This is a genomic window from Gordonia sp. Z-3 (assembly GCF_036233855.1).
GTDB lineage: Bacteria > Actinomycetota > Actinomycetes > Mycobacteriales > Mycobacteriaceae > Gordonia > Gordonia tangerina.
In genome coordinates, this window is the sequence record NZ_JAZARS010000011.1 from 57,672 (window position 1) to 115,342 (window position 57,671).

The following is a 57,671-nucleotide window of genomic DNA, read 5'->3' on the forward strand; positions in this document are numbered from 1 at the left end:
GGCGGCGCTGTCCGCGGTCGGCCGCGTAGACGAGAAACTCGTTGTTGTCGAGTCCGAAGGGCTGTTCGTCGAACTGTTCGTTGACCCAGTTGATCATGCCCAGGGCCAGCGGCATGAGTTCTTCCATGCGGCCGGTGACCACATCCCACAGCGAGTCGTCGGCGGCCACGTGGCGTCGGCAGGTGAACGTTCCCCACGCCATGTGTCTGCGTTCGTCGTTGCCGATGAACTTGATGAGCGTCTGCATGCCCGGAAAGATCTGATGCCGCGCACACACCGTCTGCCACGCGTAGTAGCCGGTGAGTGCCAGGCTGCCCTCGATGACGTGGTTGTAGGTGACGCTCGCGCGAACCTGGTTTCGTGGGGAGGGGTCGTTGTCCAAGGCGTGTAGTGAGGCCGGGAGTTCGTCGTAGAACAGTTGTCGGTAGTACGGGTTGTCGGCGACAAAGGACTGCAGATCCCCGTTCAGGCCGACCGCGTCCATCCACCGCCGGAAGACCTGGGTGTGCTTGGCCTCCTCGAAGCAGAACTGGGTCAGGTACATCTCATCGCCGAAGCGGCCTTCGTCGGCCATCGCCTTCATGAACGGCTGGATGTCCTGGGTGACGGCTTCCTCGCCGGCGATGAACTGGCTCACCAGATAGGTTGTGCTGCGTCGTTGCTCGTCGGTGATCTCGGTCCAGTCCTGGGCGTCGCGACCGAAGTCGATGGCGGCCGGATCCCAGAACCGGGCATTGCCTTTGACGAAGAGCCGCAACGGGAACGAGTCCCAGTTGAGGCCTCCGCTGCGCAGGGACGCGAAGTCGGTGCGTCCCTGCGTGGTGTGGTCGGCGAGAGTCATGGAGATCACCAGCTAACTATCGTTCGAATCCGATGAATCGACGCTAGTCGGCGTGGCGGACGGGCGTACTGGTTTCTGTGAACTCTCAGGTCGCTGTTTGGTTTCGACGCATCGCCAGCGGCGGTCGCCACCGGTCGACCGCCACGCGGAGAGTTGCCAAATCGTCAGCGCGACAACGCACTCGGCCACCACACCCGCTTGCCGATGTCCAGCGTCAGGGCCGGCACGAGCAGTGTGCGCACGATGAGCGTGTCCACGAGGACGCCGAAGGCGACGAGGAAGGCGATCTGGGCCAGGAACAGCAACGGGATCACCGCCAGTGCCGCGAAGGTCGCGGCCAGTACGACGCCCGCCGATGTGATCACACCGCCGGTGGCCGTCAATCCGCGCAACATGCCGTCGCGGGTGCCGTGGGTCAGTGCTTCTTCGCGGACACGCGTCATCAGGAAGATGTTGTAGTCGATGCCGAGGGCGACCAAGAAGACGAACGCGAACAACGGGACCACCGGGTCGGCGCCGGCGAAGTCGAACAGGCCGTTGAACACCAGCGCCCCGACGCCGAGGGTCGCCGCGAACGAGATCACCGTCGTGGCCAGCAGCAGGACCGGAGCGGCGATGCTGCGTAGCAGCAGCATGAGCACCACCAGGACCACCACCAGCACGATGGGGATGATCAGGTTGCGGTCGTGGATCGCGGTGGTCCGGGTGTCGAGGTCGATGGCGGTGGTGCCACCCACCAAGGCGTCGGCGTCAGGAATCGGATGCACGGCGTCGCGGATCGCAACCACGGTGTCCTGTGCGGCCAGCGAGTCGGCGGTGTCGGTGAGGGTCGCCTGCACCGCGACCTTTCCGTCGACGACGGTCGGGTTGCCGCCATCCTGCACGAGTTCGGCCGAGGCCACGCCGTCGACGCCGCGGACCGCGTCGAGCACCGCGGTGCCCTGCGGTGCATCGGCGATGATCCAGGTGGGCGAACCGCTGCCGGCGTCGAAATGCTGGGCCTGGATTTCGGCGCCCTCCACCGAATCCACCGATCCGAGGAAGTAATCGGTCTGGGCGACGCCGTCGGCCTTGAATGTCGGGGCGAATGCGGCACCGATGAGTAGCACCACCAGGGTGCCGATCCAGATGGCACGCGGGCGTGTGGCGACGCGGTCGGCGATCGCTGCCCAGAAACGGTGCGTGCTGCTCGGCTCGGAGGAGTCTGTGTGTTTCGGCGCCAACGGCCAGAACGCGGTGCGGCCGAGCAAAGCGAGCGCCGCCGGCAAGAACGTCATCGATGCGACGAATGATGCGGCGATCCCGATCGCGGCGACCGGCCCGAGGCTCTTATTGGAGTTCAGGTCGGAGAACAGCAGGCACAACACCCCGAGAATGACGGTGCCGGCCGACGCACTGACCGGCTCGATGGTGCCGCGCCAGGCGGCGCGGATCGAGGCGTACTTGTCGTCGTTGTGGGTCAGTTCCTCGCGGAACCGGGACACCAGCAGCAGCGCGTAGTCGGTGGCGGCGCCGAAGACCAGGATGAACAGGATGCCCTGGCTCTGGCCGTTGAGTTCCAGGATGTCGCCCGAGGCGAGCAGATACACCAGCCCCGATGCGAGGCCGAGCGCGAAGATCGCGGAGATGATCACCACAAACGGCAGGATCGGGCTGCGGTAGACGACGAACAGGATGAGCATCACCACGACGCCCGCGACCAGCAGCAACAGCCCGTCGATCCCGGCGAATGCCTCGCCGAGGTCGGCGATCTGGCCGGCCGGTCCGGTGACCAGGACCGTCAGTCCCTCTGGTGGTGACGCGAGGGCGTTGCGAAGATCCTCGACATGGTCGGCGGGTTCACCTTCGGCCGCGATAGGGATGAACATCTGCGCTGCCTGACCGTCCTGCGACGGGATCGGCGGCGAGAATTCCGGCCCGAAGCCTTCCGTGCCGGCCAGGGGCGCGGTGGCCGTGGTGAGGAACTCGGTGTCGGCAGGCGTCAGACCGGACGGCCGTTCGGCGATCACGATCGCCGGCACGGTGTCGGAGTCGGTGAAGCCGGCGAGCATGTCGTTGACCTCGGTGGACTCCGCCGACGCGGGGAGGAACGCGCTGTTGTCGTTGGTGGCGACCGAGGAGAGTTTGCCTGCGTAGGGACCGGTGACACCTCCGATGACAAGCCAACCGAGGAGAAGGAGTGCGGGGATCAGCCAGCGGAGCCGGGGCGTGGTCGCCATGGCTTCATGTCTACACGTTCGCGATCTCCGCGAGGACGACCAGTCGGACAGGCACCGAGCTAACGCTCGATACGTACGCCCAAACTTGAACTGTCACAACGAGAGTAACGATTTCGTATGCGCGGTGATGCATATAAGGCAACGATGTGAACCAGATCGCACAACGCTGTCCAACGAAAGGGGTGCGCATGAAGACCAAGGGGGCAATTCTCCGGAATCCGGGCGAGAAGTGGCAGATCGAGGAGTTCGAGCTCGGTGATCCGGTAGCCGGTGAAGTGCAGGTCAAGCTGGTCAGCTCGGGCCTGTGTCACTCCGATCACCACCTGCGGACGGGCGACACCCCGGCCCCGATGCCGGTGCTCGGTGGCCACGAAGGCGCGGGTGTGGTGACCAAGGTGGGGCCCGGTGTCACCAACCTCAAGGAGGGTGACCACGTGGTCACCGCCTTCATTCCGGCCTGCGGGGTGTGTGATCCGTGCTCACGGGGCGATCAGAACTTCTGCGACGAGGGTGCTCGCCTGTTGACGGGGTTGTCCATCGCTGATGACACCCATCGCGCGCACACCACCGACGGGCAGGGCCTCACTCAGATGTGCCTGTTGGGCACCTTCGCGCCCTACATCACTGTCAACCAGGCGTCCCTCGTCAAAATCGAAGAGGACATTCCCCTGCAGACCGCTGCACTGCTCGGTTGCGGGGTGGCCACCGGATGGGGGTCGGCGGTGGAGATCGGCGGCACGCATGCCGGCGATATCGTCGTGGTGGTCGGCGTCGGCGGCGTCGGTATCAACTCCGTTCAGGGTGCGGCCGCTGCGGGTGCCCGGATCGTCGCGGCGGTGGACCCCGTGCCCTTCAAGCGCCAGATGGCCGAGAAGATGGGGGCCACCCACACCTTCGAGTCCATGGAAGAGGCGCTACCCGTCCTCGGCGAGATCAGCTGGGGCAAGATGGCCAACACCACCATCCTCACGGTCGGTGAGATCGACGGATCAATGATCCAGCCCGCACTGAGTCTGACCGGTAAGGGTGGTCAGGTCATCGTGACCGGCATGGGCAACTTCTCGTCCATGGACGCCCAGATGAACCTGTTCGAGCTCACGCTGCTGCAGAAGCGGGTGCAGGGTGCCATCTTCGGTGGCGCCAGCCCGCGTACCCAGGTGCCGACACTGCTCAACGAGTACCGCGCCGGCAAGCTGAATCTGAGCGATTTGGTGACCAACACCTACCGACTCGATCAGATCAACGAGGCCTACGATGACATGTTGGAGGGCAACAACATCCGCGGCATGATCGTCTACGGCGACGACGACTACTGAGTTCTTTGATTCCGTAGTACGAACACGCGAAGTTTCGCGTGTTCGTACTACGGAATCGCTCAGCGATTCACACGAGCGTTGACCAGCACGTTGAGGAATCGGATGCCCAGGCCGAGGAGGGCGAGGGTGCTCACCATCTGGATCGACACGGCCACTCGCGCCCCCTGTGACACCGCGGAGATGTCGCCGAAGCCGGTGGTGGTGAACACCGTCAGGCAGAAGTAGAGCGCGTCGATCCGGGTGAGCTGGGTGCTCATGCTGCCGTGGGCGTATTCGGAGAACAGGAAATACACGGTGGCGAAGCCGACGATGTAAAACGCCGCGATGGCCACCAGCATCTCCACCGCGGTGGCGACCGGGTACGGCGATCGGATGAAGTGCCGGATCTCCCACGCACAGAAAGCCATCAGGAGAAGTGCGCCGACGATCAGGCCGAGATAGTTGACCGAGCTCTCCTTGTTGATCGGCAATGCGAAGTAGCCGATCAACAGAAGTACCGCGGCGGCGATCGGCCGGATGATCGCCGCCGCGACCTGACGTCGGCCGACGTTTCTGCGTGCGTCGGCGAGGTCCCCCAATTCCTGCGCCACCGGCTCTACCAGATCCGGACGCGCTCGGACTCGTCGAGATAAAGTGCGTCGCCGGGCGTTACATCGAAGGCGCTGTAGAACGCGTCGATGTTGCGGACCACTCCGTTGCAGCGGAACTCCGGCGGTGAGTGTGGGTCGATGGACAGTCGACGGATCGCCTCTGCGTCACGGGTTTTGGTGCGCCAGATCTGCGCCCAGCTGAAGAACACCCGCTGCTCGCCACTGAGTCCGTCGATGACCGGCGGTGTGGTCCCCTCGGTGGCGAGCCGATAGGCGACCAATGCGATCGACAGGCCGCCGAGGTCGCCGATGTTCTCACCAATGGTGAACTCGCCGTTCACCTTGTACTGCTCGTCTAGGCCGACCGGGGTGAACGCGCCGTACTGATCGATCAGTTTGCCTGTGCGGGCCGAGAACTCGGTACGGTCCTGGTCGGTCCACCAGTCCACCAGGTTGCCATCGCCGTCGTACTTTGCGCCCTGGTCGTCGAAGCCGTGGCCGATCTCGTGACCGATCACCGCGCCGATGCCGCCGTAGTTGGCCGCGTCGTCGGCATCCGGATCGAAGAACGGCGGCTGCAGAATGGCTGCCGGGAAGACGATCTCGTTCATCCCGGGGTTGTAGTAAGCGTTCACCGTCTGCGGGGTCATGAACCACTCGTCGTGATCCACCGGCTGCCCGATCTTGGCGAACTCCCGGTCCTGCTCGAAGGAGGATGCGCGAGCGACATTCCCGATCAGATCACCGCGGTCCACGGTGAGTGCGTCGTAGTCACGCCACTTCGCGGGGAAGCCGATCTTCGGCGTGAACTTCTCCAGCTTCGTCAGCGCCTTCTCGCGGGTGGCCGGGGTCATCCACTCGAGCTCGGTGATGTTGCGACGGTAGGCGGCAACCAGATTATTGATCAACTCGTCCATCCGGGCTTTCGCCTCGGGACCGAAATGCTTGTCCACGTAGAGCTTTCCGACCGCGAAGCCCATCGCGTCCTCGACGAACCCGACGCCGCGCTTCCACCGGTCGCGGATGGTCTCGGCGCCGGTCAGCGTGCGGCCGTAGAAGTCGAAGTTCTCGTCGACGAAGTCGGCGGACAGGTACGGGGCCGCGGAGTGCAACAGTTTCCAGGTGAGCCAGGTCTTCCACTCGTCGAGTGGCCGGGCGGCAATCAATTCGCCTGCGCCGGTGACGAACGACGGCTGACCCACGACCAACTCGGCGAACGTCGAATCGCTGCTGGTGCCCAGTCCGCCGAGCCAGGTCGACACATCGAAGGCCCTGGCCGCGTCGGCGAAATCGGCAAACGTCAGAAGGTTGTAGGTCTTCTCGGCGTCGCGGCGCGCCACCACATCCCAATGGTGACTCGCCAGGGCGGTCTCGAGGTCGAGAACCGTCCGGGCACGGGACTCGGAATCGTCGATACCGGCGAGTGCGAACATCCGGCCCACATGTGCGGTGTAGGCGTCACGTGTCTCGGCGTGCTTGTCCTCGCGGTAGTAGGACTCGTCGGGCAGGCCTAGCCCGGACTGTACGACGTGGACCAGGTAGCGGTCGGACTGTTTGGCGTCGGTGTCCACGTAGAGGCCGAACAGGCCGCCGACGCCGTGGCGTTGGAGGCGCCCGATGCGCAGGCTGAGGTCGTCGGTCGAGGCGATGGCCGCGATCTTGTCGAGTTCGCCGCGGATCGGCCCGATGCCCAGGGCGTCGATGTGGTCGGTGTCCATGAACGATGCGTAGAGGTCACCGATCTTCTGCGCGTCCGAACCACTCAGCGCGTCGGCATCGGCGCATTCGGTGATGATGTCGCGCACGTTCTCCTCGGCGCGATCGCGTAGCACGTGGAAGGCGCCGTCGAGTGAGCGATCCTCCGGGATCACGTGGCTTTCCAGCCACTTGCCGTTCACGTGGGCGAACAGGTCGTCCTGGACGCGGACGTCGTCGTCCACCCAGCTGAGATCAATACCGGAAACCTGCGAGGTGTCAGTCTGCGAAGCGGTCACCCGTCCATCCTGTCATCGCAACCTCGATTCGTCAGCCTGCTCACCTACGGTGGTGGTATGGGCAACAACACCGAGACCAGCACCTACGACGTCGTCGTGATCGGTGGCGGTCCCGTCGGGGAGAACGCCGCCGACTACGCCATCCGGGGCAGCGACCGCACCGCGGTGATCATCGAGCACCAACTCGTCGGCGGTGAGTGCTCCTACTGGGCGTGTATGCCGAGCAAGGGCCTCCTCGGCCCCGGTGCGGCATTGGCGGCCGCGGCCGCGCTGCCGGGTGCACGGGAACGTCTGTCCGGAGTGGCGCCGGAACCGTCGGCGGTACTCGCCCGCCGCGACGCCATCACCGGCGGGCGAGACGACAGCTCCCAAGTGGAGTGGGCGCAGGGCGCGGGGATCGACGTGATCCGCGGGCACGGGCGAATCGTCGGCGAGCGGGTGATGGCCGTGGGGGATCGCCGCATCCATGCCCGCGAAGCCGTCGTGATCGCGACCGGCAGCACTGCGTCGATCCCACCGATCGACGGGCTGCGCGAGTCGTTGCCGTGGACGTCGCGGGATGCAACCAACCTCGTCGACATCCCGGAACGCATCGTGGTGCTCGGGGGCGGAGTCGTGGCCTGCGAGGCGGCCACCTGGCTGCTGGACCTGGGCGTGCGTGAGCTGACGATGGTGGTGCGCGGCAACCGGCTGCTGCCGAAGAGCGAACCGTTCGTCGGCGAGATGGTCGCCGGGGCGCTCACCGATCGGGGTGTCGACATCCGGTTCGGGACCGAGATCGACCGTGTCGAACGGCGCGATGTTGCAGATACGGGATATGGCCGCCTGCACGGAGGTCCGGCGCGGGTGATGTTGCGGAGCTCCGGCGACATCCTCGACGTCGACGAGATCCTGGTCGCTGCCGGGCGTGCTCCGGCCACCGAGGGCCTCGGGCTCGACGCGATCGATCTGCCCGACAGCGGACCGATCGTGGTCGACGACCATCTGATCGTGTCCGGTCATCCGTGGCTCTATGCCGTCGGTGACGTCAACGGACGGGTGGCGCTGACACATATGGGCAAGTACCAGGCGCGCGTCGCCGGAGACGTGATCGCTGCGCGGGCCGAGGGACGCAACCTCGACAGCTCGCGGTATTCGGCGTTCGCCGATCATTCCGCGGTTCCGCAGGTGGTGTTCACCCGGCCGGAGGTTGCCGCGGTCGGTCTCACCGAGCAGCAGGCACGCGACCGCGGCATCGACGTCACGGTTGCCGACATGGACCTCGCGGTCGCGGGCACATATTTGCTGGACCCCGACTACTCCGGGCAGGCGAAGCTGGTGATCGACCGGAGTCGCGACGTCATCATCGGTGCGACTTTTGTCGGTGCAGGCACCGCCGAGCTCGTGCATTCGGCGACCGTCGCGGTGGTCGGAGAGGTCACCCTCGATCGGTTGTGGCATGCGGTGCCGTCGTATCCGACGGTCAGCGAGATCTGGTTGCGGCTGCTGGAGTCGCTGCGCTGACGATGCTGTCGGCGAGATTTTGGGTTCCGTCGGCGAGAAACTGGGTTCTGTCGGCGAGAAACGGGGTTCTGTCGGCGGGGCGGCGGGGGATGCGGTGCCGACTCAGCCCATGAGTTCGCGCAGATCGCGGTCCATCACCCAGATGAGGATCTCTGCGTCACCGGCCGCCGATACTCGCACACCGCCGAGATCGCCGCCGCGGACCGCGTCGCCTTCGGCAAGCAGGTGCTCGCCAACTGTGGGTGATCCCTGGGTGACGAAGACATGGGTGAACCGGCCGCTGGGCAGTTCCACCGAGCTCGTGGCGTCGAGGCGGGCGGCGAATAAGGTGGCCGAGCGATTGGCGATGCGGATCGCCGAATCACGATTCGGATCCCCGGATGCAACCGGGACGAGACCTCCGGCGGTCAGCTCGTCGGAGATGTCGGCGGCGGCATAGGAGGGGGTCAGCCCGAACTCGTCGGGCATCACCCACATCTGTACGAACCGGACGGGTACGGTGCCGGCTCCGGGATGATCGGGCCAGGTGTCGTTGCGCTCCGAGTGCAGCACCCCGGTTCCGGCGCTCATCCGTTGTGCCAGACCGGGATAGACGATGCCCGAGTGGCCCTCCGAATCCTGGTGAACCAGTGCGCCGGACGTGACCCACGTGACGATTTCAGACTCGCGGTGCGCGTGTTGGTCAAAGCCCTGTAACGGAGTGACCACATCATCGTTATTCACCAACAGAGAGCCGTGATTTGTGTTGGATGGATCGTAGTGATCGCCGAAGGAGAAGCTGTGTCGGGACGTGAGCCAGTCGGTGGTGGTGACCGCGCGGTCGGCGGCCGGAATCACGGAGTAGACCATGACCCATTATGTGCCGCGAACGAACGTGTGGTATCGGCCACATCAATTGGGCTGCCTCGGGATCCCCGAGACCCGATCGTGACCCCTCGGATCCCCGAATGGAAGCGGACGGCATCGAAATCCAGTGTGACAAGAGTGAAAATTGAGACTATGAAGATCTGGGTCAAGCGCGCGCCGAAGGTGGCTTGTGCGGCGGCGACCTGCAGCGTCGTGGTGGCGCTCAGCGCGTGTGGAGTGTCGGGTGGGGAGAGCGGCGACGCCGCAGGTGCGGTGGCGCAATTTGCCGCGGCTATGGAACGCCAGGACGCCGGCGGGGCGGCCGAGTTCACCACCGCCCCCGGCCAGGCCGGGGCGGCACTCACCGAGACCCTGCAGTCCATGGATGCCGAGCACATCGACATGGTGGTGCAGAACCCCGTCGAGTACAGCGACGGGACGGCGTCGTTCGGGCTCAAGACCACCTGGCGGTGGGACAAGGACCGCAGCTACGAGACCACCAGTTCGGGAACCGCCCGACACCTGTCGACCGGTTGGAAGATCACCTGGGAGCCGTCGGTGATCCACCCCGGGCTCCCCGTGGGCGGACAATTGCGCGAGATCCGCACCGACGCCACCCCGGCACCGCGGGTGCGCAGCCGGAGCGGTAAGACGTTCATGTACCTGCAGCCGGTCAACGACATCATCCTCGACCCGAACCAGACCGGGGATGTGCGCAGTTCGGTACGGGCACTGGCCCGCACGATCAAGCCGATCGCACCGCTGATCACCTCTCAGGTCATCTCCGAGAAGCTGGCCGAGACCCCCGGCAAACCCATCACCGCGGTGACGTTGCGTGAACCGGACATGCAGGTACTGCAGTCGGACCCGAATGCGGTGCCCGGTGTCGTGGTGCGCAAGGCGGGCATGCTGGTGATGGCCGACCGGCGACTGTCGTCGCCCCTGGAGGCGGGGCTCACCAACTACTGGCAGGCCATCCGTGACGCGACCGCCGGCTGGGAGGTGCAGATGGTGGGCCCGGGCATCAAGCCGCGCAAGTTGGCCGGCGAGCAGGGTCCGCCCGGGCCGGATGTGCAGACCACCGTCGACCAGAGCCTGCAGCTGACCCTCGGCGATGCGGCGGTCGAGGTGGGCCAGCCGGCCACCATCCTGGCGCTCGACGCGGCCACCGGCGCAGTCCTCGGCATGGCCCGCAACAGCTACGCCGTCGACCGGGGCATCAACGCTGACACCGTCTATCCCGTGGGCACCACCCTGAACCCGGTGCTCACCGAAGTGGATCGCACCGCCAATGCCAACCAGGAATCCAGCGACGCCATCATGGACCGGCTGGGACTGGGTGTGCAGTTCACCGTTCCCGGTGCCAGTACGCCGACCAACGACCAGCCCGGAGTGGCCACCGTCGACTTCCGGCCGGACGGGCCGAGCATGTCGATGATGAACATGGGTGCACTCGGGGTGGCGCTGGCGCGGAGTTCGAAGGGCACGATGACCTCGGTGGCTCCGTATGTGATCAAGGGAGTGCCGACGACGGTGGCCGGTGGTCAGCTCGGCGAGCTCGACGCGGCTACCACCGCGCCCATCCTGCGGGCGATGACGACGGTAGCCAAGACCGGCGATGCGAGTGATCTCACCGGAGCGCCCGGCCTGAAGGCGCTGGTGGGTACCAACGGGCCGCAGGGTCCCGGCTGGTTCCTCGGGTTGCAGGGCGGCAAGGTCATCGTCATCTACACCGAGGGCAACACATCGGGGACGGCGGCGCTGCAGGTGGCGCAGAAGTATTTCCGGATCAAGTAGCCCTTCGTGACGCCCTCCGCAAGCTCCGGGCTCCTCAGGGATCGGTGGGTTTCGCGCGCGCATCGATCATTCGCGCGTGAGGCTGCGCGCGCGGAAGATCAATTGGCGCGCGACGAGGCCGAGCGACGACGCACCACCCCGTAGGCTGCGCGCCATCCCAGGAGGAACACGCCGAGGGTGATGGTGGCGACAACGACGAAACTCGGGGCGACGCCCTGGTGCAGCAGGTAGCGCAAGATCATCGCGACCGCGACGGCGCAGAACCAGATCATCACGCCGGCGGGCACGAGCCGCTCGGGGTGGAAGTCGTGGCCGAACCACTCGCTGGACCGCACGTGGGAGAACACATACGCGATCGACCATCCCGCGGCCGCGCCCACCGCGAACGGCCACAGCGTCTGCAGCACGCCGATGACGGTGAGTCCCTCGTCGTGGCTGGATCGGCCGATCATCACGAACACCGTGATCGCGACGAGATCGATGAGTGCGGTCACCGGCATCGGCAGCGCTCGGGCCCGAGCTGCCCGGGCGTCGGTACCTGCGACAACGGGAGAACTCGACATGGTCCCCTACGGTAGCGGGTCGTCGGGCCGTCGACCATCACCCGGACCGGCATCACGCTCGTCGACCCGTCCGGCCCCCGGCTCCGAGTCCAGGTCGCGATCGAGCTCCTCCTCCAGGGTCTCGCCGGTGCGGAAGGTGCCGCGGAACATGAACAGCACCACCACCCAGCCGATGGCCGCGATCAGGATGTAGCTGATGACGCGATAGACCAGCACGGCGGTGATGGCGTCGGCGGCCGGCATTCCCGCCGAGGTCAGGGCGGGAACCAGCACGGCGTCGACGACACCGATGCCACCGGGCAGCAGCGGAACCGCGGTGCCGACCGCCTTCCCGGCCGCGTAGGCCACCATCAGTCCGGCGATGCTGGGATGCGCGCCGACCGCCCAGCACGCGAACGCGAGGCACGCGACGTCGGCGACCCAGTTGAACATGCTCCAACCGAACGACACCCCGAGGTCACGTTTGGACAGCTGCACCGCACGCAGCTGTTCGAGTGTCTCCATGATGCGGTCGTGCCCGTTGCCCGCGGGTTTGCTGCGGACCTGGTTGATCCAGTCCATCACCCGCAGCAGGGTGCTCTGCAGCGATTCGGGATGGCTGGCCAGATACTGGAAGACCACCGCGACCGCGATGAAGCCGACCACCGAGAAGAACACCGAGAACGGGCTGGTCTTGGCGCCCGCCAGCAATGCGCCGCCGAACCCGAGCACCGCCAGGCCGACGCCGGCGAGCAGACCGGACATCACCACCTGCCACGATGCGACGACCGGTGTGGCGCCCCACTTGCGGGTCTCGCGGTAGACGAAGGCCGGCGACAACACCGGGCCACCCGGCATCGTCTGGCTCACCGCATTGGACGCGAGGATCACCGACAACGACTGCCATTGGCCGACCTTGACGCCGCCCGATCGCAACAGTGCACGTTGGACCTGCGCGTAGCTGTCCATGGACAGCAGGGCGGCGACGATGCTGGCGACGATCCAGACCCAGTCGAGGTCGCCGATGCGGCGCCAGGCCTCCTCGAGGCTGGGCGAGATCAACACGACCTCGACGGCCAGGATGACCACGACGATCGCCAGCAGCACCCACCGCAGCCACCAGAAGCGTGACCGCATGGACACGCTTCCCGTGGCGGGCCCCTCCGACGACATAGCCCACACCATATCCACAGCTACGCTGGTGTCTGTGAGCGATGCCGACACCGTAGATCGATCACCCCGTGCGCAGCGGCCCGCCGACATCGTCACGGTCGATCGTGAGAAGGTGCACCCGCTGGTCCGTGCCACCGCTGAATGGGCATGGCGGTTGCTGGTCATCGCCGGTGCCGCCTACGTCCTGGTGTTGACCTTCAACCAGTTCGAGGAAGTGCTGGTGCCGGTGGCGTTGGCCATTCTCGGTGCGGCGATGCTGGTGCCCGTCGTCGATGCGCTCGACCGGGCGGGCATGCCCAGGTCGCTGGCGGTGCTCTTCGCCATCGTCGTGGTGCTCGGCCTGTTGACGGCGGTCCTGACCTTCGTGGTGCAGGAGTTCATCCGAGGGTTCCCGCAGCTCACCTCCGAGATCACCACGACCATCGACCGCAGCCGTGACTGGCTCGTCGACGGCCCGTTCGGCGTGGACCGCGACCAGGTCCAGAACATCGGCAACGACCTCACCGGCTTCCTGCAGCACAACCAGGCCCAGGTCACCAGCGGCGCACTCGCGACGGCGACCACCGCGACCGAGATCGTCACCGGCGCGCTGCTCGCCTTCTTCCTGCTGATCTTCTTCCTCTACGGTGGCGGCCACATCTGGACGTTCGTCACCAAGGTGATCCCCGTCGATACGCGAGGTCGGGTGCGGGCGGCGGGCGTCGCAGGTTTCGCGACGTTGGTCGGCTACGTGCGGGCCACGGTCGCGGTCGCCTTCGTCGATGCGCTGGGTATCGGCGTGGGGTTGGCCATCCTGCACGTTCCGCTGGCGCTGCCACTGGCTTCGCTGATCTTTTTGGGAGCCTTCATCCCGATCGTCGGCGCGTTGGCGACCGGGACGTTGGCGGTACTGGTGGCGTTGGTGACGCAGGGCTGGATCGCCGCGATCATCGCGCTCGCGATCGTCGTCGGTGTCATGCAGCTGGAAAGTCATGTGCTACAGCCGTTCCTGCTGGGCCGGTCGGTGCGACTGCACCCGGTCGCGGTGGTGTTGGCGATCGCGGCGGGCATCGTCTCCGCCGGCATCATCGGCGGCCTGCTGGCCGTGCCGTTGATCGCGTTCGCCAACACCGCGGTCCGTCACCTGTCGGGCAGCGCGCCGTCGGCGCAACGCCGCGAGGAGCGGGCCGATGAGCCGATGTACTCCGCCTCACCCGACGAACCGAGGTGGGATCGCGTAGACCATCGTGACGCCGAGGACACCGTCCACACCCAGACCGTCGATGAGTTGCGCCCGACGACCACCCTGCCGGCCGAGCACGAGGACTCCGGCGGGTTGACCGACGACGAGTACGCCCGCTCCGACGCCGACGCCGATGACCCGCGACGCCGTGACGACGACACCTGAACCGCTCCACCGACCGAGCCGCGCCACTCAGTTGGCGATGGCCGTCGACACCGATCCGGTGGGGCCGCTGTGGCGGGCCGCGCAGTTGTTCCGGCTGCTCTCGTATATGTACGCCCTGGGTTTTCAGATCGCGATCAACGACGATCTGGCCCACCGCGCGACCGCGTGGGTGCTGTTCGCGGTCTTGACGGCGTGGACGGCAACCAGCGGCATCGCCTACTACGTCGGTTTCGGTCGCAACCGCTACTGGGTGAGTGCCGACGTGGCGGTGGCCTGCGCGATGATGCTGTCCACCTCATATGTGGCCACCGAATCCTGGGCCCTGAACAACCAGAGTTGGCCGACCACGCTGTGGGCCGTCAATGCCGTGATCTCGGTGGCGTTGCTGGCCGGGCCGGTCTGGGGCATCGTGTCGGGGCTGCTCGTCGGCGGCACCAGTGCATTCGTCAAGGGCGCTTTCGACCTCAACTTCGGTCGCAACGCCACGATCATCATCATTGTGGCCACCGGGATGGCCGTCGGACTGGCCGCGGTGATCGCGCGCCGCGCCCAGGCGGTGCTGGCGCAGGCGGCGGGGATCGCCGCGGCGACCGAGGAACGCGAGCGGCTCTCACGCGAGGTGCACGACGGGGTATTGCAGGTCCTCGCGCTCATCGCCCGACGGGGCCGTGAGATCGGCGGTGAGACCGCCGCGCTCGCCGAACTTGCCGGCGAACAGGAGTACGCGCTGCGACGGCTGGTCTCGGGGGCCGCCGAGGAGATCGAGATCGACGGAACCACCGTCGATCTCGCAGCCCGTTTGCGTGCCCTGGCCGCGGACGGTGTCTCGGTCAGTGCTCCGGGAACCGCGGTCGACGTGGAGGCATTCGTGGCCACCGAAATCCGCGCCGCCGTGATCAACGCCCTCGACAACGTCGTCCGGCACGCCGGGTCAGGGGCGCGTGCATTCGTGTTGCTCGAGGATCTCGGCGATCAGCTCGTGGTCAGTATCCGCGACGACGGGGTGGGTATCGCGCCGGGACGCCTCGGGGAAGCGCAACAGCAGGGGCGGATGGGGATCTCCACGTCGATCGTCGGGCGCATCGAGTCGCTGGGTGGGACCGCACACCTCGAATGCGCACCCGAGGGCGGCACAGAATGGGAACTGACGATTCCGGTGGACGGGAGGGGTAATGGCGCAACAGATGCCGACCGGGTCGGGTGAGTCGGTGGACGGCACCGCGACCGCACTGCGGGTGATGGTGGTCGACGATCACCCGATCTGGCGGGAGGGCGTGGCCCGTGACTTGGCCGAGGACGGCTTCGATGTGGTGGCGACCGCCGACGGTGTCGGCGCTGCCGTGCGCCGGGCCGGCGCGGTCGCGCCCGACGTGGTGCTGATGGACATGCAGCTGCCCGACGGCACCGGTGCCGAGGCGACCGCAGGTGTGCTCGAGGTGTCGCCGGGCAGTAGGGTCCTGGTGCTCTCCGCGTCGGAGGAGCGTGACGACGTTCTGCAGGCGGTGAAGGCCGGTGCCAGTGGTTATCTGGTGAAAAGTGCGTCGCAGGCAGAGCTGCTGGAAGCGGTCCGGGCGACCGCCGACGGGCAAGCCGTGTTCACGCCGGGGCTGGCCGGATTGATCCTCGGTGAGTACCGGCGGATCTCGGCGACACCCGATCGGGACGACAGCCGCCCCACCCTCACCGACCGGGAGACCGAGGTCCTGCGACTGGTGGCGAAAGGGTTCAGTGCCAAACAGATTGGTACCCGACTGTCGCTGAGTCACCGAACCGTCGAGAACCACGTCCAGGCGACACTGCGAAAGCTCCAGCTCGGAAACCGAGTGGAGCTGACGCGGTATGCGATCGAACAGGGGTTGGATGAATGAGTGCGACGGGCGGGGCGTCCTTCGGTGACCCACACGATGCCCGAGGGGCCCGCACGCTCACTCCGTTCGCGGGCTCCTCAGGGGCCAGAGTCGTTGTTCCGGAAGGCTATTCGGCGGCAGCCAACGGCGCTTCGGTGACCGGGTTGGCGGTGACCTCGGCCTTCGGCTTGTCCTGCGGCACCAGCATCGTCGCGGCCGCCCCGGCCAAGGCGATTGCGGCGAAGATGTAGAACGCCGCACTCGACGAGATGCCTGCGCCGATCAGCAGTCCACCGATCACCGGACCGACGATGCCGCCGAGCCGGCCGAATCCGGCGCACCACGCGACACCGGCGGCACGGGCCGAGGTGGGGTAGAAGTTCGACACGTAGCCGTAGATCAGCACCTGGGTACCGATGGTGCCGGTACCGGCAACGGCGACCGCAGCCAGCAACACCGGCAGCGGGAACCCGAGGGTCAGGCAGATCAGGGCGAATGTGGCCAGGCAGAACGAGGTGGCGACGATGCGCTGCGGGCCGCGACCATCGGCGAGGCGGGCGGCGATGAGGCCGCCGACGATGGCGCCGCCATTGAGGACCAGCAGGAACGACAACGATCCCTTGGCGTTGAAACCGGCCGATTCCATGATCTGCGGCAGCCAGGTGTTGAGGCCGTAGGTCAGCAGCAGTCCGGCGAAGCTCATCGTGCCCAGCAGCAGGGTGGGCAGCGCGAACCGGCGTGAGGCCAGGGCGGCGAAGCCGACCTTGTCCGGCTGCGCGGTGGCCTGTCCGGCGGGCTGCGGGTAGAGGTCGACGGGGATACCGGTGCGGGTGCCGATGGCGCTCGCCTCGTCGAGCCGGCCGCGCGACACCAGCCACTGCGGCGACTCGGGCATCTTGAGCCACGCCAACGGCAGCAGCGTCACCAGCGGCAACGCGCCGACCCAGAACAGTCCACGCCAGCCGATGTGATCGGCCAACAGCAGCGCCAGAACCGCTGCCAGCACGCCGCCGAACGGGACGCCGCTGTAGACGATGGCGTTGAACAGGTTGCGCTTGGATGTGGGCGCGAACTCCGCGACCAGGGCGCCGACGGTGGCGACCAGGCCACCGATGCCGATTCCGGTCAGACACCGGAGAACACCGAAGGTGGCCACGTTGGGAGCCAGTGCGGTGGCTCCCATTCCGATGGAGAACCACGCAATGTTCATCAGCATCATCCGGCGGCGGCCGACCCGATCGCCGAAGGTGCCCGCGATGAACGCGCCGATCATCATGCCGATCAGCGCGTAGGAGCCGAGCGCGCCGGCAGTGCCCGGGCTCAGTTCGCCCAGCTGCGATGGGTCGTCGAGCAGGGTGGGTAGGACGGTGCCGTACACGACGAGGTCATAGCCGTCGAAGACGATGGCGATCGCGGCGAGGGTCACCACCCAAAGCACGCTTTTTCGGTGCTCTGGGCTCGTCCAGGTGGTGGGTGCGTTCATGGGCTGCCTCCAAGGTGGGTGTGCTGGGAGACAATCCTGCGTTGATGTGCGGCCGATCACATCAGGTGTTTGGCCAGTCCTGACCAAGGTGACCTTTGATGGCTCAGATCACGTGATTGACAACCGAGCGCATCCGACGCCGCCGAGGTCAGCTTTCCGAGCGGCCGTTGCCTGAGCGGCTGCGGCGAAGCAGTTCCTGCACACTGATCTGCGCGCCGTCGCCGTCGTTGTCGGAGCGGGCGTGCCGGTCGGTGGCCCGTCGGCGCCCCTCGCCACCGTCGGTGGGTTCCGCCGTACCGGGTCGATCCCCATCCGGCTGCCGGCCGGTCAACGGCGGGGTCTCGTTGCTGAGACCACGATCCATCGGTGACCCCCCTGGTCGCTGCGGCCGCGAGGTGCGTCGTTCGCCTTCGGGGCTCAACGACGCCGCCAGCGGACGCTTACCCGTGTTGTCCAGCGCCGGGCGGCGACCGAGAGCCGAATCCGCCGGCGGGGCAGGGGTCGGGCGCTGCGGCCGCGGGGCCGTCGGTGGTGGTGGTGCCGAGGCGGCCGGCGGCGACGCGGGGCGGGGCTGCTGTGACCGGGTCGGTGCCGCACCGGGGTGGGCCGTCGGGGCCTGGGTCGGAGCCGACTGGGGGTTACGAGATTGGGGGTTACGAGATTGGGGGTTAGGAGACTGGGCCGACGGAGACTGGGCCGACGGCTCATCGTCGCCGAGGCGGATGCCACCCGCTCCCAGTCGCCAGCTGCCGGTGTCCGGGCCGTCCGACCGCGAACGCCGTGCGCGACTGAATGTGGGTGCGGGACGTGCCGCAGGAGTCGGTCGGCTCGCTGAGCGGTCGCCCGTCGGCGGCGCGGACGGGCCCACGCGTGCGGGCGCCGGTTCGGCCGACGGCCCGGCGACCTGCCCCTCACGCGGTAGTCGGCCACCGGGCACGGCCTGTGGCGCCGCGACGTTCGCCGAACGTCTCGGCGACTGACGATCCGGTGTCGGCCGAGGGGCGGTGCGTGCGGCACCGCGGGCGGCCGCACCCGTCGCTGCGGCGGCCGGAACACCGACGTCGCCGCGCGTCGACCGCGGAGCGGCGCGCATCGTGGAGGTGGGTGCCTCGGCGACGATGGTGCCGGCCGAGCGCATCCGCGAGGCAGCGGCCTGATCGCGCAATTCGTCGGGCTCATCGTCGAGAACCGTCTCGCCGAGCCCGATCTTCTGTTGCATCACCCGCATCCAGCGCGGCGCCCACCAGCAGTCGTCGCCGAGCATCTTCATCACCGACGGCACCAGCAACATGCGGATGATGGTGGCATCGAGGATCAGCGCCGCGATCATGCCGTAGGCGATGTACTTCATCATCACGATCTCGGACAGGCCGAACGCGCCGGTGACCACCACCAGGATCGCCGCCGCCGCTGTGATGATGCGACCGGTGTGGGCAGTGCCCACCCGAACGGCTTCGGTGGTGGTCGCGCCCTTCTGCCTGGCCTCGACCATGCGAGACAACAGGAATATCTCGTAGTCGGTGGACAGACCGAAGATGATCGCGATGATCAGCACCAGCACCGCGGCGAACAGCGGCCCGGGCGTGAAGTTGGCCAGCGCTGCGCCGTGACCGTCGACGAAGATGAACGTCAGGATGCCCAGCGTGGCCCCCAGCCCCAGCGCCGTCATCAGCGCGGCCTTGATCGGCAGCACCAGCGAGCCGAACGCCAGGAACATCAGGAAGCCGGTCACCAGCACCAGCAGGACGGCCATGATCGGCAGCCGTGACATCAGCGCATCGATGGAGTCCTGCGTCAGTGTCGGGGTGCCGGCCACCCACATCGTGAGGCCCTGGGTGTCGATCGCGCGCAGGTCGTCGATGGCGGGCGCGGCGGTGTTGCGGTCCACCAACCCCGCCGACATCTGGATGATCTGCGGTCCGTTGTCGCCGTACTGGCCGGTCAGCGCCCCGCCGTCGGACGACGGGCTGAACTGTTTGGTGAAGCCGGGAATCTGATTGGCCTCGTCGGCGATCTGCTGGATCTTCTGCCCGCTGGCCGCGTCGTTCGGGTCGTAGGCGACGACCAGCTTGATCTCTTCGGTGCGCTCGGTGGGGAAATACTCGTCGAAGTTCTCCTGCGCCACCCGGTTGGGGTTGTCGGGCGGCAGGTAGGCCTCGCTGATGCCGCCGAACTTGATTCCGCCGAACGGAATGGTGAGCACCAGCAACAGCAGGATCGTGGGGACCGCAGTCGCCACCGGATGCTGCATGACCCAACCGGCCAGTCGGCCCCAGAACCCGTTCTCGACCTCTTCCTTGGTCTTGGTGCGCCGCAGGAACGGCAGACCCAGCGCGTCGATCCGCGGCCCCAGGATGGCCAGGGTGGCCGGCAACACGGTGATCGACAAGATCGCCGCGAGCGTCACCGACGCGATCGCGCCGTAGGCGACCGACTTGAGGAAGCCCTGCGGCATGATCAGCAGACACGCCAGCGCCGCGACGATGATGGTCGCCGAGAACACCACGGTCTGTCCCGACGTCATCACGGTTCGGCGGACCGCGGCCTTCGTCGAATACCCTTCGGCGAGTTCCTCGCGGAATCTGCTGACGATGAACAGGCCGTAGTCGATCGCGATACCGAGGCCGATCAGCGTGACCACCGACTGCGCGAAGATGTTCAGTTCGGTGATCTGGGCGAGGATCTTCATGATGCCCAGCGATCCGGCGATCGTCAGACCGCCGATCAGCACCGGCAGACAGGCTGCGATCACCCCGCCGAAGATGAAGAACAACATGATCGCGACCAACGGCAGGGCGATCACCTCGGCACGGTGGATGTCCTTGTCCATGCCGTCGGCCATACTGCCTGCCACCGGTTGGAGGCCGGCGAGTTCGAACGTGGTGTCCTCGAGGTTGAATCTCGCGCCGATGTCGTCGAAGAACGGTTCGATGACGGTGTAGTTGTTGAGCACCGTGGTGTCGTCGTCACCCTTGACGCCGATACTGATGAACGCGTGGCGGCCGTCGTCGGTGAACGTGCGTTCCCGGATGGTGGCCTGCGCGGCCTGCGAGGTGGACGTCTGATCGCGCAGATAGAACGGGTCGATGATGCCCGGATCCTCGCGGTTGACGATGTCGCCGTGCTGCGCGATGAGGTCATCGACGAAGTTCTCCACCTTTGCGCCGAACTCAGGGTCGTCGACGGAGGTGCCCTCTGGTGGCGTGATCAGCAGGATGACGTCGGACCGGTGATCGCGGCCCAGCGCGGTGTCGGCGACCACCGATCCCTTCACCGACTCCGAGGTGGGATCGAACCAGCCGCTCTGGCTGAGGTACTTACCGAGGTCGAGACCGTAGAGGCCCAGACCGCCCATCAGGGCGATCAGAACCGCGATCACGGCGAAGCGCATTCGAAAGACGAATGTGCCGATGGCTCCGAACACGCCTCGTTCCTTTCTCGGTCGTACCTGGCGGATGAAGTGCTGCGCGCGGGAAGTTCTTCAGGCGGGATTGTGGCAAGCGGTCCTGAGTGATCCCTGAGTCGGTCGGGATCGATGGAACCGTGATCAGTGCAGCAGTGCCTGCAACGGTCGGAACGGTGTGAGCCACGCCCCGTCGTCGGGCAACGAGTCGAGACCGATCCGCGGCAACGGCTCACGGAACACCGCCGGGATGTCCTCCAGGTCGACGAACTCCAACTCCTCGGTGGTCAAGGCCCAGCTGGCATGCTCGCGGAAACCGATCACGGTGACCGGAACGCCGTCGGCGGCCACCTCGAGCAGCGGCTCCCGGAACGCCTGGCCGTCGGCCGAGGCGACGATGAGGCCAGCTAGTCCAACAGTGTGCCTGCGAAGTGCGATGTGGTCGAGCATGTCGCTGTCCACATCACTGTCATCGGCGAGTTTGGGCTTCGCGAACACCGCATAACCGACGTTGCGCAGCGCATCCACCCACGGCCGAACCACGTCGGCGCTGCCCGGGACGATGTTGGTGAAGACGGTGGCCTCCGGCTCCACCGACGTGCCCGTCGCCGCGGTGGCGGAGATGTCGGCGGTGCGCTGCAACAGCCAGCGGCCCAGCGCGTCGAAGCGCGGTCGGTGCGCCGCGGTCGGGCGGCCGCCGAGGATCGCGCCGAGCCCCATGTCCATGTTGGGTGCATCCCAGACCAACAGCACCCGCGGTGTTCCGCTCTGGCCGGAGATGGTGTCGGCGAACCGATTCGGCCCGGTGCCCGACGGTCCGGAACCTGGCGCTGACCCGGCACTTTGGGTGGGGGCCGGCTGGGTCGCAGTGACGTCGTCGCTCATGCTCCGCCGCTTTCGGTGGGTCGGGAAGTGGGGGGTTGGGGCCGAACATATACGAATTCGTTCACCTCGCGACCCTCTCGTTCGGCGCGCCCCTCGAATTTGGTGGTGGGACGGTCGAGCAGGATGGGCGAGCCGGCCGTCGCCTGGACGACGTGCGGTCGGTCACGCCGCTGGGTGGCGAGATGCTCGGCGATCCACTCCGCATACCCGGCGTGATCGGTCGCGATGTGCAGCACACCCCCGGGCACCAATCGGTCGGCCATCAGTTCCAGCGTGCCGCTCTGGATGAGCCTGCGCTTGTGGTGACGTGATTTCGGCCACGGGTCCGGGAAGAACACCCGGATCCCGGTCAGCGACTCCGATGTCAGCAGCTCGGTCAACACCACCACGGCGTCGCCGCGCACCATCCGCACATTCGTGAGTCCGCCGCGGTCCACCAGACCCAGTAGTTGTGCGAGGCCCGGCTTGTAGACCTCCACCGCGAGGACGTCGACGTGGGGTTCCTCGGTGGCCATCGCCGCCGTCGAGATCCCCGTGCCGCTCCCGATCTCCAGGACGACGGGTGCGTTGCGGCCGAAGAACTCCGGGAGGTCGATCGGTTCCTCGGGGACCCGGTCGGTACCGATCGCGAGGTCGCGGCCCAGCCGGGGCCACAACTGCTCCCAATTGCGCTGCTGACCCGTCGTCAGGGTGCCCCGACGGAATCGAAAACTGGTCACCCGCGGGTACAGACGTGACTGATCGACGCTCTCGCTCACCCGTCCATCGTTGCGCATGGGTGGTGTCGCGGAACAGCCGACACCGCTTCGGCCCCGGTCAGCGGGCAATCGACTCGCCGGACACCATGCCGCGCTGCGATGGTGCACGTTACATTTCCAGCATGGCGAACGACCCCAGCACTGTGTCCCCGGACACGCCCGCCCGGCTGGCCGAGTCCGGGCGCCTCGCCGACGTCGTCGCACCCGATTCACCCGCGCGCGCCGAACTCGCCGACGCCGCGCGCCGCTACGCGCGGCCCCTGCAGGTGCGGGTGACCGGTCGTGCGGGCAGCGGTCGGGCAACCTTCGCGAGAGCTCTGCACGAGCGGCTGTCGGTGGCCGCGACCAGCGATACCGGAGGTGATGACGCGGATCTGTGGATGCATGTGCTCACCGGCCCGCCGCGGGCGCACGATCGGGACATGCTGGCCCGTTCACCCACCGACCGGACCATCGTGGTGCTCAACAAATCCGACACCCACCGCGATCCGGTCGTGGCCGCCGAGGTCGCCGCGCGTTGCGCCGAGCAGATCGATCAGGCGGTGATCCCGGTGTCGGCGCTGCTGGCACGTGCGACGGTCACCGACGACGAACTCGGATTCCTCCGCGAACTGGCGCGCACCGGAGAAGAGATGCCGGCGATGGCCGGGGCGTTCCTCTCCGCCGGCCCCGACGACGAACGCGTCATGCGCGCCGCACTGATGCGGCGGCTGGACCGGACCGGAATCGAGATCGCGCTCGAGTTGCTCGCCGCACACCCCGACGTGACCGATACGACGATGCTCGACCGCGAACTGTGGCGACGCAGCGGAATCGACGAGGTGATCGCGCCCATCACCGAACGCGTCGGGCGGGTCCGGCAGTGGCGGCTGGTGGAGCTGCGCACCCGGCTCGAGACGATCGCCGCACGCGGGCACGACCGCGACGCCGTGGAGCCGCTGCTTGCGCAACTCGCCGAGACCGAGGCGACGAGATGGCCGGCGGCGTGATGGCCGGCGCCGGGGTGGCCGCCGATGTGTCGGCGGCCGTGGCCGGATTGACCGGCTACGAACCGGCCGCCATCGTCGGCGGGGGGACCGATGTCGCGGTCTTTGGGATCGGCGGGACCGGGGTGTCGACGCTGCTCGAGGCCTGCCGACACATCGACCCCACGCTGCGCGTGGAGTCCGGCCGATGGGGCGCCCGCGCCGACGATGCGGCGGTCGGCGCGGCACTGCTGGTGGTGGATCCGACGTCGTCGGTCGGTGCCGAGGAGCGCGGCGCCGTCGACGAGCTGCGGCGGCGCTTCGGAACCGTGGCGCTGGTGTGCACCAAGATCGACGCCTACTGGGAGTGGCCGCGCATCCTGCGCGCCCATCGCGCGACGCTCGATCCGCGCGAGGAACTCCCCGTCTTCGCGGTGTCGTCGACGCTCGCGCTGTCCGGGACCGACGCCGAGTCGGGCGTCGGCGCGCTGCTGCAGTGGGCTGCCGAGGAGATGGCCGCTGCACCCGCGCAGCGGCGCGAACGCGCCCGGACCGGTGCCGCGCTGGCAGCGCTCGGGCAACTCGAAGACGAGCTACTCGCCGCAGAGGCGTCCCGCGAGGACGATCCCGAGAACCTGGCCGCTCACCGTCGTCGCGTGCTCGAATCCCGCGACCGCGGCCGGGCCGACCGGCTGGCGGTGGTGCGGGCCGGACTGACCCGGGTGCGCAGCGAGACGATCGCCGACATCGCCGGTGGCACCCGCGCGCTCGCCGCCGACGCCACCGCTCGCACGGCGGGGCTGTCCGCGCGGGGTCGCGACGAGTTCGCCCGGTGGCTCACCGACCAGACCACGGCGATGCGAGCGCGGGTCGATACGGCCACCGACGAGCGCCTCGACGAGGTGTCGGCCGCAGCACTGCTCGGCATCGACGCGGCGGCGCCCCGACCGGCACCGGTCGCGGGAACCGACGACGTCGGGCCGCCCTTCGACAGGCCGGTGCCCACGGCACGGCGCAGCGGAGAGGATCTGCTGGTGGTGCTGATCGGTGCATCCAGCGGGCTCGGGCTCGGGCGGCTCATCGTGGCGCCGATGGCCTCGGTGCACACGCTCCAGTGGGTGAGTATGCCGTTGACCCTGGTGCTCGGCGTCCTGGTGGCGGTACTGGTGATCCGCGTGCGGCGATCGGCCGCGGTACGGGCCGAAATGCGCACCTGGAGCGGCGAGGCGCTCAACGAGACCCGGGCGCGACTCGAACACCGGGTGGGGTCACGAGTGGCCGCGGCCGAAGCCCATCTGATCGGTCAGATCACCCGCTACCACGAACGTCGTACCCGCCAGGCGGCCGCCGATATCGCCGCGATCGACGAGCAGCTGCGCGCCCTGCGCACCGGCGCGGCCCGCCAACCCACACGCGACCGTCTCGCCCGCGTCCGGGCACTGCGCGCCGAACTCGCTCGCGTGTGACGGTTCCTCCGCCGGGTATCGCTTCGTCCCCCAACTGCAGTTGGCCGATCTGACGAAACCAGGTGGAAGAACCGATGCGACGGCCGCCGGGAGGGGGGCCGAAGTGCGATGGAACCGAATGGCGGGCCGGCGCGTCTTATCATCACGGTGGTGTGCGGATGCGGCATCGACGAGGGGAGTGCGGATGGACATGTCATTTCTGGGTGGTGATCCACTCGGCAATGAATCGTTCGACCACCAGGGGTCGGTGGATCCGGATGGGGGCGCCGCGGTGGGCCGCCACGACGCCGGCGCGGTGTTCGAGCACGCGGGTGCCACGTCGACACCGGATGATCACTTGTGGATGCACTCCGACGGCCGCATCTGGGATCTCGGCCCGGCCGATGTCGACACCGACGACGACGGCATCCGCGACTCATTGACCCGGACCGGCGACGGTGGACTCACCGTCTACACCGACTCCGACCACGACGGGCAGGTGGACAAGATCACCGAGGTCGATGCGGAAGGAACGTTCTCGTCGCGGGTGCTCGACCCGGGCAGCGGCACCTGGGTGGCCACCGACACCGGTAGGTTGGGCTGACCGACGAGACCGAGGCCGCTGAGCTACCCGGCATGGCCGATCGCGCGCCGACTCGGGGCCGACGCAACGTCGGCATACGCCATTGGCCGATGTCGTGATGTGGGATTTGCCGCATCTGGATCACCCCGGTACCTAGCGGGCGCTCGGTGAACGTATCCTGTGGTGACGACGACATCGCGACGGCTGTGCATCGCGCCGTCACCTCGGAGGAGAACCGATCATGACCTCAGCCACCATTCCAGGCCTGGACCCGAAGACCGCCCCGACGAAACACGCCGGATTGCTGGCGTGGGTTGCCGAGGTCGCGGAGCTGACGCAGCCGGAACGGGTGGTGTGGTCCGACGGTAGCGACGCCGAATGGGAGCGTCTGACCGGTCAGCTGGTCGAGGCGGGCACCCTGGTCAAGCTGAACGAGGACAAGAAGCCGAACTCGTTCTTGGCGCAATCCGACCCCGCCGATGTCGCGCGCGTGGAGTCCCGCACCTACATCTGCTCGAAGACCGCCGAAGACGCCGGTCCCACCAACAACTGGGTGGACCCGGCCGAGATGCGCGCCACGATGAACGGTCTGTACCGCGGGTGCATGCGCGGCCGCACGATGTTCGTCATCCCGTTCTGCATGGGCCCGCTCGGCTCCGACGACCCCAAGCTCGGCGTGGAGATCACCGACTCCGAGTACGTCGTGCTGTCGATGAAGATCATGACCCGCGTCGGTCCCCAGGTCCTCGAACTCCTCGGCGAGGACGGCTTCTTCGTCAAGGCGCTGCACTCCGTCGGTGCGCCGCTCGAACCCGGCCAGGCCGACGTCCCGTGGCCCTGCAACTCCGAGAAGTACATCTCGCACTTCCCGGAGGACCGCGAAATCTGGTCCTTCGGCTCCGGCTATGGCGGCAACGCGCTGCTGGGCAAGAAGTGCTACGCGCTGCGCATCGCGTCGGTCCTCGCCCACGACGAGGGCTGGCTGGCCGAGCACATGCTGATCCTCAAGCTGACCAGCCCCGAGAAGAAGGTCTACTACGTCGCCGCCGCGTTCCCGAGCGCCTGCGGCAAGACCAACCTCGCGATGATCCAGCCGACCATCGAAGGCTGGGAAGCCGAGACCGTCGGCGACGACATCGCGTGGATGCGCTTCGGCGACGACGGTCGCCTCTACGCGATCAACCCCGAGTTCGGCTTCTTCGGTGTGGCGCCGGGCACCAGCGACGACTCGAACCCGAACGCGATGAAGACCATCGAGGCCGGTAACACCCTCTACACCAACGTCGCACTGACCGATGACGGTGACATCTGGTGGGAGGGCATCGGCGGCGAGAAGCCGGCGCACCTGACCGACTGGCTCGGCAACGACTGGACGCCGGAGTCCGATCACAAGGCCGCCCACCCCAACTCGCGCTACTGCACCCCGCTTGACCAGTGCCCGTCGCTGGCCAAGGAGTGGGACGATCCGCAGGGCGTGCCGATCTCGGCGATCCTGTTCGGTGGCCGCCGCAAGACCACCGTGCCGCTGGTGACCGAGGCCCGCGACTGGCAGCACGGCGTGTTCATGGGCGCCACCGTCGGCTCCGAGCAGACCGCAGCCGCCGAGGGCAAGGTCGGCACCGTGCGCCGCGACCCGATGGCGATGCTGCCGTTCCTCGGCTACAACGTGGGCGACTACTTCGCCCACTGGCTCGACCTTGGCAAGAATGCCGACGCGCAGAAGTTGCCGAAGGTCTTCTACGTCAACTGGTTCCGTCGCGGCGACGACGGCCGCTTCCTGTGGCCGGGCTTCGGTGAGAACAGCCGCGTGCTGGAGTGGATCGTCGGTCGGATCGAGGGCAAGAACGAGGGCATCTCGACTCCTGTCGGCATCGTCGCGAAGCCCGAGGAAATCGACGTCGACGGCCTCGATGGTGTGCCGGCCGAGGACATCGCGGCCGCGCTCGCGGTGAACGCCGACGAATGGCGCCAGGAGATCCCGCTGATCGAGGAGTTGTTCGATTTCGTCGGCGACAAGCTCCCCAGCTCACTGCGCGACGAGCTCGATCACCTGAAGCAGCGCTTGGCCTGACCGAAGCTCACCTCCCAGCGCAAGCGACGGAGGCGAATACCCTCGCGCCGAGAGAACCGCAAAAAGCGCCGAGAGAACCCAGCCACTTACGCAGCCGGATTCTCTCGACGAAATCCGGGTTCTCTCGGCGCTTTTTGCGGTTCTCTCGGCCTCCGTGGGGTGAGTTGGGCGGTCGGGTTGGCGGGGGCCGGGGGCTTGGTGGGCCGGTCGGCGACCGAACCATCGGGTAGGGTGCCCTACCATGAGACTTCGCTTGTGGGGGGCGGCGCTCGTGTCCGCTTGTGCTGTAGGGCTTTCGACGATGACCGCAGGTGCGGCGGTGGCGGCACCGTCGAGCAGCGAACCGATTGCGCTGTATAGGGATTCCACGATCATCGGTGCGGTCCCCACCTTCGGCGCGATCTCCGGCCTGGACCGCACCGGAAACGGCACGTACGTGCTGATCTCCACCGACGTCGGCCGGCAGGGCCCGGCCCGGACCTACAACGCCACCATCCCGTTCACGTCGAACCTCGGCTTCACGGGCGGGGGCCGCGTGACCGGTGGCGGTACGGTTTTCGCTCCCTACAACCTGCCGATCCTTCCCGGCGGCGCACAGTTCGAGGGCATCCGCCGGTTGGGGGACGGCTATGTGGTGGCCAGCGGCGGGGCGAATCAGTTCGTCCGTGTCACCGGTCCGATCGGCAATCACGTGCGGGATCTGCCGCTTCCGTCGGCCTACCGGGTCTCCGGCAAGTCCGGCCTGAACGGTCAGCGCGGGTTCACCGGAGTGGCCGTGTCGCCCGGTGATCGGGTCAGCGCGATCACCGCGGGCGGTCTGAAGCAGGACGCGCGCACGTCGGCGCGTCTGATCACCTGGGCCGGCCGCGGCACGTCGGAGTACGTCTACCGCACCGACGGCGACAAGGTGGCCGCCGATGTGCTCGCGGTGAACAACACCGACTACCTGGTGCTCGAACGCGGCAACGGGCGCGCCGCGCGCATCTACTGGACCACCACGCGTGGGGCCACCCCGGTCACCGGGAAGAAGGAGCTGTCCGGCCGCGAGAAGTCGATGCCGAAGAAGCGGATCTTCTCGACCGCACCGTTGACGCGTCTGGCTGCCGGGAACATGTCGGGATTGGCGTGGGGTAACTGGCTTCCGGCGACTCCGTCGAAGGGCTACCGGTCGCGCATCCTCTACATCGTGACCAACGACATGTTCGCCGGTCCGACCCGCGTGCACGGTCTCGAAGTCCATCTGCCCACGCGCTGACTGGGTGCCGCTCCGCTGTCCGAATGACCCGAGGACGTACCCCGAGTCCGTCTCAGGGATATTCCTGATGGCCAACGGTCGGGAGTTTTGGCACCGTTGATGCCATGACATCGGCTCATACGGACGGTTCACTCATCGACACCCGCGCGGTCGCCGCCGGCGCGGCGGATCTGACCAAGGTCTACGGCACGGGTGACACCGTCGTCGAGGCCCTGCGCGGCGTCACCATCGAATTCGGCGAAGGCGAGTTCACCGCGATCATGGGGCCGTCGGGTTCCGGCAAGTCCACCCTGATGCATTGCCTCGCCGGGCTCGACGTCGCCAGCGGTGGACGCGTGCACATCGGTGAGGCAGATCTCACCGGCCTCTCCGACAAGGCGATGACCGAGTTGCGGCGCGACCGCATCGGATTCGTGTTCCAGTCGTTCAATCTCGTTCCGACGTTGACTGCTCGGGAGAACATCACCCTGCCGGTCGACATCGCCGGCCGCGATATCGACACCGAGTGGTTCGACACGGTGATCGGGCGTCTCGGGATCGCCGATCGTCTCGATCATCTGCCCAGCGAGTTGTCCGGCGGGCAGCAGCAGCGGGTGGCGTGTGCCCGCGCCCTGGTCGGTAAGCCGGAGATCATCTTCGGCGACGAGCCGACCGGCAATCTCGACTCGCGGTCATCGGGCGAGGTGCTGTCGATCCTGCGTGCGGCGACAGACGAGTTCGGGCAGACGGTGGTGATCGTCACCCACGATCCGCGTGCGGCCTCCTATGCCGATCGGGTGGTGTTCCTCGCCGACGGGCAGATCGTCCGCGAACTCGCGCGCCCCTCGGCCGATGACGTGTTCGAGGTGATGAAGAATCTTGACGGCGCCGGGAGCGAAGCGAGCGGGCCGAGTGGTGACGGCGCCGGGAGCGAAGCGAGCGGGCCGAGTGGTGACGGCGCCGGGAGCGAAGCGAGCGGGCCGAATGTGGACGGCGCCGGGAGCGAAGCGAGCGGGCCGAAGCACGCAGCCGACGAGAACACCTCCGAGGTGCGCTGACCACATGGCCTCCTCGACGGTGATGCGCCGGGTGTCGTTGCGCAACCTGCGCGCTCACAAACTCAGACTCTTCCTGACCGTGTTCTCGATCGTCCTCGGCACCTCGTTCGTGGCCGGGTCGATCGTGTTCACGTCGACCATCTCCAAAGCGTTCAACGACATCTTCGACTCGGCGGCGCCAGGCGTGGCGGTGGAGATCACCCCGGACAGCAATCAGTCGCCGGGTGTGCCGCTGACGGTCGTCGACGACCTGACCGCGCAGAAGCAGGAACTGGGTATCGACAAGATCGTCGCCAACTACACCGGCTCGGTGACGATCGCCGGGTCCGACGGCAAGGCGTTGCAGACCGGTGGCGCTCCCAGTGTCGGTACCGCCTACCTTCCGCCTGATCAGTCGTTGTCCCCGGACAGCAGCAAGATCCTGCCCGGTGGTCGTGGTCCGACGAATGCCGGTGAGGTGGCCTTGAATTCGTCGGCCGCAGACGAAGCAGGCCTGCAGGTCGGGTCCACCACACAACTCGTGGTGGGGCAGGGTTCGGCGCAGCCGCGTGAGGTGACGGTGGTCGGGCTGCTCGATCTGCCCGGCTCCACCGGCGGCTACGTCAACGTGCAGTTCGACGAGGCGACCGCGCGCAGCTTGTTCTCCGACGGGCAGCATGTCGCGCAGGTGGACATGTCCGCGGTCGACGGTGTCACGCCGGAAGAGTTGCAGCAGCGGGTGCAGGCGGCACTGCCGCCCGACACCTACGAGGTGCGCACCGGCGATCAGGTGCGTCAAGACCAGAAGGACCAGGTCAACGAGTTCCTGACGATCTTCACCGCAATCCTGTTGGCGTTCGCCGCGATCGGCCTGATCGTGGGCACCTTCATCATCTACAACACCTTCTCGATGATCGTCGCGCAGCGCAATCGCGAACTGGCGCTGCTGCGGGCGGTCGGTGCGAGCCGACGTCAGGTGTCGAGGTCGGTGCTGTTCGAGGCGTTCGTGGTCGGTGTGATCGGCGGGCTGGTGGGCCTGGCCGTCGGTATCGGTTTGGCGGCGTTGCTCAAGGCGCTCACCACCTCGGCCTCGGGGCTACCCGACGCGCCGCTGCAGATCGGCGTGTGGGCGGTACTGGCGGCGTTGTTCGTCGGGATCGTGGTGACGATGATCAGCGCCTGGGTGCCGGCTGTGCGGGCGTCACGGGTGCCGCCGGTGGAGGCGATGCGCGCCGGGATGGCGGAGGGGTCGGCTCCGCTGGTGCGACGCACCGTCGTCGGTGCGGTCGTGGGTGTCATCTCGCTGGTGGCCATCGTCGCCGGTGCGATGGGCGTCGGCGTCGGACCGGCGATCGCGGTCGGTGCCGGTGCGGCCGGTGCGATCGCGGCGGTGGTCTTGGCCGGTCCGGCGTTGTCGCGGCCGGTGGTGGGTGCCCTCGGTTCGGTGCTCGGCGCCCCGTTCGGCCGGATCGGCCGTCTGGCCCGCACCAATGCGGTGCGCAATCCGCGACGGACCGCGGCGACGGCGTTCGCGTTGACTCTGGGTCTGATGTTGGTGGCGGTCATCGGCACCCTGGGAACCTCGTTCAAGGGCACGGTCAACGAGGCCGTGGACAGCGGGATGACTGCGGAGTTCATCGTCGCCGGCAGCAATCAGATGCCGATTCCCGGGGCGGTCGCCGACCAGGTGGAGCAGGTCGACGGTGTGGCGGCGTCGGTCAGTTTCGGCATCATCCAGGCGACTGCCGACGGCCAGCAGGTGGCCGGCTATGGCGCGGTGGGCGGTCAGCCCGCCGATGTCGCGGTGCTCGACATGCGCGACGGGGCGTCGGACCAGTTGCCTGCCGACGGCATGTTCGTCAGCGAACGCACCAGCATCGACAAGGGTTGGCAGCGCGGCGATGTGGTCACCTTCACCGGACCCACCGGCCAGGAGGTACCGGTCACGGTGTCCGGGGTGTACGCCGACAACGAGGCGTTGCAGCCCTGGTTGGTCGGACCCGACGTGTACGACCAGTTGGTGCCGGCGTCGGCGCAGGTGAGCGCGATGATATTCGTGGCACCGGAACCGGGTGTCTCCGCGGAGACGTTGCGCACGAATCTGGAGGATGCCACAGCGTCCTACCTGACCGTCCAGGTGCAGGACCGCACGCAGTTCAAGAGTTCGGTGTCGAGTCAGATCGATCAGATGCTGGCCACCCTGTACGCGATGCTCGGCCTGGCCCTGCTGATCGCGGTGTTCGGGATCATCAACACGCTGGCGTTGTCGGTGGTGGAACGCAAGCGGGAGATCGGAATGTTGCGCGCCGTCGGCATGCTGCGGGCGCAGGTCCGTCGCAGCATCTACCTCGAGTCGGTGCTGATCGCCATTTTCGGTGCCATCCTCGGGGTGCTGCTCGGCACCGTCATCGGCGTGGCGCTGGTGCGCACGTTGGCGAAATGGGGCCTCGGTACGCCTGTGGTGCCGTGGAGTCTGATCGTCATCACGCTGGTCGCGTCGGCGGTGGTGGGCGTGCTCGCCGCGTTGTGGCCGGCGGTCCGGGCGGCGCGCACGCGGCCGCTGGAGGCGATCGTCGAGGCGTGAGGGCCTCGGGTCGCACACCCGCGTCGTCGGCGGGCAGTGACACAATCGGTCCATGACCCGACCACCCGACGAACCCTGGGACCCGAATCGCGAGAGCCCGGAGACGCGACGTTTCGAGCCTTCCGACGAGACGGCCGCCTACGGGCCGACCGATGAGATCCCGGGTCAGCGTGCACAGGGCGCTGGCCCCGGCGAGCCGCCGCCCACGGCGGCGCAGCCGGGGCCCTACGACGCGCCGCAGGCGTACACCGCGGCCAACTACGGCGCGGGTTATGGGGGGCCCGGCTACGGCGGTCCGGTACCGCCGGGGCCCCCGCCACCGAAGAACACCGGACGCACCGTCGGTCTGGCGCTGGCCGCGCTCGGCGCCCTGGTGGTGCTGGCGCTGGTCGGTGTGCTGATCGCGCGCGGCGGCACCGACGACGGCACGGACGCATCGGCGGGCGCCGACTCGTCGTCGGCGACGACGTCGACCACCGAGCGCGAGGACACCACCACGTCGACCACCACCACGACCGAGGACACAACGACCACGACGACACCCACCGTGGCCCCGGGTGAGGTGGTCTATCAGCTCACCGGCAACGGTGACGTGGTGGGCATCCGCTACCTCGAGCAGGGCAGTTCGACGGTGGTCGCCGCGGCCGGTACCCCGTGGTCGCAGGCGGCGACGGTCGGCGGGACGTCGGCGGAGATCACGGCCATCGTGATCCGCGGCCCGGTGACCTGCAACATCCTGCGTGGTGAGGATCTGCTGGCGTCGTCGACCAGTCGAGGCGGGCCGCTGCGCTGCGCGGCGACGGTGAATTGACCCCGCCCCGCGGCGCTCAGCGTTTCCGTAGCACCAGCACCAGGTTGGTGCCGAGGACCTCGCGCAGGCCGGGCACGCGCATCACCCACCACAGCCACGACGGCAGATAGCGCGGGAACGCGCCGACGACGTCGGCACCGGCCACGGTGCCGGCCCATCGCAGCCCCTGCGCTGCGGTCACCGGGAACAGTGAGGTGCCGTAAAGGTTCTTGGGCGGATGACCGTGCCGACGGGTGTACCACCGCGCGGCGCGATGCCCGCCGAGGTAGTGCGTCAGGCCCATCTCGTGTCCGCCGAACGGCCCCCACCACAGCGTGTAGCTGATGATTACGGTGCCGCCCGGTCGGGTCACCCGCAGCATCTCGTCGGCCATCCGCCACGGTTCGCGGGTGTGCTCGACCACGTTGGAGGAGAACGTCACATCCATCGAGCGGTCGGCAAACGGCAGCTGCTGTCCGGAGCCGCGAACGGAGGTGCGGTGCTCGAGGCCGCCGGCGTGCATCTCGCTCGGATCGGGTTCGACGGAGATGTAATGCGCGCCGCGGCGGTCGAAGGCGTCGGCGAAGTAACCGGGACCACCGCCGACGTCGAGGATCACCGCATCCCGCAGGGGGCGGTCGTGCCAATCGCCGACCATCTGGGCCGTGTCGGCGGCGATGGCGCCGTAGAAACGTGCCGGATCGGTCTGCTCGAACCGGAAGTCATCGAGCAGGCGTGCGGCACGCGACAGGGTGGCGTACTCGGCGAACTCCGGCCGGATACCCCGCCCCGGCAGCCGCCACCTCACGTGTCCACCCGCGCTTCGCCGGTGCCCGGCGAACCGCCGGCGCGGGCGCGCAGCCCGATCATGAAGGTGTGCAACGCGAACCGGAACTCCGAGCGCACATCCTTCGGCAGAGCGGGTACGACCGTGCTCAACGACGGGTACTGCCCGGCGTCGAGGCCGCGGTAGTATTCGAACACCGCGGCGCGGTCGTCCTCGGTGTCCTGTGCGGACTGCAACGCGTATCCGACGATCAACCGCGCCAGCGCGTGATCGGCGGCGCCCGCATCCGAGGCCGACAGGCCTGCTGCCATCAGCAGCGTCAGCGACCGTTCGTAGCGGGTCAACCCCATTGGCCCGAAGTGCACCTGACCGGCGAAGAGACTCGCCGAGTGAGGGTGGCGGTGCAGGACGTCGAAGGTGACCACGGCGGAGCGTTCGACGACCTGATCCCACCGGTCGCCGAGGTCCGAGCGCGCCAGCGCGGCGACGATCTCCGACATGATGTGTTCGGCCAGGCGGGTGCACAGTTCATCCTTGCCGCCCGGGAACTGACGGTAGAGCGTGGAGGTCGAGGAGCCCAGCCGCCGGGCCAATGCGCGCATGCCGAGCGACTCCTGCCCGCCGTCGGCCAGCAGCGACAGCGCCTCGGCGAAGATCTCCTCGGCGGGCAGCGGCGGTCGGCCGCGGGGATGCTCCGGCATCGAGGTTCCTCGTCTCGGCTGGTGGACGGTCGGGCGACGTCCGTGTCCGAGGCAACTCGGCTCACCCGTCACGCTCACCTCGCCGGTACGGATCGTCTCAACTATCGTTGTAGACGTCCGGCGGGTTAGCGGCTACAGTGTAGCCGCAACAGACTTGCTGTCTGTCGTCGGACCGGGACCCCCGGGTCGGACGCGGTATGGAGGGGATACCACGTACGGCCTCGGGGGTTCTGCTGTTGCGATCGCCTACTCTGGTCGCAATGTCCGAACCGATTCATGTGCTGCTGCTCTGCTGGCGCGACACCACGCACCCGCAGGGTGGAGGCAGTGAACGCTATCTCGAACGCGTCGGCGCGGAACTGGTCGAGCGCGGTATGCGAGTGACGCTGCTGACCGCCGCCTACGATGGCGCGCCGGCGATCGAGCGCCGGGCCGGGGTTCGCATCCTGCGGGCCGGTGGTCGACTCTCGGTGTACCCGCGCGCTCTGCTGACGATCGTGGCCGCGCGGTGGGGCCGCGGCAGGCTGCCCGGTGCGCCCGACATCGTCATCGACACCCAGAACGGCATCCCGTTCTTCGCCGGTACGGTGTCGCCGGTGCCCACGGTGGTGCTGGTTCATCACTGCCATCGCGAGCAGTGGCCGGTCGCCGGACGGTTGCTCGGGCGGTTCGGCTGGTGGCTGGAATCGCGGGTGTCGCCGCGGGTGCACCGACGCAGTAGGTATGTGACGGTGTCGGGTCCGTCGGCAGACGAACTCGTCGCCCTCGGCGTGGACCGTGAACGGATCACCGTGATCCGCAACGGGATCGACGCGATCGTGCCCCAGCCGGCGAACCTCGCCGAGTCCGACGACCCGACCGGCGGCCCGCGGTTGTGTGTGCTCTCCCGACTGGTCCCACACAAGCAGGTGGAGGACGCCCTGGCCGTGGTCGCCGAATTGCGCCACACCCGAGCCGACGTGCACCTCGACGTGATAGGCGGTGGCTGGTGGTCGGATGAACTGCGCGACACCGCCGCCCGGCTCGGTGTGCAACGATTCGTCACTTTCCACGGCCATGTCGACGAGCCCCGCAAACATCAGCTGCTTGCCCGCGCCGACGTCCATCTGATGCCATCGCGCAAGGAGGGCTGGGGTCTGGCGGTGGTGGAGGCGGCCCAACATCGGGTGCCCACCATCGGCTACCGCAGTTCGGTCGGACTGGTCGAGTCGGTCGAGCACGGCGAGACCGGCCTGCTCGTCGACGGCGTCGACGAACTGGTCAGCGCGACAAGGAAACTGATCGACAACCCGGAGGAGGCCGCGCGCCTCGGTGGCAACGCGCAACGCAAGGCGGCCGGCTACTCGTGGTCGGCGACCGCCGACGGATTCATCGACGTGTTCGACGGGCTGCTGCAATCAGCGCCGCGACCAGTGCGATCACCGCGGTAACCGCCCAGACGAGATGGGCGACAATGGCTGTCGTCCGCGCGGCGGTGGACGCCCCGAGATCGGCGATCGGCCCGGGGATGCGATAGAGCGTCAGGTCGGCGCCGCGGAACACGACCGCCGCCTCGGCGGCGAGGGCCGATGGCGGATCGTTGTTCTCCACCACCACCCAGCCGACACCCAGCTCCGTCAGGCGCCCGACTGAGCCACCGGCCGACAATGCCGCGTCGACGTCGGCACCGCGCCCGGACGGCGGATCGACGACCGCCGAATCCACCACCAATCGGCCGGATTCGGCGACCGGCGCGCGCACCATTCGGGGCAGCGGGTCCAGTGACGGTCCATCGGTGAACGAGTACTGCCGCACCGACCCGGTCGGCCACACCGCCACCGCGCCGTGATCGGCGGTGATCTGTGCCGAGACGGCCGCCCAGTCCGACGGGTAGGTGACCGGGGAGATCGTCCCGCCGACACCCCACGCGAGGTCGGGTAGCGGTGCGACGATCAGAAGTGTTGTGGCGGCGAGCGCGAAACCGGCGGGCACCCAGCGGCGTGCGGCGGCCACCGCGGCGGCGGTCGCGACGGCGACGAACGGTACGAGCAGCGCGAGGTACTTCTGGGTGTCGCGGAACAATCCGAGTCCCGGCACGTCCACGGTGGCGGCCGACAACGTCTCGGCGACCGGCCCGATGGCTGCCACACTCACGGCGATGGCGGTGGCCGCGGCCACCACACCCAGGGTCGCGATCACGCCGGTGTCGGGTCCCCGGTGACGCCACAACCAGACGGTGCCGGTGGCGATGACGAGCAGCAGCGCCGCCGTCGCCACGGCCGCCCACCAGATGGTGCGGCTGGTGGGAACAGCCTCGGCATTCCAGATGCCGCCCAGCCCGAGCGCCGTGCCGATGGTGCCGAGTCCCGGTTCGGCACGCACGCCGAAGACGGTGAAACCGTTGTCGCCGGCGGCGATGGACGCATGGCCGACAAGTGTTGCGGTCAACCACGGTAGGGCGGCGACGACCCACCCGATCCACCAGAGGCCGAGCGTCCGCCCCCGACGGGCGGCCCCGGATCCCTCGTATCGGATTCTGCGCGCACCGATCCCGGTCAGCGCGAGGAGGAGAACGCCGGACAACATCGACCCAGTCGGGGTGAAGGCGGCGGCGCAGAGCGCGGCCACCAGGTGAGTCCACGGCACCCAGCGCGGGGTTGCCTCCGACTGGCCGTCGACGGTGTCACGCAGAATGTCGCACGCCGCGGTGGCGACCCACCCGAGTGCTGCATACGAGACCAGCAGACTCCAGTGTCCCTGCAGGAGGCGTTCGGCCACATAGGGATTCCAGATCGCGACCATCGCCGCGGCAGCCGCGCCGGTGCGCCCGGCGGCGCCCACCAGGCGCAACGCCAGGCGGCCGTAGCCGACGCCGGCGCACACCAGGGCGGCGAAGGTGATCGCGACGACCACCGCACCGCCGTCGACCACCGACGACGCCATCGCGACGACCCAGTCCTGCGGGACCGCGCGCGGCGGCAGATCCCCGACGCCCAGGGTGGTGTCGGTGACGAAGGAGCGTGGGGTCGACACCGCATCGCGGTAGAGCAGGTGTCCGGACCGCAGCAGCGGCGCCATGATCAGCGCGGCCAGTGCGCCGCTGACGGCGCACAGGAGGACGACCGGGTGGCGGCGCCGGGTCATGGCCGGCTCAGTAGTGATAGGTGTCCGACGGGGCGGGCGAGTGCACCGAGTCGTCGTCGTAGTCGGAGTTCTCGATGCCGTACGCGCGGGCCAGATCCAGGATCTTGGTGGCGCGGGCGATCCGCGGCAGGTCGGAGCCGTTGCGGATCTCGCCGCCGTCGCGTTCGAACTCGGCGAAGAACTCCTGCGCCCAGCTGATCTCGTCCTGCGACGGCGACAGGCCCTCGTTGACCGGGTGGCACTGGTCGGGTGTCAGGCAGATCTTGCCGGTCATCCCGAATTCCGCGCTCACCGCGGTGGCCTCGGACAGTTTCAGCGCACTCGACCCGACGGTGGGGCCGTCGATGGCGCTGGGCAGGTGAGCCGCCTTGGCGGCGATGGTGAATCGCGACCGGGCGTAAGCCAAGGTGGCCGGGTCGTCGCCGAAGCCGGTGTCACGCCGGAAGTCGCCGATGCCGAACGCCAGCCGGAACGTGCCCTTGGCCGAGGCGATCTCGCTGATCCGTTCGAGCCCCCGTGCGGTTTCCACCAGCGCCACGATCGGCACATCCGGCAGCCGCTTGGCCGTTTCGCTGACGTGGTCGACCGACTCGACCATCGCGAGCATCACCCCGCCCACCGATGTGCTCGCCAGTGCCGCGAGATCGTCGGCCCACCACGGGGTGCCGAACCCGTTGACCCGTACCCAGTCGGAGTGTCCGGCGTCGAGCCACTGCACCACGTGGTCGCGGGCGCTCACCTTGTCTTTGGGCGCCACGGCATCCTCGATGTCGAGCACCACGACGTCGGCGCGTGACCGGTGCGCCGCCTCGAATCGTCCGGCGTGGGCTCCGTTGACCAGCAGCCAACTGCGCGCGAGTACCGGATCGATACGGAAACCGACGGGATCTGTACTGGCGGCGTCGTCGGAAAAGTTCTGGTCGTACATCGAGGCGGTGCGCTCCTGCGGCGGCGGATGGGACCTCACCATCGTTGCCTATCGCGCGGGCGGCGTGCAAAACACCGTGCCGTCCCCGGCTTGCCGGACGCGACGTGCACACTTGAGGCCATGGCCGGGCACGACGACCGCATCGCTGGACACGATCGGCGTGCTCTCGGGTCGGCTGACGTCACGACGGCCAGGGCCGAGCGCTCGGGTGTGGCCGGGGCGCTGGGCTGGGTGGCGGGTGGATCGATGGTCGCCAACGTCTGTGCCTATCTCATCCACCTCACCGCGAGCCGGTGGTGGCTCGACACCGCCGAATACGGCGAACTCGCCGTCGGCCTCACCGCGATGCTCGTGCTGACCGTCGCGGCGCTGGCCTTGCAGGCGGTGGTCGCGCGCGCCGTGGTCCACCACGCCGATCCGCGCCGGATTCGTCGCGTGACGGTACAGACGACGATTGCCGTCTGCGTACTGGTGGTGGTCGCCATCGTCCCGACTGCGTGGGTCACCTCGATGAGCATCGACACCACCTCGGCAGCCCTCGTCGCGGCGCCGATGCTCACCGTTATCGGCGCCGGTCAGGGAGTGCTGCAGGGGCACAAGCAGTTCCGCCTGCTCGGCTGGGTACTCGCGGCGGTCGGCGTGTTGCGCACGGCGCCGCTGATCGCTGCACTGGCCGTCGGTGCCGGTCCCGCCGGAGCGCTGGCGGCCAGCGCGTCGGGCATCGCGGTCGCCGCGGTGGTGGTGCTGTATGCGACCCGGGTGGCTCCGATCGGCTCGCCGACACCGGCCAGGACTGCACTCGGCGCGGGCGGTATCGGACTGCTCGGCGTGGTGCAGGCTTCCGGCGTGCAGTTGGTGCTGGTGGTGGCGGCGTCGGTCGACCTGCTGCTGTCGCGCACGGTGCTCTCGCCCGACGACGCGGGGATCTACGCGTTGGGGGCGATCGCGACCAAGGTGGCGTTCTGGCTGCCGCAGGCGGTGGGGGTGGTGTTCTATCCCCGCCTGGCGGACCCGGCGACGTCGCGGCGCTCGCTGATGCATGCGGTCGGGGTGGTGGCGCTGATCGGGGTGATCCTCACCGTGGGCGCCGGGTTGGCCGGACCGTTGGTGCCGGTGCTGGTGCGCCCCGACTACCAGCCGCTGGTGCCCATCCTGTGGCTGTTCGCCTACACCGGCGCGATGCTGGCCGTCCTGCAGGTGGCGTTGCTGTCGGCGATCGCCCGCTCGGCGACCGGGGTGTCCGCGGTCACGTGGGTGGTGGTCGCCGCCGAGATCGCGGTGATCGTGGGCGCGGTGGACACGATCGTGGCGCTCGCGGCCACGGCGGCGACCGCGGCGACAATCGCCGCGGTCACGACGACGGTGTGGGGTCTGCGTGCGCAGCGGGTCGACGAGGTCGTCGGGGCGGCCAGCCGCGAGTGATGAGCATCAGGCCGGCCGCGATGGCCGCCAGCCCGGCGAGGGCGGCCAGGATCGGCACGACGCGACCCCAGATGGTGATCGGGGTGTTCAACGAGGTCGCGCGGTCACTCATCCGCGCCTGGGTCCGGTCGTCGTAGCCGAAGCTCGCCGACAACGCGGTCAGCCGCTGATCCGGGAGCGACGTGTCGATGAAGCGGTAGCTCTGTTCGATGGTGATCTGCTCGTCGAGGATGGTGCCGGTGGCGGTGTCGACGGCCAGTTCGGTGCGGCCGCTGTGGTGCAGGGTGGCCGTCAGTTCGCGGGCCGGGTCGACACCGGGCACCCCGAACCACGAGGCGGGCCGGGTGATGATCGTCGGCGGGGCGCTCTGCGCATCGCCGCTGATCTGATGTAGGTCGGTGTCGGGGACGTCGGCGACGAAGCGGGTGGCGTCGCGGCCGTGCACGGTCGTCGTGCCCGCCGGGCGCAGCGGCACCGTGCGCCGGGTGATGACGTCGAACCAGGTGTGTTCGGTGTCGGAGACCCCGAACGGCAGCAGATAGGTGTAGCCGGTGCGGTCGGGGACGCGAATCGGGGCGGCATTGCTGTCGTACTGGATCTCGGAACTGCCGGGCTGTCCGCTCGTGGGACCCAGGTCGGGCAGCGCCGACGTGCGGTCGAGGGTGATGCGGTCGCGGACGGCGCCCACGGTCGGATCGGTGCACTGCGCCTGCCCGGCAGGCGGCTCGGTGTCGCTGCCGGGGCGCGGGGCCTGCGGATCCACCTCGCGGTCGTCGACCCTCAGCGAGTCGGCCTGGATGGATGTGCCCGCCTGCAGGGTGACGCGGTCGGCGTCGGACGGCTGGACCGCGACGAACCGCTGCTGCCGGACGAGGTCGGCGCCGACGACCCGCGCCGACGCGGTGGCCAGCGAACACCGGTCGAACACCTGCGCCGACTCCGCGTCACCGGTGCCGGTGCTCAGGGCCGTGGTGGTGACGTCGGTGGACAGCGGGATGGTGCGCAGACCGTCGACGAACACCGTGGGCAGTGCGATCGCGGCCGCGAGCAGGAAGCCACCCACGAACAGCAGGACCGGTCCGATGAGATCGGTGGTCTGCAGACGGCTGGGCTGCACACCGTGGGGGCCGGGCGACGACATAGGGGCGAGCGTACTGACCGGCTGTGCCGGCGCCGTAGGCGTGACCCGCTGTGTGACGTCCGGCTACCCTGAGTGACCAGCATGAGCAGTATCGATCCCCCGACCAGTGTCGTTTCCGCGTCCGACGCGCCGACGGCTGCCCGCGAGGTGCGTCGGTTCTTCGGCCAGCTCGAGGGGATGCGGGCGGTCGCGGCGATCGGCGTGCTCACCACCCATGTCGCCTTCCAGACCCGGGCGGTAGAGCTCCCGGTGCTGGGCCCCCTGCTGGGGCGGCTCGATCTGGCGGTGGCGCTGTTCTTCGGACTGTCCGGTTTTCTGCTGTGGCGCCCGTGGGTGGCCGCCGCACATCGCGCCGTGCCGCGCCCGCGGGTGCGCCGCTATCTGCTCCATCGTCTGGTGCGGATCTGGCCGGCGTATGTGGTGGTGGTGTTCGTGGTGCTCACCCTGCTGCCCGACGCCAAGGGCGCCGACCTCACGGTGTGGCTGGCCAACCTCACCCTGACACAGGTGTTCGTGCCGCTGTCGTTGACGGCGGGGCTCACCCAGATGTGGAGTCTGTCGGTGGAGGTCGCCTTTTACGCCTTGCTGCCGGTGATCGGGCTCGCGATGGTGCGGCTGCGCGTCGCCGACGGTGCCGGGAGCGGGCGGATCGGGTGGCGGATACCGGTGTTGTTCGGTCTCGGGGCGCTCAGCCTCGGGTGGGCTTGGCTCGCGATGGTATTACCGGTGGCCGCCGGGGTGGAACCGAAGAACTGGGTGTTCGGGCATCTGCCGTGGTTCTTGGCCGGTCTGGTGCTCGCGGAGATGGTCGGCGCCATCGAGTTCGACGCCCGTCGGCCGGTGCCTCGCTGGTTGCGGGTGGTCGTCGGAATCGGTGCCCGGCGGTGGGTGATGGCCGCGCTGCTGCTCGTCGCCTACGTGCTGGCCTGCACGCCGATCGCCGGCCCCACCGGCCTGGGTGATCTCGCGCCCTGGCAGTTCGCCGTGAAGATGGTCCTCGGTGCGATCTGCGGGTTCGCGGTGCTCGCGCCACTGGTGTTGTCGGCGGGCCCGTTCCGGTTGTTGTGCTCGCGGGTGATGCTGGCGTTGGGCCGCTGGTCCTACGGCATCTTCATCTGGCATCTCGCGGTGCTGGCCGCAGTGTTTCCGCTGTTCGGGATTGTGCCGTTCAACGGCGATTTCGTGCTCGTGTGGGCCATCACCCTGGCCCTGACGATCGGGGTGTCGGCGGCCAGTTACGCCTTCATCGAGGAACCGGCTCGTCGGCGGCTGCGCACCTGGGAGAGCGTACGGGCGAATCGTCGCCGGGCCCAGCCGGATTCGTCGCCGAACACAGCCGAGAAGACCGTCGACGAGACGGCGATCAACGCGGGCAACTGAACCCACCAGTCGAAGCCGGTGTAGCCGGTCGAGGCGTGCCAGGGCCCGCTCGCGAGGCCGAGGGTGGCGGCGACCATCGCGGCGAACACGAGGGTCACCGTGACCGGTGGGCGCAGGCTCAGGGTGATCACGCCGGTCAGCACCGCGACCATCAGACCCGCCCAGCCGGCGAGCAACCACGCCGCGCCCAGCCAGGACACCGCGGCCGCGCCGGTGAGCCAGGACTCCGAGAGGCTGGGGCCGGTGAACGGTTGCGGGTGGGGGTGGGGGTGGTCCGAGGTGCGCCGTGGCCACCAGGCGAGCAGCAACAGCAGCGCGGTCAGGGCCAGCCCGAGGCCGAGCGACCAGCGGTAGAGCGAGTCGAACCGGTATGTGAGGTCGATGGAACCGGCCGCACCCGCGGGCACCACCCAACCCTGCTGCCAGCCGTTCACCACCACCGGGGCCAGCTCGCGGCCGTCGAGTGAGGCCTGCCACCCGGGGTTGGTGCTCTCCGGCACCACCAGGATGCGGTCGCGGTCGACGGCGTCGACCGCGACACCGCGGTGGGTGTCCGACCAGTCGGTGACGTCGGCGGGTACGGACGCGCGCGATGTGCCGACGTCGGACCGGTCGGTCACCGGCAAGGAGACCTGGTCGACGCTGAATGCCGGGCCGGGGTTGACCGACAGTTCCTGTTCGCCCGCGGGCAGCGAGACCGGTTGGGAGGTACAGGGTGTGGCGACGACGGGACGGCCCGCACGCAGATCGCCGGCGGTGGTGCGCACCGACAGGCCGATCACCTGACCGGACACGGTCAACCCGATGCCGGCGTCACAGCCGATGTCGATCACCCGGTCGTCGTCGGGGGTCGGCTGCGGGCCGGGCAGGATCTGCACTTCGCTGATCCCGACCGGGGCGGCGCGGGCGAATCCGAGGCTGTTGACGTCGATGAGGTCGGTGGTCTCGGTGACGGTCAACCGAATCCGGTCGGTCACCGCCGGCGCCAGGTCGACGATGCCGTCGCGGCCGACGGTGCGTGCCTGGGTGCCCGTGCCGAGGTCCACGGTGACGCGGTGCGGCGCAGCCGGATATCGTTCGGGCAGAATCAGTCTGAGGCGCTCGACACGCTGGGCCTGCGGTAGCCGGATCACGAGCTCGGGGTCGTCGGCCTCCTCGTCGTCGGAACGCGTGGCGGGTTCGGGTGCGGTCCAGGTGGTTTCAGGGTTTCCGTCGACCGCCGCACTCGCGTTGCCGCGCGGATCGTCGACGGCGGTGGGGCCGTCGGCGGTGATCTGGCCGGGGGCGTGGATCAACGCGCGCAACGCATCACTGGATTTCGGCCGCAGCACGACCGTCGGGTCCACGGTGACCGGGGTGGGCACCGACAGGGCGCGCGTCACGATGCCCGGTGTTTCTGGGGCCAGACCGAGGCCGGGTGCGCAGCGCACGGCCGTGTCGTCGGCGACGCAGGTCGAGCGGCCGCCGAGTTCCTGGGTGAGCAGCCAACCCGAGACGGTGGTGTCGGAGGGTGGAGCGGGCAGCGTCACTCGATGCCGGATCGTCATCGGCGCTTGGGTGGCCAGGTCCGCGACGGACACCTCACCGAGTGCGAACTGGTTGCCTGCGCTGCCGTCGGCGGTACTGATCGCCCGGATCTGTACCCAGCGGGTCGGGCCACTGGGAGCGGTCACCGTGACCGGGGTGCCCGGTTCCACGTTCTGGGTGACCGCGCTGCCCGACTCGGTGCTGACCAGGATGGCCGACACGTCGGAGCCCAGCGCCGGCGCGGTGGTGAGGGTGACCGCGAGATCCGAACGTGGCTCGGTGAAGTCGAGTCGCAACCACTTGCCGACCGCGGAGTCGAGGCCGTCGGAGACCCAGGCGGTGTCGGGGTCGCCGTCGAAGGCCGCCGCCGACGAGTTGGCCGGCGAGGTCTGGCCCAGTTGGGTTGCGTCGGAGGCAGACCCGGATGTGGTGACGCGAACCTGGCCGGGTTGGTTGTTCAGCAGCCATTCGCCATGCACCAGGGGTTGTCCGTCGACGGGGTAGTCTGCCACGGCGTTCTGGGTGCGCCGCGGGTCGTCAGGAGCGCGGATCGCCGAACTGTGGTCGTCGACGCGGCCGAAGTCGGTTTCGCGGTCGGTGGGGGTGTCGGTGATCAGGACGCCGGGGCCGTCGCCGAGTCCGGCGCGGCGGGCGTCGGCGGTGAGCAGTGCCGGTCCCATCGGCGGGGCTCCGATGCGTGCGCGCTGTTCCTGGGCGGCGGCGAGCGCCTCCGGTCCACCTGCCACCCGCGGGGTGTCGTCGGCGTCGACGAGGACCGGTCCGGTGCCGGGGAATCCGGTGTCGGCGTTGACGGCATAGATCTGGATGGCCGGCATCGGTGGGCGTAAACCATTGTCCCGCACCACACCCGGCACGGCGGCCGGTCCCACGTCGGGGCCGAAGGTGGCCACCCGGTCGAGTCCCGGCGAGGTGTCGAGGGCCTGCTGGGCGACCAGCGGGCGGGCCGAGCGCGACGTGTCGGGGTCGAGGTCGGCGCGCAGCACCACGAAGCCGATGCCCTGCTGGGCGAGGGTGGCGGCGAGGCCGGGGGAGCCGCGGCCGTCGGCGATCGCGCGTTGCACCGAGTCGAGGGCGCGGATGGCGCCGGGCGGGGTGAGCGGGATGGCATCACGCACCGCCCACGGGGTGTCGGCGAGCGGCTGCAGCGGTTCGTCGCGGGTCAGACCCCACAGTTGGTCGGCGAATGGTGCCCCCGGCACCACGAGTGTGCGGGTGGGGGCGGTGGTGTCGGGGTCGGTGCTGTGGGCCGATAACCAGTTCGCGGTGGCACGCCAGTAGTCGGGGATCTCCTTGTAGGTGCCCGCGGGCGCGAGTTGGCCAGTCCACATCAGCGAACCGGCGCCGATGGCGGCGACCACCACGACGATCGCCGCGGCCACCGGCCGGGACCGCTGGGGGTGGGCGAAGGAAGCCGCGGTGTCGCGAACCGACGTGGTGCCGGGCAGCGGCACGCGGGCCAGCAGATGCGCGATGCCGAGGACCAGCGGGATGCGGATGAATGGTTCGAACTTGTGGATGTTGCGCAGGAAGGCGCCGCTGCCGTCGAGGAACACCCGCACGGGTTCGGCGATGGGGGAGCCGAGTTCACCGGCGTAACCCACACACATCAGCAGCAGACCGACGACCAGCACCGTCACCAATCGTCCGCGGAAGGGCATCCGCCGCATGCACAGTCCGGCGAGTCCGGCGGCGGCCAGCACGCCGGTGGCGACGACGGCGGCGGGTTGGGTGACCAGCACGGCGCCGGCGACGCGTTCCGGTGACACGAACGGTGTCCATGAGCTGGTGCCGCGCAACACCTCGGTCAGCGATGTCCATTCGGTGGTGACCCGGGACGACTCGATGAAGTCGAGGAACGGCGGACTCACCCTGGACAGGATGAGGAGCGGGATCACCCACCACGCGCAGGCCATCGTCAGTCCGAGCGCCCACCAGGCGCCGAAGCGCCACCAGCGGCGCGCCGGGACCACGGACAGTGCCGGCGCATGCAGCAGCCACCACAGCACTGCGACACCGAGCGCGGCGAGGGTGGCGACGGCGTTGACCGCGCCCATCAGCGCGACCGCGGCCGCCGACTGCAGAGCTGCGCGCCACACCGGGCGGTCGGGTACGCGGGTCAGTACCCGGATCAGCGGCAGCAGCACCCACGGGGCCAGCACCATCGGCAGCGTCTCCGATGAGATCGAGCCGATGGTGGTCAGGATGCGTGGGCTCAGCACGAACACGATGCCGGCGATGATCCGGGAGCCGGGGGAGCCGATACGCATCGCCTCGGCGAGTCGGACGATGCCGACGAACCCGATGACCAGCAGCAACGCCCACCACAGCCGTTGGATCACCCAGGGTGGGAGATGCAGGAAGTCGCCGAGAGCGAAGAACGCGCCATGCGGGAAGAAGTAGCCGTAGGCCTGATTCTGCACCTGGCCGAGCGGCGCGTTCGCAGACCACAGGTGGGCGGCGCGGGCGAGGAACCCGATTGGGTTGGCGGTGAGGTCGAGTTTGGTGTCGGCCGAGATCCGCCCTGGCGATTGCAGGAACGAGATGATCAACGAGCACAACGCCGCCACCGCGATGCCGCGGCGGGAGAGCGTGGCGTCCTGGGGCGTCGAGGAGCGATGTACCGCTGGCGTGATAGGCGTCAGGGAGGGCCGCCCGAAGGTCAGTTGTCGGACCCGGAATCGCCGCGTGAGCCGTAGTCGACCGAGCCCTGCACGAACCCGTTGTTGGGGTTGATGCTGTTCACGTCCGTCGACGGGCTGGTCTCGGTGGACAGGAACCCGCCGAGGAACACGGCCCCGAGACCCACCACGATGCCGGCGACTCCGGCCACGGCGCCGGCGACGAGACGGTTGTTGGTCATGGCGACGAAACTACCATCGACCGGTGATGACGACGGTCACCGTGGTCGCGTGGTTCCGGTGGGCCGGTCAGCGGATCACGATCGATCCGTTGCATGCGATGGCGGGGATCGCCCAGAGTGCGTTGCTGTTGGTCGCGTTCAAGGTGATGTTCACGCGGCCCGTGCCGATCGCGGAGGTGTTGACGACGAAGTTGTGCACACCCTGATACGGCGGGCTGATGTGCGTCGTCGACCGCAGCACGCCGCGCTTGTTGGTGCGGGTGTTGTGCCAGTCGAGGCGGGCGTCGGAGCGGTAGCCGACGCCGATCCAGTAGCTGGTGAAGTCGACGGCGATGTAGGTCTTCCCGGCGTACTGCGCCACGATCGCGCGACTCGGCATGAACGGGACGTCGACGACGTTGGGGCTCAGCCCCAGGCATTGGGTCATCCGGTACTCGGTGGCGGCGGCGGCTTCTCCCGCGGCGGCAGTGGTCAGGCCGACGACCCCGGCGCCGGTGATGGCGACGGCAGCAGCGGCGGCGGCGACACGATGGCGGAGCGACTGGCGCACAGACATGGTTCCTCTTATCGGCGACGACATGGCGTTCACGGATGCGGTGTCCGCTATGGGCGTTACCGCCGGCCGGGCGTGCTTTGTTAGCCACGTCACGGTTTTGTGACCGCCTTGTGATCCCGCGAGGGCTGCGGAGTCACTACGCAGTGACCGGCGGTTGCTTCTCACATTGCGCCGGAACGATGAATACCGGCCGGTGGCAGTGTTTGAGGACCCGCTCGGCGACGCTCGACCGCAGCAGCGCCTTCAAGCCCGACGACCCGCGGGTGCCGGTGACGAGCAGATCCACGGCGAGCGCGTCGGCGGCGGCGACCAACGCTCCCCACACGGTGGACTCGACCTCGACCAGCGAGCCTCTCGCGGCGAGTCCGGCCTCGAGGGCCAGTTGGACGCCGCGGCGGTTGATGGTCTCGGCTTCCTCTTCGAGAGCCTGGTCGACGCCTTCCTCGAGGCGGGTGTCGATGAACGGCTGCATGCCGCCTGAGAGCGTCGACAGGCGGGCCGGGGACAGTTCACCGGGCTGCCACGCGGTGACGACGTACGCGGTCTGTGCGCGGAGGAATCGGCCGGCGTAGCGGATGGCGCGGTCGGCGTTGTCGGAGCCGTCGTAGGCGATCATCAGGGTCTGGCGGGCACCCCGGTCCATACCACCGTTGGTCGGGGCGGACTGGGCGGTGGTGGGTGCGCTCGGGTCGGACCCCACGTCCATTGCCCCAGGTTACATGCCAGACTCGTCGCATGGGCTCATCTACACGAGGTTCCGTTGTGCGTGGCGTGGTGTCGATGATCGCGGTCGCGGTCGTGGCGGTGACGAGCGCCGGGTGTGCGAGCAGCGAACCCGCGGGCGTCACGAGCAGCGCGACGTCGGCATACAGCGCTACGTCGGTGGTGTCGAGTTCGTCGGCCGTGGCCTCGCCGACGCCGGTGGCGTGCGGTGCGGCCGAACTGGATCGGATGACGTTGCGGCAGAAGCTTGCCCAGCTCATGGTCGTCGGCGTGACCGGTACCGCGGACGCGCAGGCGATCGTGGACTCCGAGCAGATCGGCGGGATCTTTGTCGGTAGCTGGACCGACAAGTCGATCCTGACCAGCGGTGCCGCGGCGCGGATGTCGCGGGGAGGGCGAATCCCGTTGATGATCACTGTCGATCAGGAGGGCGGTCGCGTGTCGCGGTTGTCGGAGTTGGGTATCGACAGCCCGTCAGCGCGGGAACTCGCGCAGACCCGAACGCCGGAACAGGTGCGGGAGTTGGCCGCCTCGACCGGACGGCAGTTGAGTGAACTGGGTGTCACCGTCGATTTCGCGCCGGTGGCCGACGTGAGCGATGAGGCCGATGGCGAGGTGATCGGGGATCGCTCGTTCAGCAACGACCCGGCGGTGGTGGCCGAGTACGCGCAGGCCTATGCCGAAGGTTTGGCGTCGGCCGGGATCACCCCGGTGTTCAAGCACTTTCCCGGGCATGGGCACGGTTCAGGTGATTCTCATCTAGGCGTGGTGGTGACGCCGCCGCTGTCGACGCTGGAGACCAGTGATCTGGTGCCGTATCGCACGTTGCTGCAGAATCCGGGGCCGGCTGCGGTGATGATGGGGCATCTGATCGTGCCCGGACTGACCGGGCCGGAGACGCCGTCCAGCATCAGTCCACGCGCGTATGGCATGTTGCGGACCGGAAAGCCTTATGGCGGACCGGCATACAACGGTGTGGTGTTCACCGACGACCTGTCCGGGATGGCGGCGATCAGTGCGCGGTACCCGATCGAGCAGGCTGCTCCGATGGCGATCCGCGCCGGCGCCGATATCGCATTGTGGCTCACGACTGACCGCGTGCCAGCGGTGCTCGATGCACTCGAGCAGCAGGTGGCGTCGCAGCGACTGAGCGAGCAGCGGGTGGATCGTTCGGTGGTGCGCGTGCTGCGATCGAAGGGCGTGCTGACGTGCTGAACGAGCCGCCCGACGAGGGGTCGGCCCGACACGATCAGCCGCCTCGTCCTCGCGTTCAGATCACTCCGATGCGCACCGAACGTCCGGTGCGCGGTCGCGGGGTCGTCGTTGCGGTTGGCCTGTGGGCGGCGGCGATCGTGGTGATCGCGGTGACCGCGGTGTTGGTGGCGTTGCACCTGAACGAGATTCGCGTGGTGTTGTCGCTCGACCTTGCGCGCGACGAGCCGGGCGCGACCGCCGACGAGGTGGTGCGGGCGGTGAACATCGCGCTCGGTGTGGGAGCGGTGCTGATAGGCGTCGTGGTGGTGACGGCGATCTACGGATGCACTCGCCTGTGGCAGGGCGCGGGTTCGGGGCGCGGGTGGCTCGTGGTCGCGGTGATTGCGGCAGTGGCGGTGACGGTCGGTGCAGCGATCGTCACCGGGCCGTCGTCATCTGCGGTTGCCGAGGCGGGGCTGCCTGCGCTGTTCCAGTGGCCCCTGCCCGCCGTTGGGTCTGCGATCGGCGCTCTGGCGACGGTGATCGCCTACGTCAGCGCGGGTAGGTGACGATGACCTGACCGGTTCGGGCGTTGCGCCAGGTGATGGTGCGGTCGGTGTGCATGGTCGGTATCCACGGCCCGTCGTGCTTGCGGTCGTGGTCGGGGCGGCACAGTGGTGCGAGGTTGAAGGCCACGGTCCAGCCGCCGGCCAGCGGGTCGGCGTGGCAGAACTTGTGTAGGTGGTCGAGTTCGCATTCCTCGGATGGTCGGCCGCAGTAGGGGTAGCGGCAGCGTCGGTCGAGTTGGATGATCTCGGCGCGCAACGCGGCTGACGGTTTGTAGGTCAGTGCTCCGGGTGGTGGGGTGGCGAATCCGCCGTGGCCGGTGGGGTCGATCGGTGGGGCTGGTGTGCGGTTGCCGAAGATGATCAGTCCGCTGGCGGTGCGGGTGTCACTGGGGCGGGCGGTGATGGTGGTGGCGTGTGGTGCGATTCGTGCGGCGTGGGCCGGGTCGATGGCGCCGTAGCCCATCAGGCGGGTGGGGTCGAGGCCGGTGGGGTCTTGGAGCAGGGTCAGGCCGGGGACGGTGAGGTCGGTGTCGGTGTCGGTGTCGGCGGCGTCGTCGTCAGGATCGTCGGCTACCTCGGCATCTGCTGTGCCTTCGGCGTCCGTGGTGAGTTCGGCTGCTGGGTCCGCGCTGTCCGCGTCGGGGTCGTCGGCCGCTTCCGCATCGGCGACGTCGGTGTCGTGGTCGGCGGGTGGTGCGGTGATGAAATCTCGCCTGGGTTCTGGGGAGGGCGCGACATCCTGAACGGTGTCATCGGCGTCGATTCCGGTGCCGGATTGGGTACTCGCACCGATGTTGTCGTCGTTGTCGATGTTCGAGTCGCTGTCGCGGCCATTGTCGACGTCAGTGTCGTCGTCGAGGTCGGCGAGGGTGATCGGCTGTTCTTCGGCCGCATCAGGCCCACCCAGCACGGGTTCGACGGTGGTCTGGCCGGATGCAGCGGTGTTGTCCGCCGTGGTGGTGTCGACCGACGAGTCACGGACACCGCCGGTGACCGGACTCGGGGTGGTGGCGGGTGCTGGGTTGTTGGTGCGGGTTGGTGTGGCGGGGCAGGTGTCGTCGCCGCAGTGGCAGCGCAGCTTGGCGCCGGGGGCTTTGATGATTTCGGCGAACGCGGCGACGCGTTGGGCTTTGATGCTGCGCCCATCACGGCGACACACCCGTCGTCCGATGAGGGCGCTGATGCGGTCGCGCAGGTGTACGCCGTGTTCGGCGGGGATGCAGGCATCGACGGTCATGTGCCCGAACGCTTCGTTACCGATCGTCACATCCCCGAACAGGTCGGTGATGTCCTCCCGGGTCTCGGCGGCTCGATCGGGGTCGAGGCTGATGATGATGGCGTCGAGATCATCTCGCAGGGCGGTGTCGGTGGTGGGTCGGCTGGCCAGATCGAGCACCACATCGTCGAAATCCCACGGCTCATCCTCGGCGGGATCGTCGGTGGTGGCGGGGTCGGTCTCGGCCGCAGCATCATCGGAGCCGCCATCATCAGTGCCGTCGCCGTCGGAGCCGTCGCCGTCGGTGCGCTCACCATCGGTGCCGGCGTCGAGGTCAGATTCGGGGTCGTCGAGGTCGAGGGTGAGTTCCTCCTCGACATCCTTGCTGTCGGCGTCGGTATCGGGTTCGTCGGTGGTTTCGGCGTTGTCGGCGAGTTCGCCGAGTCGTGCTCGCAGGTCGCCGGTGGGGCCGGTGGCGGCGCCGCGGATGGCCACACCCAGCCGGTGAGGTCTCAAATCGCCGGCACGGAAGGCGTCACGGATCTTGGGGTGTTCGTCGAGTAATTCGTCGAGACTGACCCATTCGCCGGCTTGACGTCGGGAAATACCCAACTGCAGTGAGATTTCGCCTTTCGCGGCCTTGTCCGCGGCGTTGCGGACTCGGTTCGGAACGAAATCGTTGTACCCGGCGAGGCGCTCGTTGTAGGTGGATTGCCCGATCTGGCGGGCGATCTGCATCGCGATGGCCTGGGCTTGATTACTCAACCGCAACAAATCGCGACCATGCTGCGCCAACTCATCGAGACTGCTGGAGGCCAGCAGAGCGTCGTCGGCGGCACGGTCGGTGAAGGTGAACACGGAACGCTCCTTTCCGGCGAAGACGGTCTCTGAGGTCGGGATGGGTTGGTGGGGAATCGAACTGCTGTCAGACTATCGGGCGGGTCTGACAACTTTGCGGCGTTGCGCGCGGCCTGTGGATGGACTTGCTCGGTGAGGTGTTGAGTTCAGGATAGCGATGGGGTGTGACAACTTTTCGTGGATGAGTGTGGTTGTGTGCGTGGACCCTTCGTGACGCGGCCTCGCAAGCTCGGGGCGCTCCTCAGGGATCGTGAGGTGAGCTATGGACTTCCTCCTTGCGGTGGGAAACGTTGGTGGGTAGTCGGACTGGTATCAGACTATCGGGTGGGTCCGACAACTTTGGCTTGCTGCGGGTGCGGTGTGGATGGACTTGTTCGGTGAGGTGTTGGGTTCAGGATAGCGGTGGGGTGTGACAACTTTTGGTAAGTGAATATGGTTGCGTGGGTGGGCCCCTTCGTGACGCTTCCCTCGCAAGCTCGGTCGCTGCTCAGGGATCAGGGGACGCGACCTCGCAAGCTCGGTCGCCCCTCGCGACCAAGGGCTTCGTTCGTTCCTCAGAGGTGATCGGCGTACGCGTCGATCTGCGCAACAACACCTTCGGCGCTTCGTACAGCGGTGGCGCATGCGTCAGACGCCTCGGCGGGCAGCAGTGGGTGGCGGCCCTGGGTGCGCCACGACTGCGCGGCGTCCACGGCCGCGGCGCGGATCTCCGGCGGGGAGGCGTCGGGATGGAGGCGGAGTCGGGAGGCGGGGTCGACGCCGTGGCCGCCGATCAGGTGGCTCAGCTCGTCGGTCTGATCTTCGGTCAGCGGCAGCCCGCCGGCGCGAATCGTGTTGAGCAGCCGGAGTTCGCGGAAACCGTGGACGTCGGCGAGAGCCTGCCTGACCGATGCGCGCACGTCGGTGGCTGCGGGACTTCCGTTGTGCGACAGCACATGGTCGAGGGTCACCAGCACCGAATGTGCCTTGAGCTGGTCCGCTCGCTGACCGAACTGGATGTCGATGACGTCACTGAGCTCGGCGAGGCCACTCCGGGTCATCATCTCCGAGGCGAGTTGTGTCGAGGTGGTGACGCCGAAGCGGATCAGCGTCACCCCCAGCCGTATTCCGAACACCCCGAATCGCTCGGCGAGCGCCCGGCGCGCCGCGGCGTCGATGTGGGGGAGTAGATCCGGCCGTTGGAAGCGGTCGACGCTGAGCAGGGCGGACTCGAGGTCGGCAGGCGCGACCGCGGCCAACTCCATCAGCGTGCGGAACTCCGCCTCCCGCATCGTGCGTGCACCCAAGGCCACCAGGCCCGCGACCGGAACCACGGCCTGGCACAAGCCGGTCCGCGACAGTTCGGTCGCGAATCGGCCGGCAATCTGTTCGGCCGAGATCATCGCATCCATCCGGCCTGCGCCGAGCTCATCGGCACGGGAGACCACGCCGATCACACCGAGTGGCCCGGACCCGCCGCCGATCGATGCGGCGATACGGCGCAACATGTCGGTGTCGGTGGCCGATAGCGAACGCATCAGATAGACGACCGCATCGACGCCGGACTGGCCGTCGTCGGGCGTGAGCAACGACAAAGTCGAGGCCGACAGCTCGGTGGACAACGACGCCGTGCCCGGGGTGTCGACGATGGTGCGGGTGTGTAATGCACGTGACGGCCATTCGACGTCGAGGTGGTCGACGTCGTCGGCGGTCAACGCGCCGAAGTCGAAACCCAGCCGCCCGGCGGTCCGGGTGACCGGGATCGACATCGATCGGCCGTCGACGGTCCGCGCCGACACCGACGCCACCTGACCGCGCCGGTACCAGGTGACCACCCGCGTGCACTCGGTCGCATCAGTGGGCGCGATATCCTGCCCGACAAGCGCATTGAGCAACGTCGACTTTCCGGCCTTCAGTGATCCGGCCAACGCGATCCGGACCGGCTCGGACAGGCGTTGCGCGCATCTGTCGACTGCTTCGGTCGCCACAGCGTCGTCCGCTACCGCCGCGCGTGCCGCCGAGATGAACTCGGCGGCCTGATCGACACCGGTCATCACGCCGTCACCGCAAGGGATTCCAGACGGTCTGCGGCGCGGCGCAGCGCCGCGACGTCCGACAGTGACGATTCCACCACGGCAGCCCGTTGCGTGCGTTGTGTATCGGCGAGTGAGGCGGCGGACTGCGCTGCGCTGAGTGACTCGGCGATCGAACGTGAGGTCTGCTCGGCGACGGTGGTGAAATGATCGCGCAGCACCCGCTGGATCACCCGCAGACGATCCCGTGATTCCTTGCCGACCTGGAAGCTGACGTCGTCGGTGAACGCCCGCACCGCGTTCTTGGCCTTGGCGCGCCGTTCGACGATGCGTGCCTGCTTGTCGTCGCGATAGGCTTTGCTGCCCAGCAATACTCCGGCGCCGACGGACACCGGGTTGATCAACGCCATGCCCATCATCGTGGAGATGAGACCGAACATCAGGACGCCGCCGTACGACCCGCGCATCCCCACCAGCAGCTTCTGGCTCAGTCCGGTTTTCTGTGCATCCAGCGCGGCCAGTTCGGCCACCGAGTCGAATACCCCGTCCAGATCGGCGATGTCGATGGCGGGCAGCGATTCGTCGCCGGATTCGGCGAAGTGTGCGGCCACCCGCTGCGCGAGCCACACCGACCGCTCGTGCGCCCAGACGAAGTTGTCGCCCACCACCGCCGCGGTCTGATCGGCCAGCCACTCGGCGAACCGATCCCAGTCGGTGCCCGGATCGCCGTCGTCGATGGCCCGCTCGGCTTCCCGAGTCACCGCGCGTAAACGATCACGCAGGTCGTGGTCGATGTCCGCGGCGAGATCACCGATCCCGTCGGCGAGCGTCTGCTGCCACTGCGCGGTGCGGCGACGCATGGTCTCCGCGTGGTCTTTGGCCTCCTGTAAACCCGATACGGCGCGGCGCGCGGTATCCGGATCACGTAGCCCCGCCAGTTCGCTGCCGTAGGTCAACGCCAGATGCTCGGACACCACCCGCAGATCGTTGGCGACGGTCGCCCGGGTGGCCTGCTGGGCGTTGGCGACCACGCTGCCACGCAGGTAGCGGTACAGGTCCACGAACCCGGCTTCGGTATTGAGTTGCTCGTCCTGCAGGCGCAACGCGTGAATCCGCAGCGCTGACGACACCGGCAGCACCGGGATGTCGATGCCCGCGGTGCGCAGGTGCGCGCGGTCGGCATCGGCGATCGCCCGCCACTGCGGGTAGAGGTCGGTCTTGGTGAGCAGACACGCCACGGTCGGACACAACTCGGTGACCTGCTGTAGGAAGCGCATCTCCGGGGCGGTGAACTCCTGGCTGGCGTCGGAGACGAAGAGCACCGCATCCGCGGTCGCCACCATTCCCAATGTGGTTGCCGCGTAGGGGTGCCCGTGCCCGCCGACGCCCGGCGTGTCCACCACGACGAGTCCGTCGGCGAGCAACGGTCCCGGTGCGTCGACCTCCAGCCGCGCCACCTCCCGACCCTCGGCGAGATCGGTGGCCGGGGTGATGGAGGTGATCTGATCCAGCGGGACCGGTACCCGGTCCTCGGCCGCGCCGCCGACCACGAGGTGCGCAACCGGTTGCGCGGCATGGCCGATCACGGTCGGCACCGCCGTCGTCTCGTCGTCGCCGACCGAGCAGACCTCGAGATTCAACAGCGCATTGACGAACTGGCTCTTACCCTGCTTGAGCTGGCCGACGACGACGATCCGCAGGCGAGGATCGGTCAGTCGTGTCCGCGCCCCGGACAGCCGGGTGACCAGGTCACCGCGCCCGGCCTCCTCCGCGAGGCCGACCATGCGGTCGAGCAACTCGGGGAGGGCGGACGTGGTGCCCGCGGGAGCGTCTCCCGGTGCGGATGTGCTGTCGGTCATGGTGCTCTCACGGTAACGGGGTCGGACGGGACGCGGCGACGGTGCGTGTCGCGGGATGGCGTGGGATCAGTTGCCGAGCAACCCGTCGTGGTCGGACGTTTCCGTGTCGGTCACGCCCGCATCTGTGTCTCCGCCGAGTCCACCGGACAGCCCGCTGGTCAGTCCGCCGGTGAGTCCACCGGACAGATCCGAGGTCAACCCGGATGCGGTGTCGACGGTTCCGGACAGCGCGCCATCCGCGGCGCTCGTAGCCGAACCGGTCAGCGAACTGTCGGCGTCGGCACCGCCCGATGCCTCCGCTCCACCGGCCGCCGAGGCCGACGCGTCGGCCGAGCCGTCCGCACCACCGCTCAGCGAGGCCGCGGGGCCTCCGAGCGCCGCATCCAGGCCGCCACCGACGGTGCTGTCGAGTCCGCCGGTCACCTGGCCCGCCGCATCCAGCCCGCCGCCGACCGTGCTGTCGAGTCCACCCGTGACCTGACCCGCGGCATCGGTGACACCGCCGACGTCGAGTCCGCCGTCTGCGGAACCGCCCGGCAGATCCAGGCCACTCTGCAAACCGAGACCGTCGGTCAGGCCGGTGCCCCCGGTCAGGGCGCCACCGAGTTCGCCGCCGCCGGATGCCGAGCCGTCACCGGACAGACCCAGATCGACGCCGGCGCCCTGCACGGTCTGGTCCACCGCGCCGGCAGCCGAACCGGCCAGACCGGCACCACCGGCCAGCCCCGAGTCGCTGTCCAGACCCAGCCCGCTGTCCAGACCCAGCCCACTGGTGAGCCCGAGTCCGCTGTCCAGACCGCCGGTGAGGGCCCCTGTGACGCCGGAGTCGCCGGTCAGCGACAGGTCGTCGCCGAGGAGTCCGGTCGATGCCAGCGAGCCGCCGACCGAGAGCGGTCCGGTCGCCGACAACCCGGTGTCGGTGAGTGCGAGCGTCGGGTTCGCGATCGCATCGATCTCACCGGTCACCAATCCGCCCAGACCGCCGACGGAGTGCAGGCTCGAGTCGAGGGTGGCGGTGATGCCGTCGGCGGCCGAGGCGTCGAGGTCCAGTGCGGTACCCAGTGTCGAGGTGACCGCGGTGGTGAGGTCGGTGCCGGCGTTGAGTTGCCCGGTCAACTCCGAACCCAGATCCCCCGAGTACGCCGCACCGAGCACCGCCCCCAACGAACCGCCGAGCCCTGCGGCCACCTCGCCGCCGGCGCCGAGCGCCGACGACAGTGCCCCTCCGAGCTCGGCCGTGGTGCCGGTGAAGACCTCCCCGCCCAACGCGCCGGACAGCGAGCCGCCGAGCGCGGCGTCCAGTGAGCTGCCGAGGTTGGTGACGAGTGCGCCGTCGACACCGAGCGCGGTGCCCAGGTCGGCGGCGAGGAGCTGTCCGATGCTGACGCCGGATGCGGCCGACAGCAGACCGTCGACGCCGACGGCGCCGTCCAGCATGCCGCCCAGGGAGGTGCCCAAGGCGGCGGCGATGTCGCCACCGGCACCGCCGACCGCGGCGAGC

At 68.4% G+C, this 57,671-nt stretch carries 42 protein-coding genes and 1 pseudogene (2 of these 43 cut by a window edge); 19 read left to right on the top strand and 24 right to left on the bottom strand.

The window, feature by feature from the left end; genetic code table 11:
* Positions 1-841, bottom strand: the 5' portion of a protein-coding gene (locus tag VX037_RS14340; RefSeq protein WP_266060895.1) for a R2-like ligand-binding oxidase. 116 nt of this gene lie to the left of the window's left edge; 841 of the gene's 957 nt are visible here — the first part of the coding sequence; the start codon lies at positions 839-841; the stop codon falls past the left edge of the window.
* A gap of 164 nt (positions 842-1,005) precedes the next feature.
* On the bottom strand, positions 1,006-3,060 hold the full coding sequence (locus VX037_RS14345) for an MMPL family transporter (RefSeq protein WP_287015167.1): 2,055 nt from the start codon (positions 3,058-3,060) through the stop codon (positions 1,006-1,008).
* Positions 3,061-3,248: 188 nt separating this feature from the next.
* On the opposite strand from VX037_RS14345, the gene VX037_RS14350 reads away from it, so the two are divergent.
* The gene (locus tag VX037_RS14350; RefSeq protein WP_328714727.1) at positions 3,249-4,376 is read left to right on the top strand and encodes an NDMA-dependent alcohol dehydrogenase; all 1,128 of its coding nucleotides are present in this window, start codon (positions 3,249-3,251) and stop codon (positions 4,374-4,376) included.
* A 59-nt stretch (positions 4,377-4,435) separates the two neighbouring features.
* On the opposite strand, the gene VX037_RS14355 is transcribed toward VX037_RS14350, so the two are convergent.
* Together VX037_RS14355 and VX037_RS14360 are read right to left on the bottom strand one after the other, a co-directional pair.
* Positions 4,436-4,954, bottom strand: a complete 519-nt coding sequence (locus VX037_RS14355) for a potassium channel family protein (RefSeq protein ID WP_268900060.1) — start codon at positions 4,952-4,954, stop codon at positions 4,436-4,438.
* Positions 4,955-4,971: 17 nt separating this feature from the next.
* Complete coding sequence (locus VX037_RS14360) at positions 4,972-6,960, bottom strand: M13 family metallopeptidase (protein ID WP_328714729.1); 1,989 nt, start codon at positions 6,958-6,960, stop codon at positions 4,972-4,974.
* A gap of 57 nt (positions 6,961-7,017) precedes the next feature.
* On the opposite strand from VX037_RS14360, the gene VX037_RS14365 reads away from it, so the two are divergent.
* Positions 7,018-8,463, top strand: a complete 1,446-nt coding sequence (locus VX037_RS14365; RefSeq protein WP_328714730.1) for a dihydrolipoyl dehydrogenase family protein — start codon at positions 7,018-7,020, stop codon at positions 8,461-8,463.
* A 102-nt stretch (positions 8,464-8,565) separates the two neighbouring features.
* Here the strand turns inward: VX037_RS14365 and VX037_RS14370 are convergent, their stop codons facing one another.
* The gene (locus tag VX037_RS14370; RefSeq protein ID WP_235722829.1) at positions 8,566-9,312 is read right to left on the bottom strand and encodes a pirin family protein; all 747 of its coding nucleotides are present in this window, start codon (positions 9,310-9,312) and stop codon (positions 8,566-8,568) included.
* Positions 9,313-9,462: 150 nt separating this feature from the next.
* Between VX037_RS14370 and VX037_RS14375 the strand changes: the two genes are divergently transcribed.
* Complete coding sequence (locus tag VX037_RS14375) at positions 9,463-11,106, top strand: NTF2-like N-terminal transpeptidase domain-containing protein (protein WP_235723034.1); 1,644 nt, start codon at positions 9,463-9,465, stop codon at positions 11,104-11,106.
* 98 nt (positions 11,107-11,204) lie between these two features.
* Here the strand turns inward: VX037_RS14375 and VX037_RS14380 are convergent, their stop codons facing one another.
* On the bottom strand, positions 11,205-11,669 hold the full coding sequence (locus VX037_RS14380; protein WP_372474978.1) for a DUF3054 domain-containing protein: 465 nt from the start codon (positions 11,667-11,669) through the stop codon (positions 11,205-11,207).
* 6 nt (positions 11,670-11,675) lie between these two features.
* Entirely contained in the window at positions 11,676-12,821 is a 1,146-nt protein-coding gene (locus VX037_RS14385; protein ID WP_328714732.1) for a lysylphosphatidylglycerol synthase transmembrane domain-containing protein, read from the bottom strand.
* A gap of 34 nt (positions 12,822-12,855) precedes the next feature.
* Between VX037_RS14385 and VX037_RS14390 the strand changes: the two genes are divergently transcribed.
* The 3 genes from VX037_RS14390 to VX037_RS14400 are packed head-to-tail and all read left to right on the top strand — an operon-like array spanning position 12,856 to position 16,076.
* A complete protein-coding gene (locus VX037_RS14390) occupies positions 12,856-14,208 on the top strand; it encodes an AI-2E family transporter (protein ID WP_328714734.1) in 1,353 nt (450 codons plus the stop codon).
* Positions 14,177-15,412 (top strand): MacS family sensor histidine kinase, encoded by a 1,236-nt coding sequence (gene macS / locus VX037_RS14395; protein ID WP_372474977.1) that lies wholly within the window; start codon positions 14,177-14,179, stop codon positions 15,410-15,412. The genes VX037_RS14390 and macS overlap by 32 nt, the downstream gene beginning before the upstream one ends.
* A complete protein-coding gene (locus tag VX037_RS14400) occupies positions 15,381-16,076 on the top strand; it encodes a response regulator transcription factor (protein WP_328714736.1) in 696 nt (231 codons plus the stop codon). The genes macS and VX037_RS14400 overlap by 32 nt, the downstream gene beginning before the upstream one ends.
* Positions 16,077-16,182: 106 nt before the next feature.
* Here VX037_RS14400 and VX037_RS14405 read toward each other — a convergent pair whose 3' ends face one another.
* The 4 genes from VX037_RS14405 to trmB form a co-directional block, all read right to left on the bottom strand.
* A complete protein-coding gene (locus VX037_RS14405) occupies positions 16,183-17,538 on the bottom strand; it encodes an MFS transporter (RefSeq protein WP_235722824.1) in 1,356 nt (451 codons plus the stop codon).
* Between the two features lie 148 nt (positions 17,539-17,686).
* The gene (locus VX037_RS14410) at positions 17,687-20,962 is read right to left on the bottom strand and encodes an MMPL family transporter (RefSeq protein WP_266060775.1); all 3,276 of its coding nucleotides are present in this window, start codon (positions 20,960-20,962) and stop codon (positions 17,687-17,689) included.
* A gap of 123 nt (positions 20,963-21,085) precedes the next feature.
* Positions 21,086-21,826, bottom strand: a complete 741-nt coding sequence (locus VX037_RS14415; protein ID WP_287015175.1) for an NYN domain-containing protein — start codon at positions 21,824-21,826, stop codon at positions 21,086-21,088.
* Positions 21,823-22,602 carry a tRNA (guanosine(46)-N7)-methyltransferase TrmB gene (trmB, locus tag VX037_RS14420; protein ID WP_235722821.1) on the bottom strand — a complete coding sequence of 260 codons (780 nt, stop codon included), beginning with the start codon at positions 22,600-22,602 and terminating at the stop codon, positions 21,823-21,825. The genes VX037_RS14415 and trmB overlap by 4 nt, the downstream gene beginning before the upstream one ends.
* Before the next feature lie 104 nt (positions 22,603-22,706).
* Here trmB and VX037_RS14425 point away from each other — a divergent pair, with 104 nt between their 5' ends.
* From VX037_RS14425 to VX037_RS14460, 8 genes are all read left to right on the top strand, one after another.
* Positions 22,707-23,573 (top strand): hypothetical protein, encoded by an 867-nt coding sequence (locus VX037_RS14425; protein ID WP_266060778.1) that lies wholly within the window; start codon positions 22,707-22,709, stop codon positions 23,571-23,573.
* Complete coding sequence (locus VX037_RS14430) at positions 23,558-25,015, top strand: GTPase domain-containing protein (protein ID WP_287015178.1); 1,458 nt, start codon at positions 23,558-23,560, stop codon at positions 25,013-25,015. The genes VX037_RS14425 and VX037_RS14430 overlap by 16 nt, the downstream gene beginning before the upstream one ends.
* Before the next feature lie 184 nt (positions 25,016-25,199).
* The gene (locus VX037_RS14435) at positions 25,200-25,598 is read left to right on the top strand and encodes a DUF6802 family protein (protein WP_266060781.1); all 399 of its coding nucleotides are present in this window, start codon (positions 25,200-25,202) and stop codon (positions 25,596-25,598) included.
* Positions 25,599-25,818: 220 nt separating this feature from the next.
* Entirely contained in the window at positions 25,819-27,648 is a 1,830-nt protein-coding gene (locus tag VX037_RS14440) for a phosphoenolpyruvate carboxykinase (GTP) (RefSeq protein ID WP_287015179.1), read from the top strand.
* 241 nt (positions 27,649-27,889) lie between these two features.
* On the top strand, positions 27,890-28,903 hold the full coding sequence (locus tag VX037_RS14445; protein ID WP_235722816.1) for an esterase-like activity of phytase family protein: 1,014 nt from the start codon (positions 27,890-27,892) through the stop codon (positions 28,901-28,903).
* Positions 28,904-29,007: 104 nt separating this feature from the next.
* The gene (locus VX037_RS14450; protein ID WP_328714737.1) at positions 29,008-29,940 is read left to right on the top strand and encodes an ABC transporter ATP-binding protein; all 933 of its coding nucleotides are present in this window, start codon (positions 29,008-29,010) and stop codon (positions 29,938-29,940) included.
* Between the two features lie 4 nt (positions 29,941-29,944).
* Complete coding sequence (locus VX037_RS14455) at positions 29,945-32,503, top strand: ABC transporter permease (protein ID WP_287015181.1); 2,559 nt, start codon at positions 29,945-29,947, stop codon at positions 32,501-32,503.
* A 52-nt stretch (positions 32,504-32,555) separates the two neighbouring features.
* Entirely contained in the window at positions 32,556-33,314 is a 759-nt protein-coding gene (locus tag VX037_RS14460; protein WP_287015182.1) for a hypothetical protein, read from the top strand.
* Between the two features lie 16 nt (positions 33,315-33,330).
* Here VX037_RS14460 and VX037_RS14465 read toward each other — a convergent pair whose 3' ends face one another.
* Both VX037_RS14465 and VX037_RS14470 read right to left on the bottom strand, forming a co-directional pair.
* A complete protein-coding gene (locus VX037_RS14465) occupies positions 33,331-34,101 on the bottom strand; it encodes a class I SAM-dependent methyltransferase (RefSeq protein ID WP_287015183.1) in 771 nt (256 codons plus the stop codon).
* Positions 34,098-34,781, bottom strand: a complete 684-nt coding sequence (locus tag VX037_RS14470; protein ID WP_287015184.1) for a TetR/AcrR family transcriptional regulator — start codon at positions 34,779-34,781, stop codon at positions 34,098-34,100. Before VX037_RS14470 ends, VX037_RS14465 begins: the two co-directional genes overlap by 4 nt.
* A 260-nt stretch (positions 34,782-35,041) precedes the next feature.
* On the opposite strand from VX037_RS14470, the gene VX037_RS14475 reads away from it, so the two are divergent.
* Complete coding sequence (locus tag VX037_RS14475) at positions 35,042-36,211, top strand: glycosyltransferase family 4 protein (protein ID WP_287015185.1); 1,170 nt, start codon at positions 35,042-35,044, stop codon at positions 36,209-36,211.
* Here the strand turns inward: VX037_RS14475 and VX037_RS14480 are convergent.
* Together VX037_RS14480 and VX037_RS14485 are read right to left on the bottom strand one after the other, a co-directional pair.
* Positions 36,150-37,904 (bottom strand): hypothetical protein, encoded by a 1,755-nt coding sequence (locus VX037_RS14480; RefSeq protein ID WP_287015186.1) that lies wholly within the window; start codon positions 37,902-37,904, stop codon positions 36,150-36,152. The two genes, VX037_RS14475 and VX037_RS14480, sit on opposite strands and share 62 nt — an antisense overlap.
* A 7-nt stretch (positions 37,905-37,911) precedes the next feature.
* Positions 37,912-38,832: an HpcH/HpaI aldolase/citrate lyase family protein gene (locus tag VX037_RS14485; RefSeq protein ID WP_266060897.1), complete on the bottom strand. Its 921-nt coding sequence runs from the start codon at positions 38,830-38,832 to the stop codon at positions 37,912-37,914.
* A gap of 246 nt (positions 38,833-39,078) precedes the next feature.
* Here VX037_RS14485 and VX037_RS14490 point away from each other — a divergent pair, with 246 nt between their 5' ends.
* The gene (locus VX037_RS14490) at positions 39,079-40,254 is read left to right on the top strand and encodes a polysaccharide biosynthesis protein (RefSeq protein WP_287015196.1); all 1,176 of its coding nucleotides are present in this window, start codon (positions 39,079-39,081) and stop codon (positions 40,252-40,254) included.
* Here VX037_RS14490 and VX037_RS14495 read toward each other — a convergent pair.
* Positions 40,184-41,395, bottom strand: coding sequence for a DUF3068 domain-containing protein (locus VX037_RS14495; RefSeq protein ID WP_287015187.1), 1,212 nt, complete (start codon positions 41,393-41,395; stop codon positions 40,184-40,186). The genes VX037_RS14490 and VX037_RS14495 overlap by 71 nt on opposite strands.
* Before the next feature lie 177 nt (positions 41,396-41,572).
* Here VX037_RS14495 and VX037_RS14500 point away from each other — a divergent pair.
* Positions 41,573-42,619 (top strand): annotated as a pseudogene (locus VX037_RS14500) (acyltransferase family protein); the annotation flags it as partial.
* A gap of 11 nt (positions 42,620-42,630) precedes the next feature.
* Here VX037_RS14500 and VX037_RS23725 read toward each other — a convergent pair.
* From VX037_RS23725 to VX037_RS14520, 4 genes are all read right to left on the bottom strand, one after another.
* Positions 42,631-46,890: an alpha-(1->3)-arabinofuranosyltransferase domain-containing protein gene (locus VX037_RS23725; RefSeq protein WP_442903678.1), complete on the bottom strand. Its 4,260-nt coding sequence runs from the start codon at positions 46,888-46,890 to the stop codon at positions 42,631-42,633.
* Positions 46,891-46,982: 92 nt separating this feature from the next.
* Positions 46,983-47,183 (bottom strand): DUF2613 domain-containing protein, encoded by a 201-nt coding sequence (locus VX037_RS14510; RefSeq protein WP_160902062.1) that lies wholly within the window; start codon positions 47,181-47,183, stop codon positions 46,983-46,985.
* Positions 47,184-47,250: 67 nt separating this feature from the next.
* Positions 47,251-47,739, bottom strand: coding sequence for a hypothetical protein (locus tag VX037_RS14515; RefSeq protein ID WP_235722806.1), 489 nt, complete (start codon positions 47,737-47,739; stop codon positions 47,251-47,253).
* 136 nt (positions 47,740-47,875) lie between these two features.
* Complete coding sequence (locus VX037_RS14520; protein WP_235722805.1) at positions 47,876-48,445, bottom strand: universal stress protein; 570 nt, start codon at positions 48,443-48,445, stop codon at positions 47,876-47,878.
* 29 nt (positions 48,446-48,474) lie between these two features.
* On the opposite strand from VX037_RS14520, the gene VX037_RS14525 reads away from it, so the two are divergent.
* On the top strand, positions 48,475-49,677 hold the full coding sequence (locus VX037_RS14525) for a glycoside hydrolase family 3 N-terminal domain-containing protein (RefSeq protein WP_235722804.1): 1,203 nt from the start codon (positions 48,475-48,477) through the stop codon (positions 49,675-49,677).
* Between the two features lie 68 nt (positions 49,678-49,745).
* Positions 49,746-50,225, top strand: a complete 480-nt coding sequence (locus VX037_RS14530; RefSeq protein ID WP_328714739.1) for a hypothetical protein — start codon at positions 49,746-49,748, stop codon at positions 50,223-50,225.
* Here the strand turns inward: VX037_RS14530 and VX037_RS14535 are convergent.
* The 4 genes from VX037_RS14535 to VX037_RS14550 form a co-directional block, all read right to left on the bottom strand.
* On the bottom strand, positions 50,209-52,299 hold the full coding sequence (locus tag VX037_RS14535) for an HNH endonuclease signature motif containing protein (RefSeq protein ID WP_328714740.1): 2,091 nt from the start codon (positions 52,297-52,299) through the stop codon (positions 50,209-50,211). The genes VX037_RS14530 and VX037_RS14535 overlap by 17 nt on opposite strands.
* A gap of 554 nt (positions 52,300-52,853) precedes the next feature.
* Positions 52,854-54,332 (bottom strand): dynamin family protein, encoded by a 1,479-nt coding sequence (locus tag VX037_RS14540; protein WP_266060804.1) that lies wholly within the window; start codon positions 54,330-54,332, stop codon positions 52,854-52,856.
* A complete protein-coding gene (locus VX037_RS14545; RefSeq protein WP_328714741.1) occupies positions 54,332-56,170 on the bottom strand; it encodes a dynamin family protein in 1,839 nt (612 codons plus the stop codon). Before VX037_RS14545 ends, VX037_RS14540 begins: the two co-directional genes overlap by 1 nt.
* A 66-nt stretch (positions 56,171-56,236) precedes the next feature.
* A protein-coding gene (locus VX037_RS14550; RefSeq protein ID WP_328714742.1) for an IniB N-terminal domain-containing protein crosses the window boundary here: on the bottom strand, positions 56,237-57,671 show its end. The gene runs 1,826 nt beyond the window's last position; the window shows 1,435 of its 3,261 coding nt (coding positions 1,827-3,261); its start codon lies beyond the right edge, outside the window; it ends in the stop codon at positions 56,237-56,239.

Bases quoted from the DNA above. Each gene is read 5' to 3' on its own strand.
- VX037_RS14345 (WP_287015167.1), bottom strand. From the start codon at position 3,060: ATGGCGACCACGCCCCGGCTCCGCTGGCTGATCCCCGCACTCCTTCTC.
- VX037_RS14350 (WP_328714727.1), top strand. From the start codon at position 3,249: ATGAAGACCAAGGGGGCAATTCTCCGGAATCCGGGCGAGAAGTGGCAG.
- VX037_RS14365 (WP_328714730.1), top strand. From the start codon at position 7,018: ATGGGCAACAACACCGAGACCAGCACCTACGACGTCGTCGTGATCGGT.
- VX037_RS14370 (WP_235722829.1), bottom strand. From the start codon at position 9,312: ATGGTCTACTCCGTGATTCCGGCCGCCGACCGCGCGGTCACCACCACC.
- VX037_RS14375 (WP_235723034.1), top strand. From the start codon at position 9,463: ATGAAGATCTGGGTCAAGCGCGCGCCGAAGGTGGCTTGTGCGGCGGCG.
- VX037_RS14380 (WP_372474978.1), bottom strand. From the start codon at position 11,669: ATGTCGAGTTCTCCCGTTGTCGCAGGTACCGACGCCCGGGCAGCTCGG.
- VX037_RS14385 (WP_328714732.1), bottom strand. From the start codon at position 12,821: ATGTCGTCGGAGGGGCCCGCCACGGGAAGCGTGTCCATGCGGTCACGC.
- macS (WP_372474977.1), top strand. From the start codon at position 14,177: ATGACCCGCGACGCCGTGACGACGACACCTGAACCGCTCCACCGACCG.
- VX037_RS14400 (WP_328714736.1), top strand. From the start codon at position 15,381: ATGGCGCAACAGATGCCGACCGGGTCGGGTGAGTCGGTGGACGGCACC.
- VX037_RS14405 (WP_235722824.1), bottom strand. From the start codon at position 17,538: ATGAACGCACCCACCACCTGGACGAGCCCAGAGCACCGAAAAAGCGTG.
- VX037_RS14415 (WP_287015175.1), bottom strand. From the start codon at position 21,826: ATGAGCGACGACGTCACTGCGACCCAGCCGGCCCCCACCCAAAGTGCC.
- trmB (WP_235722821.1), bottom strand. From the start codon at position 22,602: ATGCGCAACGATGGACGGGTGAGCGAGAGCGTCGATCAGTCACGTCTG.
- VX037_RS14425 (WP_266060778.1), top strand. From the start codon at position 22,707: ATGGCGAACGACCCCAGCACTGTGTCCCCGGACACGCCCGCCCGGCTG.
- VX037_RS14430 (WP_287015178.1), top strand. From the start codon at position 23,558: ATGGCCGGCGGCGTGATGGCCGGCGCCGGGGTGGCCGCCGATGTGTCG.
- VX037_RS14435 (WP_266060781.1), top strand. From the start codon at position 25,200: ATGGACATGTCATTTCTGGGTGGTGATCCACTCGGCAATGAATCGTTC.
- VX037_RS14440 (WP_287015179.1), top strand. From the start codon at position 25,819: ATGACCTCAGCCACCATTCCAGGCCTGGACCCGAAGACCGCCCCGACG.
- VX037_RS14445 (WP_235722816.1), top strand. From the start codon at position 27,890: ATGAGACTTCGCTTGTGGGGGGCGGCGCTCGTGTCCGCTTGTGCTGTA.
- VX037_RS14450 (WP_328714737.1), top strand. From the start codon at position 29,008: ATGACATCGGCTCATACGGACGGTTCACTCATCGACACCCGCGCGGTC.
- VX037_RS14455 (WP_287015181.1), top strand. From the start codon at position 29,945: ATGGCCTCCTCGACGGTGATGCGCCGGGTGTCGTTGCGCAACCTGCGC.
- VX037_RS14460 (WP_287015182.1), top strand. From the start codon at position 32,556: ATGACCCGACCACCCGACGAACCCTGGGACCCGAATCGCGAGAGCCCG.
- VX037_RS14470 (WP_287015184.1), bottom strand. From the start codon at position 34,781: ATGCCGGAGCATCCCCGCGGCCGACCGCCGCTGCCCGCCGAGGAGATC.
- VX037_RS14475 (WP_287015185.1), top strand. From the start codon at position 35,042: ATGTCCGAACCGATTCATGTGCTGCTGCTCTGCTGGCGCGACACCACG.
- VX037_RS14480 (WP_287015186.1), bottom strand. From the start codon at position 37,904: ATGACCCGGCGCCGCCACCCGGTCGTCCTCCTGTGCGCCGTCAGCGGC.
- VX037_RS14485 (WP_266060897.1), bottom strand. From the start codon at position 38,832: ATGTACGACCAGAACTTTTCCGACGACGCCGCCAGTACAGATCCCGTC.
- VX037_RS14490 (WP_287015196.1), top strand. From the start codon at position 39,079: ATGGTCGCCAACGTCTGTGCCTATCTCATCCACCTCACCGCGAGCCGG.
- VX037_RS14495 (WP_287015187.1), bottom strand. From the start codon at position 41,395: ATGTCGTCGCCCGGCCCCCACGGTGTGCAGCCCAGCCGTCTGCAGACC.
- VX037_RS14510 (WP_160902062.1), bottom strand. From the start codon at position 47,183: ATGACCAACAACCGTCTCGTCGCCGGCGCCGTGGCCGGAGTCGCCGGC.
- VX037_RS14515 (WP_235722806.1), bottom strand. From the start codon at position 47,739: ATGTCTGTGCGCCAGTCGCTCCGCCATCGTGTCGCCGCCGCCGCTGCT.
- VX037_RS14520 (WP_235722805.1), bottom strand. From the start codon at position 48,445: ATGGACGTGGGGTCCGACCCGAGCGCACCCACCACCGCCCAGTCCGCC.
- VX037_RS14525 (WP_235722804.1), top strand. From the start codon at position 48,475: ATGGGCTCATCTACACGAGGTTCCGTTGTGCGTGGCGTGGTGTCGATG.
- VX037_RS14530 (WP_328714739.1), top strand. From the start codon at position 49,746: ATGCGCACCGAACGTCCGGTGCGCGGTCGCGGGGTCGTCGTTGCGGTT.
- VX037_RS14540 (WP_266060804.1), bottom strand. From the start codon at position 54,332: ATGACCGGTGTCGATCAGGCCGCCGAGTTCATCTCGGCGGCACGCGCG.
- VX037_RS14545 (WP_328714741.1), bottom strand. From the start codon at position 56,170: ATGACCGACAGCACATCCGCACCGGGAGACGCTCCCGCGGGCACCACG.